At 56.1% G+C, this 57,671-nt stretch carries 46 protein-coding genes and 1 tRNA gene (2 of these 47 only partly in view); 32 read left to right on the top strand and 15 right to left on the bottom strand.

Annotated elements, in window-relative coordinates:
- From xerD to lysS, 5 genes are all read left to right on the top strand, one after another.
- Window positions 1-491 carry the 3' portion of a site-specific tyrosine recombinase XerD gene (xerD, locus tag L6R44_RS06890; protein ID WP_032643259.1) on the top strand. 406 nt of this gene lie to the left of the window's left edge, so the window shows 491 of its 897 coding nt (coding positions 407-897); its start codon lies beyond the left edge, outside the window; the stop codon is at window positions 489-491.
- A 28-nt stretch (window positions 492-519) separates the two neighbouring features.
- Window positions 520-1,233 carry a bifunctional protein-disulfide isomerase/oxidoreductase DsbC gene (gene dsbC / locus L6R44_RS06885; protein ID WP_237423664.1) on the top strand — a complete coding sequence of 238 codons (714 nt, stop codon included), beginning with the start codon at window positions 520-522 and terminating at the stop codon, window positions 1,231-1,233.
- Window positions 1,234-1,238: 5 nt separating this feature from the next.
- On the top strand, window positions 1,239-2,972 hold the full coding sequence (gene recJ, locus L6R44_RS06880) for a single-stranded-DNA-specific exonuclease RecJ (protein WP_237423663.1): 1,734 nt from the start codon (window positions 1,239-1,241) through the stop codon (window positions 2,970-2,972).
- A 90-nt stretch (window positions 2,973-3,062) separates the two neighbouring features.
- Window positions 3,063-4,161, top strand: a protein-coding gene (gene prfB, locus L6R44_RS06875; RefSeq protein WP_237423662.1) for a peptide chain release factor 2 whose coding sequence is annotated in 2 segments (ribosomal slippage) — window positions 3,063-3,137 and window positions 3,139-4,161 — 1,098 coding nt in all. Because the reading frame shifts where the segments join, the coding sequence is not laid out codon by codon here.
- Window positions 4,162-4,170: 9 nt separating this feature from the next.
- Window positions 4,171-5,688 carry a lysine--tRNA ligase gene (gene lysS / locus L6R44_RS06870; RefSeq protein WP_023309094.1) on the top strand — a complete coding sequence of 506 codons (1,518 nt, stop codon included), beginning with the start codon at window positions 4,171-4,173 and terminating at the stop codon, window positions 5,686-5,688.
- 37 nt (window positions 5,689-5,725) lie between these two features.
- On the opposite strand, the gene idi is transcribed toward lysS, so the two are convergent.
- Entirely contained in the window at window positions 5,726-6,268 is a 543-nt protein-coding gene (idi, locus tag L6R44_RS06865; protein ID WP_237423661.1) for an isopentenyl-diphosphate Delta-isomerase, read from the bottom strand.
- A gap of 163 nt (window positions 6,269-6,431) precedes the next feature.
- On the opposite strand from idi, the gene actS reads away from it, so the two are divergent.
- Both actS and L6R44_RS06855 read left to right on the top strand, forming a co-directional pair.
- Window positions 6,432-7,175: an amidase activator ActS gene (gene actS, locus L6R44_RS06860; protein ID WP_237423660.1), complete on the top strand. Its 744-nt coding sequence runs from the start codon at window positions 6,432-6,434 to the stop codon at window positions 7,173-7,175.
- Window positions 7,176-7,255: 80 nt separating this feature from the next.
- Window positions 7,256-7,329, top strand: a tRNA-Gly gene (locus L6R44_RS06855).
- Between the two features lie 433 nt (window positions 7,330-7,762).
- On the opposite strand, the gene L6R44_RS06850 is transcribed toward L6R44_RS06855, so the two are convergent.
- The 6 genes from L6R44_RS06850 to L6R44_RS06825 form a co-directional block, all read right to left on the bottom strand.
- Window positions 7,763-9,553: an LTA synthase family protein gene (locus L6R44_RS06850; RefSeq protein WP_237423659.1), complete on the bottom strand. Its 1,791-nt coding sequence runs from the start codon at window positions 9,551-9,553 to the stop codon at window positions 7,763-7,765.
- A 1,045-nt stretch (window positions 9,554-10,598) separates the two neighbouring features.
- Window positions 10,599-11,669, bottom strand: coding sequence for an ABC transporter ATP-binding protein (locus L6R44_RS06845; protein WP_237423658.1), 1,071 nt, complete (start codon window positions 11,667-11,669; stop codon window positions 10,599-10,601).
- On the bottom strand, window positions 11,662-13,431 hold the full coding sequence (locus tag L6R44_RS06840) for an ABC transporter permease (RefSeq protein WP_237423657.1): 1,770 nt from the start codon (window positions 13,429-13,431) through the stop codon (window positions 11,662-11,664). Before L6R44_RS06840 ends, L6R44_RS06845 begins: the two co-directional genes overlap by 8 nt.
- An 80-nt stretch (window positions 13,432-13,511) precedes the next feature.
- Entirely contained in the window at window positions 13,512-14,600 is a 1,089-nt protein-coding gene (locus tag L6R44_RS06835; RefSeq protein WP_237423656.1) for an ABC transporter substrate-binding protein, read from the bottom strand.
- A gap of 168 nt (window positions 14,601-14,768) precedes the next feature.
- The gene (locus tag L6R44_RS06830) at window positions 14,769-15,464 is read right to left on the bottom strand and encodes a response regulator (RefSeq protein WP_237423655.1); all 696 of its coding nucleotides are present in this window, start codon (window positions 15,462-15,464) and stop codon (window positions 14,769-14,771) included.
- Window positions 15,448-17,088 carry an ATP-binding protein gene (locus tag L6R44_RS06825; RefSeq protein ID WP_237423654.1) on the bottom strand — a complete coding sequence of 547 codons (1,641 nt, stop codon included), beginning with the start codon at window positions 17,086-17,088 and terminating at the stop codon, window positions 15,448-15,450. The genes L6R44_RS06830 and L6R44_RS06825 overlap by 17 nt, the downstream gene beginning before the upstream one ends.
- A gap of 178 nt (window positions 17,089-17,266) precedes the next feature.
- Between L6R44_RS06825 and yjdI the strand changes: the two genes are divergently transcribed.
- The gene (yjdI, locus tag L6R44_RS06820) at window positions 17,267-17,497 is read left to right on the top strand and encodes a 4Fe-4S mono-cluster protein YjdI (protein ID WP_008499689.1); all 231 of its coding nucleotides are present in this window, start codon (window positions 17,267-17,269) and stop codon (window positions 17,495-17,497) included.
- Between the two features lie 10 nt (window positions 17,498-17,507).
- Window positions 17,508-17,780 (top strand): GNAT family N-acetyltransferase, encoded by a 273-nt coding sequence (locus L6R44_RS06815; protein WP_032643228.1) that lies wholly within the window; start codon window positions 17,508-17,510, stop codon window positions 17,778-17,780.
- A gap of 63 nt (window positions 17,781-17,843) precedes the next feature.
- Here L6R44_RS06815 and L6R44_RS06810 read toward each other — a convergent pair whose 3' ends face one another.
- Window positions 17,844-19,073 (bottom strand): amino acid permease, encoded by a 1,230-nt coding sequence (locus L6R44_RS06810; RefSeq protein ID WP_237423653.1) that lies wholly within the window; start codon window positions 19,071-19,073, stop codon window positions 17,844-17,846.
- 119 nt (window positions 19,074-19,192) lie between these two features.
- Window positions 19,193-19,654, bottom strand: a complete 462-nt coding sequence (locus tag L6R44_RS06805) for a multidrug/biocide efflux PACE transporter (protein WP_213328699.1) — start codon at window positions 19,652-19,654, stop codon at window positions 19,193-19,195.
- A 105-nt stretch (window positions 19,655-19,759) separates the two neighbouring features.
- On the opposite strand from L6R44_RS06805, the gene L6R44_RS06800 reads away from it, so the two are divergent.
- From L6R44_RS06800 to L6R44_RS06770, 7 genes are all read left to right on the top strand, one after another.
- Window positions 19,760-20,626, top strand: coding sequence for a LysR family transcriptional regulator (locus L6R44_RS06800; protein WP_237423652.1), 867 nt, complete (start codon window positions 19,760-19,762; stop codon window positions 20,624-20,626).
- Between the two features lie 93 nt (window positions 20,627-20,719).
- Complete coding sequence (locus L6R44_RS06795; protein WP_032643222.1) at window positions 20,720-21,898, top strand: acetyl-CoA C-acetyltransferase; 1,179 nt, start codon at window positions 20,720-20,722, stop codon at window positions 21,896-21,898.
- Window positions 21,899-22,133: 235 nt separating this feature from the next.
- Complete coding sequence (kduI, locus tag L6R44_RS06790; protein ID WP_237423651.1) at window positions 22,134-22,970, top strand: 5-dehydro-4-deoxy-D-glucuronate isomerase; 837 nt, start codon at window positions 22,134-22,136, stop codon at window positions 22,968-22,970.
- A gap of 63 nt (window positions 22,971-23,033) precedes the next feature.
- A complete protein-coding gene (kduD, locus tag L6R44_RS06785; RefSeq protein WP_032643219.1) occupies window positions 23,034-23,795 on the top strand; it encodes a 2-dehydro-3-deoxy-D-gluconate 5-dehydrogenase KduD in 762 nt (253 codons plus the stop codon).
- A gap of 312 nt (window positions 23,796-24,107) precedes the next feature.
- Entirely contained in the window at window positions 24,108-25,523 is a 1,416-nt protein-coding gene (gene araE, locus L6R44_RS06780; protein ID WP_237423650.1) for an arabinose-proton symporter AraE, read from the top strand.
- Window positions 25,524-25,738: 215 nt separating this feature from the next.
- Window positions 25,739-26,863, top strand: a complete 1,125-nt coding sequence (gene wzz(fepE), locus L6R44_RS06775) for an LPS O-antigen length regulator Wzz(fepE) (protein WP_032643214.1) — start codon at window positions 25,739-25,741, stop codon at window positions 26,861-26,863.
- Window positions 26,864-26,953: 90 nt separating this feature from the next.
- Entirely contained in the window at window positions 26,954-27,646 is a 693-nt protein-coding gene (locus tag L6R44_RS06770; RefSeq protein WP_237423733.1) for an aspartate/glutamate racemase, read from the top strand.
- On the opposite strand, the gene L6R44_RS06765 is transcribed toward L6R44_RS06770, so the two are convergent.
- Window positions 27,641-28,567, bottom strand: a complete 927-nt coding sequence (locus tag L6R44_RS06765) for a LysR family transcriptional regulator (protein WP_237423649.1) — start codon at window positions 28,565-28,567, stop codon at window positions 27,641-27,643. The two genes, L6R44_RS06770 and L6R44_RS06765, sit on opposite strands and share 6 nt — an antisense overlap.
- A gap of 122 nt (window positions 28,568-28,689) precedes the next feature.
- On the opposite strand from L6R44_RS06765, the gene lysA reads away from it, so the two are divergent.
- Window positions 28,690-29,952, top strand: a complete 1,263-nt coding sequence (gene lysA, locus L6R44_RS06760; RefSeq protein ID WP_077064448.1) for a diaminopimelate decarboxylase — start codon at window positions 28,690-28,692, stop codon at window positions 29,950-29,952.
- On the opposite strand, the gene L6R44_RS06755 is transcribed toward lysA, so the two are convergent.
- Window positions 29,922-30,959, bottom strand: coding sequence for a LacI family DNA-binding transcriptional regulator (locus L6R44_RS06755; RefSeq protein ID WP_032643206.1), 1,038 nt, complete (start codon window positions 30,957-30,959; stop codon window positions 29,922-29,924). The genes lysA and L6R44_RS06755 overlap by 31 nt on opposite strands.
- A 191-nt stretch (window positions 30,960-31,150) precedes the next feature.
- On the opposite strand from L6R44_RS06755, the gene L6R44_RS06750 reads away from it, so the two are divergent.
- The gene (locus tag L6R44_RS06750; RefSeq protein WP_032643204.1) at window positions 31,151-31,636 is read left to right on the top strand and encodes a GNAT family N-acetyltransferase; all 486 of its coding nucleotides are present in this window, start codon (window positions 31,151-31,153) and stop codon (window positions 31,634-31,636) included.
- Here L6R44_RS06750 and galR read toward each other — a convergent pair.
- Window positions 31,597-32,613: an HTH-type transcriptional regulator GalR gene (gene galR, locus L6R44_RS06745; RefSeq protein ID WP_237423648.1), complete on the bottom strand. Its 1,017-nt coding sequence runs from the start codon at window positions 32,611-32,613 to the stop codon at window positions 31,597-31,599. The two genes, L6R44_RS06750 and galR, sit on opposite strands and share 40 nt — an antisense overlap.
- A 425-nt stretch (window positions 32,614-33,038) precedes the next feature.
- Between galR and aas the strand changes: the two genes are divergently transcribed.
- Window positions 33,039-35,198, top strand: coding sequence for a bifunctional acyl-ACP--phospholipid O-acyltransferase/long-chain-fatty-acid--ACP ligase (aas, locus tag L6R44_RS06740; RefSeq protein ID WP_237423647.1), 2,160 nt, complete (start codon window positions 33,039-33,041; stop codon window positions 35,196-35,198).
- Window positions 35,191-36,384: a lysophospholipid transporter LplT gene (gene lplT / locus L6R44_RS06735; protein WP_237423646.1), complete on the top strand. Its 1,194-nt coding sequence runs from the start codon at window positions 35,191-35,193 to the stop codon at window positions 36,382-36,384. Before aas ends, lplT begins: the two co-directional genes overlap by 8 nt.
- 93 nt (window positions 36,385-36,477) lie before the next feature.
- Here the strand turns inward: lplT and L6R44_RS06730 are convergent, their stop codons facing one another.
- The 3 genes from L6R44_RS06730 to mutH form a co-directional block, all read right to left on the bottom strand.
- Entirely contained in the window at window positions 36,478-37,518 is a 1,041-nt protein-coding gene (locus L6R44_RS06730; protein WP_032643193.1) for an NADP(H)-dependent aldo-keto reductase, read from the bottom strand.
- 131 nt (window positions 37,519-37,649) lie between these two features.
- Window positions 37,650-37,868, bottom strand: a complete 219-nt coding sequence (locus L6R44_RS06725) for a YgdI/YgdR family lipoprotein (RefSeq protein WP_032643191.1) — start codon at window positions 37,866-37,868, stop codon at window positions 37,650-37,652.
- 127 nt (window positions 37,869-37,995) lie between these two features.
- The gene (mutH, locus tag L6R44_RS06720; protein WP_237423645.1) at window positions 37,996-38,688 is read right to left on the bottom strand and encodes a DNA mismatch repair endonuclease MutH; all 693 of its coding nucleotides are present in this window, start codon (window positions 38,686-38,688) and stop codon (window positions 37,996-37,998) included.
- Window positions 38,689-39,371: 683 nt separating this feature from the next.
- Here mutH and rppH point away from each other — a divergent pair.
- The 12 genes from rppH to recD all read left to right on the top strand — a co-directional run.
- Window positions 39,372-39,902: an RNA pyrophosphohydrolase gene (rppH, locus tag L6R44_RS06715; protein WP_013098553.1), complete on the top strand. Its 531-nt coding sequence runs from the start codon at window positions 39,372-39,374 to the stop codon at window positions 39,900-39,902.
- Between the two features lie 12 nt (window positions 39,903-39,914).
- Window positions 39,915-42,161, top strand: a complete 2,247-nt coding sequence (gene ptsP / locus L6R44_RS06710; protein WP_032643187.1) for a phosphoenolpyruvate--protein phosphotransferase — start codon at window positions 39,915-39,917, stop codon at window positions 42,159-42,161.
- A gap of 193 nt (window positions 42,162-42,354) precedes the next feature.
- The gene (lgt, locus tag L6R44_RS06705) at window positions 42,355-43,230 is read left to right on the top strand and encodes a prolipoprotein diacylglyceryl transferase (RefSeq protein ID WP_032643185.1); all 876 of its coding nucleotides are present in this window, start codon (window positions 42,355-42,357) and stop codon (window positions 43,228-43,230) included.
- 6 nt (window positions 43,231-43,236) lie between these two features.
- Window positions 43,237-44,031, top strand: a complete 795-nt coding sequence (gene thyA, locus L6R44_RS06700; protein ID WP_014885081.1) for a thymidylate synthase — start codon at window positions 43,237-43,239, stop codon at window positions 44,029-44,031.
- Between the two features lie 184 nt (window positions 44,032-44,215).
- On the top strand, window positions 44,216-44,677 hold the full coding sequence (locus tag L6R44_RS06695; RefSeq protein WP_237423732.1) for a prepilin peptidase-dependent protein: 462 nt from the start codon (window positions 44,216-44,218) through the stop codon (window positions 44,675-44,677).
- A complete protein-coding gene (locus L6R44_RS06690) occupies window positions 44,671-45,231 on the top strand; it encodes a prepilin peptidase-dependent protein (protein WP_237423644.1) in 561 nt (186 codons plus the stop codon). Before L6R44_RS06695 ends, L6R44_RS06690 begins: the two co-directional genes overlap by 7 nt.
- On the top strand, window positions 45,228-45,629 hold the full coding sequence (locus L6R44_RS06685) for a DUF2509 family protein (RefSeq protein WP_237423643.1): 402 nt from the start codon (window positions 45,228-45,230) through the stop codon (window positions 45,627-45,629). The genes L6R44_RS06690 and L6R44_RS06685 overlap by 4 nt, the downstream gene beginning before the upstream one ends.
- The gene (locus tag L6R44_RS06680; protein ID WP_237423642.1) at window positions 45,614-45,937 is read left to right on the top strand and encodes a prepilin-type N-terminal cleavage/methylation domain-containing protein; all 324 of its coding nucleotides are present in this window, start codon (window positions 45,614-45,616) and stop codon (window positions 45,935-45,937) included. The genes L6R44_RS06685 and L6R44_RS06680 overlap by 16 nt, the downstream gene beginning before the upstream one ends.
- 12 nt (window positions 45,938-45,949) lie before the next feature.
- Complete coding sequence (gene recC / locus L6R44_RS06675; protein WP_237423641.1) at window positions 45,950-49,324, top strand: exodeoxyribonuclease V subunit gamma; 3,375 nt, start codon at window positions 45,950-45,952, stop codon at window positions 49,322-49,324.
- 140 nt (window positions 49,325-49,464) lie between these two features.
- The gene (ptrA, locus tag L6R44_RS06670) at window positions 49,465-52,332 is read left to right on the top strand and encodes a pitrilysin (RefSeq protein WP_237423640.1); all 2,868 of its coding nucleotides are present in this window, start codon (window positions 49,465-49,467) and stop codon (window positions 52,330-52,332) included.
- Entirely contained in the window at window positions 52,329-55,871 is a 3,543-nt protein-coding gene (gene recB, locus L6R44_RS06665) for an exodeoxyribonuclease V subunit beta (protein WP_237423639.1), read from the top strand. Before ptrA ends, recB begins: the two co-directional genes overlap by 4 nt.
- A protein-coding gene (gene recD, locus L6R44_RS06660) for an exodeoxyribonuclease V subunit alpha (RefSeq protein ID WP_237423638.1) crosses the window boundary here: on the top strand, window positions 55,868-57,671 show its 5' portion. Its footprint extends 17 nt past the window's final position; 1,804 of the gene's 1,821 nt are visible here — the first part of the coding sequence; the start codon lies at window positions 55,868-55,870; the stop codon falls past the right edge of the window. The genes recB and recD overlap by 4 nt, the downstream gene beginning before the upstream one ends.

Here is a 57,671-nt window from a genome sequence, read left to right as displayed (position 1 = left end):
AAGCCATGCTTGAGCTATTGTATGCTACCGGCTTGCGCGTTTCGGAACTGGTTGGCCTGACGATGAGCGACATCAGCCTGCGTCAGGGCGTGGTGCGCGTCATCGGTAAAGGGAATAAAGAAAGGCTGGTGCCGCTGGGTGAAGAGGCGGTTTACTGGCTGGAAACGTATCTGGAACACGGTCGCCCGTGGTTGCTCAACGGGGTGTCTATTGACGTCCTGTTTCCGAGCCAGCGCGCCCAGCAGATGACGCGGCAAACGTTCTGGCATCGCATCAAGCATTACGCCACACTGGCGGGTATCGACAGTGAAAAGCTTTCGCCGCACGTATTGCGTCACGCCTTCGCGACGCATCTGTTAAACCACGGCGCCGATTTACGCGTGGTGCAGATGCTGCTGGGGCACAGCGATCTTTCTACGACGCAAATTTACACCCATGTCGCGACGGAACGCCTGCGGCAGCTACACCAACAGCACCACCCTCGCGCGTGAGTGCCGACGAATTGTAACAGGATCAACTATGAAAAAGACTATTGCGCTGTTCACCCTGCTGGCAGCCTCCTTTACCGGTTTTGCCCATGCGGACGACGCCGCCATCAAACAGTCGCTGGCTAAGCTTGGCGTTACCGGGAGCGATATTCAGCCTGCACCGGTTGCCGGCATGAAAACGGTGCTAACCAGCAGCGGCGTGCTGTACGTCACCGAAGACGGCAAGCACATTATTCAGGGGCCGATGTACGACGTGAGCGGCGCGCAGCCGGTCAACGTGACCAACCAGCTGCTGATGAAAAACCTGAACGCGCTCGAAAAAGAGATGATCGTCTATAAAGCGGCGCAGGAAAAACACGTCATTACCGTCTTCACCGACATCACCTGCGGCTACTGCCACAAGCTGCATGAAGAGATGAAAGACTACAACGCGCTGGGCATTACCGTGCGTTACCTGGCCTTCCCGCGCGCGGGCGTGCAGAGCCAGCCAGAGCAGGACATGAAGGCGATCTGGTGTGCGAAAGACCGCAACAAAGCGTTTGACGACGCGATGAACGGCAAAGGCGTTAAGCCAGCCTCCTGCGACATTGATATCGCTAACCACTACGCGCTGGGCGTGCAGTTTGGCGTGAGCGGTACGCCTGCGATTGTCCTGAGCAACGGCTATGTCGTTCCGGGCTATCAGGGACCGAAAGAGATGAAAGAGTTCCTCGACGCGCACCAGAAACAGTTTGGTGGTAAATAATCCGCGTGAAAGCCCCGATAAAATTACGCCGCCGCGAGGCGGTTGAACCGGTTGATTTGCCAGGCGATCTCCCGGCGCTGCTGAAGCGACTCTACGCCAGCCGCGGCGTGCGTCGCGCTGAAGACCTTGAGCGCAGCGTGAAAGGGATGCTGCCCTGGCAGCAGCTGAGCGGCATCGAAAAAGCCGCTGAGATGCTCTACAACGCGCTTCGTGAGGGAACGCGGATCGTGGTGGTAGGGGATTTCGACGCCGACGGCGCAACCAGCACCGCGCTGAGCGTGCTCAGCCTGCGCGCGCTGGGCTGCGATAACGTCACGTATCTGGTGCCGAACCGTTTCGAAGACGGCTACGGCCTCAGCCCGGAAGTGGTCGATCAGGCCCACGCCCGCGGTGCGCAGATGATCATGACCGTCGACAACGGGATCTCTTCCCATGCGGGCGTCGATCGCGCCCACGCGCTGGGGATCCCGGTGCTGGTTACCGATCACCACCTGCCCGGGGAAACGTTGCCTGACGCCGAAGCAATTATTAACCCCAACCTGCGCGACTGCGATTTTCCCTCGAAATCCCTCGCGGGCGTAGGCGTGGCGTTTTATCTGATGCTGGCGCTGCGTACCCTGCTTCGCGATAAGGGCTGGTTCGAATCCCGCGGTATTGCCGTACCGAACCTGGCCGAATATCTCGACCTGGTGGCGCTGGGCACCGTCGCAGACGTGGTGGCGCTCGACACCAATAACCGCATTTTGACCTGGCAGGGCTTAAGCCGCATTCGTGCAGGCAAGTGCCGTCCGGGGATCAAGGCGCTGCTTGAAATTGCCAACCGCGACCCGCTCAAGCTGGCGGCAAGCGATTTGGGCTTCGCCCTCGGGCCGCGCCTGAACGCGGCGGGAAGGCTGGACGATATGTCGGTCGGCGTGGCGCTGCTGCTGTGCGACAACATCGGTGAAGCGCGCGTGCTGGCCAACGAGCTGGACGCGCTGAACCAGACCCGTAAAGAGATTGAGCAGGGGATGCAGGCCGAAGCGCTAACCCTGTGCGAAAAACTTGAGCGCAGCGGCGACACGCTGCCGGGCGGGCTGGCGATGTACCACCCCGAGTGGCATCAGGGCGTGGTCGGCATTCTGGCGTCGCGCATTAAAGAGCGCTTCCACCGTCCGGTGATCGCGTTCGCCCCCGCGGGCGACGGCACGCTGAAAGGCTCTGGCCGTTCGATTCAGGGTCTGCACATGCGCGATGCGCTTGAGCGTCTCGATACGCTGTATCCCGGGCTGATGATCAAGTTCGGCGGCCATGCGATGGCGGCTGGCCTGTCTCTGGAAGAGGCGAAATTCGACGAGTTCCAGCGTCTGTTTGGCGAGCTGGTCACCGACTGGATTGACCCGGCCCTGCTGCAGGGGGAAGTGGTGTCCGACGGGCCATTGTCGGCGGCGGAAATGACCATGGACGTCGCGCAAATGCTGCGTGATGCGGGCCCCTGGGGGCAGATGTTCCCGGAACCGCTGTTCGACGGGTGTTTCCGCCTGCTGCAGCAGCGTATCGTCGGCGAACGTCATCTTAAGGTGATGGTAGAGCCCGTGGGCGGCGGCCCGCTGCTGGACGGCATTGCCTTCAACGTGGACACGACGGTATGGCCGGACAACGGCGTGCGCGAGGTCGAGCTGGCGTACAAACTGGACATCAACGAGTTTCGCGGTAACCGTACCCTTCAGATCATCATCGACAATATCTGGCCAATTTAGCGTCAGTAATCTCTATAAAAAAGGGCGTGGATTCGGTACAATCCCGCTCTTATCACCGCATTTTGACAAGTCCATAAAAGAAAACAGACCATGTTTGAAATTAATCCGGTAAAAAACCGTATTCAGGACCTCACGGAGCGCTCCGACGTTCTTAGGGGGTATCTTTGACTACGATGCCAAGAAAGAGCGTCTTGAAGAAGTAAACGCCGAGCTGGAACAGCCGGACGTCTGGAACGAACCTGAACGCGCACAGGCGCTGGGTAAAGAGCGTTCCTCTCTCGAAGCTATCGTAGATACGCTGGATCAAATGGCCCAGGGGCTGGAAGATGTTTCCGGTTTGCTGGAGCTGGCCGTCGAAGCCGACGACGAAGAAACCTTTAACGAAGCCGTGGCAGAACTCGACGTGCTGGAAGATAAGCTGGCGCAGCTTGAGTTCCGTCGTATGTTCTCCGGCGAATACGACAGCGCTGACTGCTATCTCGATATTCAGGCGGGTTCTGGCGGTACCGAAGCGCAGGACTGGGCCAGCATGCTGACGCGTATGTACCTGCGTTGGGCCGAAGCGCGCGGCTTCAAAACCGAAATTATCGAAGAGTCTGAAGGTGAAGTCGCGGGTCTGAAATCCGTCACCATCAAGATCATCGGTGACTACGCCTACGGCTGGCTGCGCACCGAGACCGGCGTTCACCGCCTGGTGCGTAAGAGCCCGTTCGACTCCGGCGGTCGTCGTCATACCTCCTTCAGCTCCGCGTTTGTCTATCCGGAAGTTGATGAAGATATTGATATCGAAATTAACCCGGCGGACCTGCGTATTGACGTTTACCGCGCATCCGGCGCGGGTGGTCAGCACGTTAACCGTACGGAATCTGCGGTGCGTATTACCCACATTCCAACCGGGCTGGTAACACAGTGCCAGAACGACCGTTCCCAGCATAAGAACAAAGACCAGGCCATGAAGCAGATGAAAGCGAAGCTTTATGAGCTGGAGATGCAGAAGAAAAATGCTGAGAAACAGGCGATGGAAGACAACAAGTCCGACATCGGTTGGGGCAGCCAGATCCGTTCTTACGTCCTTGATGACTCCCGCATCAAAGACCTGCGTACCGGGGTTGAAACCCGCAACACGCAGGCGGTGCTGGACGGCAGCCTGGACCAATTTATCGAAGCAAGTTTGAAAGCAGGGTTATGAGGAACCAACATGTCTGAACAACAAGCACAGGGCGCTGACGCGGTAGTCGATCTTAACAACGAACTGAAAACCCGCCGCGAGAAGCTGGCAGCGCTGCGCGAGCAGGGCGTGCCGTTCCCGAACGATTTTCGTCGTGACCACACCTCAGACCAACTGCACGCTGACTTCGACGCGAAAGAGAACGAAGAGCTGGAAGCGCTGAACGTTGAAGTGGCCGTTGCGGGCCGCATGATGACCCGTCGTATCATGGGTAAAGCCTCCTTCGTGACCCTGCAGGACGTTGGCGGCCGTATTCAGCTGTACGTTTCCCGTGACGATCTGCCGGAAGGCATCTACAACGAGCAGTTCAAGAAGTGGGACTTGGGCGATATCCTGGGCGCGAAAGGTAAACTGTTCAAAACCAAAACCGGTGAACTGTCTATCCACTGCACCGAGCTGCGTCTGCTGACCAAAGCCCTGCGCCCGCTGCCGGACAAATTCCACGGCCTGCAGGATCAGGAAGCGCGCTATCGTCAGCGCTACCTGGATCTCATTTCTAACGATGAATCCCGCAAGACCTTCAAAATTCGCTCCCAGATCATGGCCGGTATCCGCCAGTTCATGGTGAACCGCGACTTTATGGAAGTGGAAACCCCAATGATGCAGGTGATCCCTGGCGGCGCGTCTGCGCGTCCGTTCATCACCCATCACAACGCCCTGGACCTGGACATGTACCTGCGTATCGCGCCGGAACTGTACCTGAAGCGTCTGGTGGTCGGTGGCTTCGATCGCGTGTTCGAGATCAACCGTAACTTCCGTAACGAAGGTATCTCCGTTCGTCATAACCCAGAGTTCACCATGATGGAACTCTACATGGCGTATGCGGATTACAAAGATCTGATCGAGCTGACCGAATCCCTGTTCCGTACCCTGGCGCAGGATATTCTGGGCACCACGCAGGTCCCTTACGGTGAAGAAGTCTTCGACTTCGGCAAGCCGTTCGAAAAACTGACCATGCGCGAAGCGATCAAGAAGTACCGTCCGGAAACCAACATGGCCGATCTGGACAACTTTGATTCTGCGAAAGCGATCGCCGAAAGCATCGGTATCAAGGTTGAGAAGAGCTGGGGTCTGGGCCGTATCGTGACCGAGATCTTTGAAGAAGTGGCGGAAGCGCACCTGATTCAGCCGACCTTCATCACCGAATACCCGGCTGAAGTCTCTCCGCTGGCGCGTCGTAATGACGAGAACCCGGAAATCACTGACCGCTTCGAATTCTTCATCGGTGGCCGCGAAATCGGCAACGGCTTTAGCGAGCTGAACGATGCGGAAGACCAGGCGCAGCGCTTCCAGGATCAGGTTGACGCGAAAGCGGCAGGCGACGACGAAGCGATGTTCTTCGACGAAGACTACGTGACCGCGCTGGAGCACGGCCTGCCGCCAACGGCGGGCCTGGGGATTGGTATCGACCGTATGGTGATGCTGTTCACCAACAGCCACACCATCCGCGACGTGATCCTGTTCCCGGCAATGCGCCCGGTGAAATAAGGCGTTAAGATGCAAAAAAGCCCCGAAAGGGGCTTTTTTATTGCGCGGCGAAGGCTCTGAGCGTTTCGCGAGCGGTCATCGCTTCCATGACCATCCACGGGCTAAAGGCCCACGGCGTCGCGTCCAGCGCGCGGAATAGCGCGTCCAGCTCAACCCACTGATAGTCCATCACTTCATCTTCATTTATCGTCACGTTATTGGTTATCCGAGCGGCGAATACCGGACAAATTTCGTTTTCCACGATCCCGGACGGGTCGGTTTCCCGATAGCGAAACTCAGGGGCAACGGCGGTGATATCCGTCAGCTCCGCGCCCACTTCAAAGCGGCAGCGGCGGATAATGGCCTCTTCCGTCTTTTCACCGGACTGCGGGTGCCCGCAGACGGAGTTCGTCCAGACGCCCGGCCAGGCTTTTTTGCTTAATGCGCGTCGGGTGACCAGACACTCGCCTTTGGCGTTAAAAAGCCAGGAAGAGAAAGCCAGGTGCAGCGGGGTATGTAACGTGTGCGCGGCATATTTTTCCTGAGTGCCAATCACCTTTCCCTGGTCGTTTACCAAAATAACGTGTTCTTGAATACTCATTGATGCTCCAGTGCCAAAACGCCGAGTGGTTCAGCACCATCAGCCGAAGTATTATACTGCATTCTTATACGAACGGTTTGGCTCGTAGAGCGGAAAAGGGCATGACCCATATTCATTTTGGCTGCTATCATAGTGCGCCATTCACGCTGACCGAGGATCTGTTTTGTTTGCAGGAAGCCTGACGAGAAAACCCCTTACCGCTGTTTTTTTTCTGACGTTGACGCTATTCCTGGCGGGCTGTTCAGGGAGCAAATCGACGGATACGGGAAACTATTCCGGTTCGGTCTACACCGTCAAACGCGGGGACACCCTGTACCGGATTTCGCGCGCAACGGGGACCAGCGTGAAGGATCTGGCGCGGCTGAATAATCTCTCTCCACCCTACACCATCGAGGTGGGCCAGCAGCTGAAGGTGAGCGGCGGAGCGTCCTCGGGTAAAAAATCCTCTTCGAAAGGCAAAACCGCCAAAGTGACGCCGTCGTACCAGGTACCGCAATCGTCATGGCCGCCGGTTGGACAGCGCTGCTGGATTTGGCCTGCCAGTGGTAAAGTGGTCGCCCCTTATTCACTCTCTGAAGGTGGCAACAAGGGGATTGATATCGCTGCTGCGCGCGGGACGCCGGTTTATGCCTCCGGGGCCGGGAAGGTGGTTTACGTCGGTAACCAGCTGCGCGGCTACGGTAACCTGATCATGATTAAGCATGGCGAAGACTACATCACGGCCTATGCGCACAACGACACGATGCTGGTCAACAACGGGCAGAACGTCAAAGCCGGGCAGAAGATTGCCACCATGGGCAGCACCGGTACGGATTCAGTGAAGCTGCATTTCCAGATTCGCTACAAGGCGACGGCCATCGACCCGCAGCGTTATCTTCCTGCGCCCGGCAGTAAGCCGAAGTGCTAAGTGATTATTTTATCGCCGGTTAGTTGAGAATAGGCTTGTATGAAGGTGTGTAAGGTCTATAATGCCTTACGCACCTCAAAGCGGGCGTAGTTCAATGGTAGAACGAGAGCTTCCCAAGCTCTATACGAGGGTTCGATTCCCTTCGCCCGCTCCAGAACACTTCTTAAAACATCTTAACTAACTGAATAAGAAAAGAATTCTATAAGGATCTTTCAGTGCAACAATGTTAGCTATTGTTGGGCCAGGGATGAGGGGATACGCATTAGCATTGTTTCACCAGTTTGTGGGTTGCTGCCTGTTTCTGTGTCAGGTGGCGGTGATCTGGTCTTGCAGTCAATCATCGACAACCTTTACCAGTCAATGCGGCTAACAATCTATCCTACTTGCACCGCTCGAAAACATCTGCTTCGCTGCATTCCTGCAAAGACCGGAATACAAAAGTCAGAAGAATTTATCCCGGTGGTTCTGAACTGAAACTTACTATCAGTCATATATTAAGTCTTAAGGAATTATCAGTTACGAAATTCTGATAATTCCTTCTTAAATATATTTTTTCAGGTAATGATTTTTTATTTAAGCTTTAAGTATCATTTTTCATTATCTTCAAATAACGCCAAAGAATATACCCATGACGGTAGTTCATTGATTTTATCTGTATACGATTGTTTTGTGTTAGAACATTCATTTTTAATGTTGTATCTGAAGCTTGGTAGCCCGGAATTAATTAAATACTTATCTATAATAGATGATACGCAAAAATACGGTTGATTATTCGCTTCTAGGGCGACTTTATTTAAATTGGTATCGTTACCTGCAGCAACAAACACAGGGACATCTCCATAATCGGTTGGGTTTATATCCCATTTGAATACAAAGTCGTCATCTTTGTCGCCTATCTTACTGAAAAGATTAGCAGGTAAAACATTCCTGTCCATGAAAAATTTATTTAAAGCAGGTTTATGGTCTCCATAAATAACAACAACGGCATTAGGATCTATCTCTCGTACTTCTTTGTAAAAATTAACGAAGCGATCGACCGCTTGTTTTAATTCATACGTATATACATACTCTCCTGAGTCATTCTCTCTAGGGTATGGGCCATGTGTAGACATAGTGATTAAATTCATAAAAATATTTTTGCCGTCAGCCTTTTTAAGATGTTCAATTGCTGACTTATAAAGAAGATAGTCATCGGCTTGCCATTGCCATTTCTTTTTGGTTGCGGCAATTTCTTCTGGTAGATTTATATGAGACATTTCATAAAGGCCATCAAATTGTTCAATGCCAAATTTTTTATAAACAATATCTCTATGCCAAAATTCTTTTAGATAATTATGTGCTGCATAAGTGGTGAAACTTTTTTCTTTTAAAGCACTTGCAATATTATCTGAGTTCGATCTGAGTTGCGAAGCATATTCTTGATAAATTGTCCCAGATAAAACTCTCGAATTGCTTGGCAGCCCGGTTAGCATTTCAAATTCAACATTCGCGGTGCCTCCGCCATAAACTGGAGAAGTCGCACGAAAAGTAACAAAGCCTTCATTCAATATTGGGGTAATAATTTCTTTGAAATTAGCATTGTCATACCAGCATGACTCACAGAGTATATAAATAATAGTTTTATGTTTTGGTATTGTCTTCCTGCCGGCTTCCTTTTCAGTATTATAATTCTCTTTATTATTTTTGTCAGCCAAAGGTGTGGATTTGCGTGAACTGGTCATGACAATGTGCATGGCCATGCCATTTTCCTGAAGATTTACAGGCCAGTTCCATGATCTATAAGTTACGTTCATTTCTTTTGCTAATAATATCATTTTCCTGGAAAGAAAACTGTCTTCTCCAAAGAGTGCGCTGAAATGAGAGTAAAATGAGAATGGTAATGTTATTATAAATGAGATGGCGAGTAATGATTTATTTGTCTTTGTTGTGTAAAATGCTCTGCTGATGATAACTAAAAACACAAGAAATGATATTGCGAGGAAAATATAAAATGCCAGCCATGGTGTAAAATAGTGCTTTGCAATAGATAGATTGGAATGAGAAGATAAATCATTCCAGGATAGTACCTCACCTGTAAGTGATAATTTGATACTGTTTATATACTCTAATAATTTAAATGCCAAAAAGACAGCGTAGGCCGAAATCAATGATGGTATTTTAATTAAACGAAGTAAAATATAGGCTAATGGTAAAGGGCTGGCAAGCCATAAATAGTGTATTATTGAATATAAATGATTGGGCAGGGGTGCCGAATTTCTAATGCCTGTGATAGCGAACGTAAAAAAAAGAAATATGAAAATGAAGTCCAATAGTGAGGATTTTATTTTTTTGGAATAACTAACTGAGATTAGTGGCTTAGTCTTTAGGAATAAGTTCATTTTTTGAACCTTAAAATTAATAATTCAGAGTATATCATGTAATTATAATGACTGTAAAAGGCTATCTCAATAGGTAAGTAATGCCTACACTAAGCAGTAGTAGATGACATTCGATGACATGTTCATCATAGAGCGATCTTTGCGCTAAACAGCGAAAGGTTACTTACCGAGTTAGCCTCTTTTATAGAGTTATGGTGCTGACCCCAAAATCGTAATATTCGAAATTAGTAAGATTACGTACGCTCATCACGGGGAGTGCTCGATAGTCATGTCCGCGTTATAGGAGGGCTCACGAAACCGTTTAAACCAGAGGGATAAATATCATGAGCTTAGAAAACTCAGAAGTATTTACTCTAAAAGAGATCGAGCAGGTCAAGATTACACTGGATTTACTCGGTAACGTATGACAACGCTTTGCGCATCGGCAGTAACGTCAGACCTTATCGCCGTCTTAAGGTAAGATATCATCAACGTGGTCCGTTCAGCATGCCCAGCCTTCGATGTGGCATGAGCGGGAACTGCTATTTTTTCCCTTACTGTCTTACCGGACTATTGCGCTGATAAAAACGCGTTACGCTGATTTCGCACCCTCTGGCACGTGAAAAGATTGAATAACTCCATAGGCTGTCTCACGGCAAAGAAATTGTTCGGCATATCATAGTCCGGGCTGAGTTAAGGATCCTTTGTAATCAACGAACTGCAAGGAAGTCTCCCACGGTTATGATCGTCCTTGTAATGCTTTTTTTCCTTAAATCTAAGTCTACGTTTTCTTACTTCGGATCAACACGTCTTTATATCGATAAGGATGGCAAATCATTGTACTCTAAGACGATGAGGCCGGTATTAGTCGCGTTAGCAATAAAAAGCCAGCGTGGTGGGGAGTTAATTCGTATCGAAGCATGATGTCAATCATCCTGTTGCGTCAGTCGCAAGAAAGTTAACCACCAAAACAGCATGCGAACTTATAATTAAGCCAGAAAGCGGTCATTCGGATTGAGCTTCTACACTTACAAAGGCCGCATCCCGCAGCCTTTTCCTCACACACTCACCCTTTTGGGAACACCCAAACATGCTTCTCCGGCAGCGAAAGATGGCAGTGCTGCGGATCCCGCACCTCATGCCCATACGCGCGGATGACAAAATCATCCCCCACCGTGCGGAACAGGTACTCCCAGCGGTCGCCGAGGTACATGCTGGTGAGCAGCGGCAGCTCAAGCTGATTTTCCCCTGGCCCCTCGACCACCGCCACGCGCTCGACGCGGATCACCGCCGTGGCGTCATCACCGCTCTGAACCCCTTCACCCGCCTGACCCCACAGCACCCAGCCTTTGCCTTCGATGCGCGCTCTGCCGTCGCGCACTTCGGTGACCTTGCCGTGCAGGCGGTTGTTGCTGCCCATAAACTCGGCGGTAAAGAGCGTTTTAGGCGAGCCGTACATCTCCTGCGGCGTGCCCTGTTGCTCGATCTTGCCGTTGTTCAGCAACAGGATGCGGTCGGAAATCGACATCGCTTCGTTCTGGTCGTGCGTCACCATCAGCGCGGATAGCCCGAGCTTGATAATCAGCTCGCGCAGGAACACGCGGGCCTCTTCGCGCAGCTTGGCGTCGAGGTTAGAGAGCGGCTCGTCCAGCAAAATCACCGGCGGGTTGTACACCAGCGCGCGGCCAATCGCCACGCGCTGCTGCTGCCCACCGGAGAGCTGGTGCGGGTGACGTTTACCAAGATGGCCCAGGCCAAGCTGGTCCAGCACGTCCTGCACGCGCTGCTGGATCTCTTTCGCCGGCACTTTGCGCAGCTTGAGCGGATAGGCCACGTTCTCAAACACGGTTTTGTGCGGCCACAGGGCGTAGGACTGGAACACCAGCCCCAGGTTACGCTCTTCCGCCGGGACCTCGCTGCGCGGCGTGCCGTCGTAAACTTTATTGTTGCCAATGACAATCGACCCCTGCGTCGGTTTTTCCAGACCCGCAACGGCGCGGAGCAGGGTGGTTTTGCCGCTGCCGGAAGGGCCTAACAGGGAGACCACTTCGCCGCGCTTCAGGTTCATGGAGACACCTTTTAAAACAGGATTGTCGCCGTAGGTTAAGTGCAGATCGTCAACCGCTAATTCAATCATGTATTTTCACTCCGAAACGAAGGGCAATGCCTAGACCTACCACGACCAGCAGGATATTAATGAAAGAGAGCGCCGCCACGATATCGATGGCACCCGCTGCCCAGAGGGAAACCAGCATCGAGCCGATGGTCTCCGTGCCGGGTGAAAGCAGGTACACACCCGTTGAGTATTCGCGTTCAAAGATCAGGAACATCAGCAGCCACGAGCCAATCAGACCGTAGCGGGAGAGCGGTATGGTGACGTGGCGGGTGATCTGCCCGCGCGTCGCCCCGGTGCTGCGCGCCGCCTCTTCAAGCTCCGGTCCTACCTGCAGCAGCGTGGAAGAGATAAGCCGCAGCCCGTAGGCCATCCACACCACGGTATAGGCCAGCCAGACGCTGAAAATGGTGCTGCGCAGAGAACGCAGCCAGACGATGACGTTTTCACGCATCCAGTCGGTCCAGGCGAACCCGGAAAGCCAGCCGGATTTCAGCGAGTTATCCAGCCACATCGGCAGAAACAGGAACACCCACAGGAACGCCAGACCTGCCAGCAGGCCCGGCACGGCGCGCGGTACCAGCACGCTGTAGTCGAGGAAACGCGTGGTGTTATCCGGCTTGCGGTGCATGGCAATCCCGACAAACAGGTAGCACACCACGGCCAGCGCGCCGCCAATGACGCCAATCGCCATGGAGTTGACGATGGCGCGCAGCAGGTTGGGCTGCGCCCAGATGGTGCGGAAGGTGTTCAGGGAAAGCTCGTCCCACAGCGAAACGCCCACGCCCCAGTTGGAGATAAACGCGCGCAATACCACGCCAAGCAGCGGAACGCCGATGGTGACGGTGAGCCAGAAGGCAATCACTCCGCCAGCCACCCAGCGCCATTTACCCAGCGGCAGCGCGCGGGCCTGCGAGGCCTTGCCCTTCATGGTGACGAAGCGGTTGGCGGTGCGCATCAGGCGACGCTGGAGCATCACCAGCGGGATGGTGATGCAGATCAGCACCACGGCAACCGCCGCCATCAGGTTATAGGATGGGGTACCCATCTTGTTCGTCAGCTTATAAAGATAGGTCGCCAGCACCATGTTGCCTTCCGGGTCGCCGAGGACCAGCATCAGGCCGAAGACCTCTAGCCCGAGGAAGAACAGCAGCACGGTCGCGTACAGAATAGAAGGACGCACCATCGGCAGGCTGACGGAGGTCATCACCTGCCAGGGCGACGCGCCCGCGGTGCGCGCGGCCTCTTCCACGTCGGAGCCCACGCTGCGCAGCGCTGACGAGATATACAGATAGGCGTGCGGGACGTGCGTCAGGCCGGCAATGACCACAATGCTCGACATGTCGTAGATATTCCACGGCACAAAGCCAATCAGCGCCTGAGCCCACTGGGAGAGAAAGCCCACCGGACCGGCGGCCACCACGTAGCCGAAGCCCAGCACCATTGGTGAAACGAAAATCGGGACCAGGATCAGCGGCTCAATCAGCCGGCGGCCGGGCAGGTCGGTACGCACCATCAGAAACGCCAGCACGCCGCCCAGCGGAATGGAGATAAAGACCAGCCCAAATGCCAGAATAAAGCCGCTTTTCAGGGCATTATAAAAATCAGGGTCGGTGAAAATAAAATCAAATGATTCAAAGCTCCACTCTTTTGACGGCGAAAAGAACGGGGCGGACAGGAAGCTCTGTATCACGATAAACGACAGCGGCGTGTAGATAACCAGGGCGGTTATCAGCACGACGATGCCTCGCGGCAGGCTTTGCCACTTTCTGCGTAATGTATTCATGGGGTATCCCTGGTGTTGCAGCCCAGAAAAACGAACTCAGTCGATAAGGGAGCGCGGCGGCTCGCGCCGCGCCGAGAAGCTTATTTACCGGCGGCGGTACGCCACTCTTTGATGTACTCCAGGCGTTTTTTCGGCTGCAGATATTCCAGCAGCGTTTCATCAACCGGGATCGGCTTCAGCGCGTTGCTGAGGATTTTGGTCAGGCCGTCGATATCATTTTTCCCTTCGATATCGTTACGAATGGAGGGAATATCCGCCTGGTTGGCCAGAATGCTTTGCCCTTTTTCCGACAGCACGTAGTCCAGCCACAGCTTCGCGGCGTTGCCGTTTTGCGCCTGCTGGCTGATGAACGACACGCGCGACAGCACCAGGGTGTAATCCTTCGGATAGGCAATGCCGAGCGACGGATCGTTCTTCGCGCGCGCTTCCGCGTAGGATCCGAGGATATTAAAACCGATCAGGTTTTCACCGGAGGAGACGCGCTCCATCATGGTGCCGGTCGACGACTGCACCGATAAGCCACCTTTGGCGACGTCCGCCAGGGTCTTAAAGTAGTTTGGATCGGCGTTGTGATCCTGCACCGAGAGCATAAAGCCCAGACCCGATTTTTCGATGTCGTAGGTGGTGACTTTATTCTTAAATTTGTCCGTCTGGCTGGCAATTAGCTTCGCCAGCGCGGCGTGAGAATCCGGCACGTCGCCGGCCGGGATCAGGCGCTTGTTGTAGATAAAGACCACCGGCTCATAGGTGGTGCCGTAAGCCTTATCTTTCCAGACCGCCCATTTCGGCAGCTGGCTCTGTTCCGGGGACTTGTACTCCATCGCGTAGTCGGTGGCGAGCTTCAGCCCTGTGTCCATCGAGGAGCTCCATACCACGTCGCCGCTCACGCCGCCGGAGGCCTGTTCGCTGATGAAACGGTTGTACAGCTCCGTGCTGTTCATATCGTTGTATTCAACTTTGATGCCCGGGTAGGTTTTTTCGAAGCCCTGGATCAGCGGCCCGGCGGCTTTGATGTCGGTGGTGGAGTAAATAACAACCTTGCCCTCTTTGGTGGCGGCATCAACCACTTTTTGATACTCAGCAGGATAGCCCTGCGGCAGGGCAGACAGTGCAGAAGCAGAGAACAGTACGGTAGCGGTAAGCAGAGAAATTCGGAACGTGTTCGACATTATAGTTAACCTTTTAGTTACATTTGAGGAACTAATTGTCAACATAGCCTATCGGGTTCCACCCACAATAGGGTGAAGCGGGCGATGATTCCGAAGTGTGATTGTCGCCGTCGTTTCAGCAATTAACACCATAAAATCCGCGAACGTTAGCCTGTGAACGGTTTCGGATTACGGTTTATCGGCGGCTTTGCGGTAAAGCCTGCGCGGATGACCAATATTGCCATACAGCATCTCGACGCTGACTAATCCGCTCTCCACGCAGTATTCAAGGTAGCGGCGCCCCGTGGTTTTGCTGATCCCCACGTTTTCCACCACCTCTTCAACCGACATCGCGCTGTCGGGTCGATCGGCGAACAGCCGTTTAATCCGTTCCAGCGTCTGGGGCTCAATGCCCTTCGTGGAGGGCGTAACGGAGGCTTCCGCGGCAGGCAGATTAAACAGGCGATCCAGCGCATGCTGGTCGACCACCTTCACCTGCTGCACGGTGTGGATGAAGCGCATAAACCGCTCCAGCGAGGCGTGCAGGCGCTGGAAAAAGACGGGCTTGATGAGGTAGTCAAACGCCCCGCTGCGCATGGCGTGGCTGCAGGTCTGCATATCGCTGGCGGCGGTGATGAAGATCACCGAGCACTCATAGCTTTTCAGCAGCGGGTTATCGATGAGTTCCACGCCTTTACCGTCCGGAAGATAGTTGTCCAGCAGGATAAGCCGCGGCTGATGCTGATGAATCAGGCTGCATGCCTGCTCAATCGACGCGGCGATGCCCACCACGCGTAAATGAAAATTCTGCTCGATATACTCGCGATGCAGCTCCGCCAGGTGCGGCTCATCCTCAACGATCACAACATCAAGTGCTCGGGTCATGCTTTAGCCCATTCGGAATAAACACAGAAAAAATAGTTCCCTGCGGCGTGTTGTCGGCAATCTCTATACTGCCGCCAGCCTTGTCGATATATCCTGCCACCAGAAACAGGCCAATACCGTGCTCGGTGCCCACAATGTCGTTTTCGCTTTCCGGCTTGCTGCTGAACCCCTGGCGGAAAATGTGCGGCTTCACGGCATCGTCCACCCCGCAGCCCCGGTCGGCCACCTCGATCAGCAGCTCCTGGTTACGATCGGAAATGTAGAGCTCGACCGGCGCGTGGACCGGGGCGTTGAGAGTCGCGTCCACGGCGTTATCCAGCAGATTACCGATAATCGACATCAGCTCCGTTTCGCAGAGCGCGGCAGGCATGCGGGTGAGCTGGCAGGCGGGGTCAAACAGCAGCTCAATGCCTTTTTCGCGCGCGCTGACGTATTTTCCCAACAGCAGCCCACACAGCGCGGGAGATGAAAAACGCGCGGAGACAAAGTCCAGCACCCGCTGCGCGCCTTCGGACTGCACCTGGATGTAACGGATCGCCTCGTCATAGTGTTTCATCTGCAGTAACCCGACCAGCGTGGCGGTCCAGTTCAGCTGTTCGTGGCGCATAATGCGCAGGTTGTCCGCATAGCGTTTGATCTGGCTGAGCTGGCTGCTGAGGGTGTTAATGTCATTTTTGTCGCGAAAGCTGTACACCCAGCCGCTTTCAACTCCGGGCTCAACCTCAATCGCCACGCGGTTGACGATCACCTCGCGCTGGTTGAGCACCGCAATCTGGTCATGGCGGCCCGCGCTCACCGAGGCATAGCGCTGGGAGAAAAAGCCCGGCGATGTCTGAAGGATATCTTCCAGCGGTTTACCAATAAGGTCTTTCTCACTTTGCCGAATATCCAGCATCTCGCGTGCGGCGCGGTTAATTAAAATCAGCTGCTTCTCCTGATTAACGGCAAATACCCCTTCGTACATGGCTTCTAATAGCGCGCGCTGCTGCAAAACCAGCTGAGCGATATCTTTCGGCTCCAGCCGGAACATCTGTTTTTTGAGATTGCGGGTAAACAGCCAGGAGAAAATAAACAGCAGCAGCAGAAGACCCGCGCCGTAAAGCCCGGACTGCCAGAGAATGCGCGCATTAATATTGGCAATGTACGAGGTCAGATAGCCGACCGAGACAATACCAATCACCTGATGCCGGGCGTTGAAGATGGGCGCTTTGCTGCGCAGTGAAACGCCAATGCCGCCCTGGCGTACGGAAATAATGGTTTTGCCCTTTAAGACTTCGGCATTATCTCCGCCGATCATCGGTAAATTAATGCGTTCCGGGGATTCCGAATGATAAAGGTGCTGCTCCTCGGTATCGCCAATCACAATGTAGCTGGCATCGCTTTCAGCCCGCAGCGGCTGAATTAACCGGGCGATGCCGGGGATATCTCTGGCCGCAACCTTTTCCGCCAGGCCCGGCATCAGCGCGATCTGGCTGGCCTGCACCCGGGCGCGCTGGCCGAGGTCGTGATGGAGCTGTCGGTCAATAAAATGAAACAGGATGGTTCCCAGCAGAACTAACAGCAGGCAGGAGAAGCACACCAGCGCTAAAAATAGCTTTACCTGAAAAGAGAGTCTGCGTTTCATTCAACCTGCGGTAGCCCTGTAAACGTGAAAGATTTGCGGAGCCTGACATGGTCAAATAGCGGACGCAATCCGGCGAGAAAAGAGTTGTGACCTGGCTTTTCGTTTTCGGCGTTATAGCCATCAGGATCCCGTGAGGCTATGCTTCATTCAGCACGATAATAATTACGGAGGCAATGTCATGGATAAAGAGCTACTGGATGCGGGTTACCGGGCCTATACCGGCGAGAAAATTGACGTTTACTTCAATACCGGGATTTGCAAACACTCCGGTAACTGCGTGCGTGGGAGCGCAAAGCTGTTTAATCTGAAACGTAAACCGTGGATTATTCCCGATGAAGTGGACGTTGAAACGGTTGTCCGCGTGATTGATACCTGCCCGAGCGGTGCGCTGAAGTATCGCCAAAAATAAGCGAGGAACCATGGATATTCTGGAAGGCCACAACAAGTTTTACGTGAATGATGCAAGCGGAAATCAGGTCGCGGAGATTGTCTTTGTCCCGACCGGCGAGCACCTGAGCATTATCGAGCACACCGATGTAGATGAGAGCCTGAAAGGGCAGGGCGTTGGTAAACGGCTGGTGGCGAAAGTGGTGGAGAAGATGCGCGGTGAGAACCGCAAAATTATCCCGCTGTGCCCGTTCGCGAAGCATGAGTTTGATAAAACGCGGGAGTATGACGATATTCGGGCGTGATTCACTGGAGCAATCATTGCCGGGTAAGCGCAGCGCCACCCGGCACAATGTCTGGCAGGAACCTTAGCCGACAAACATCACCGACACGCACAGCACGCCGACGATCAGCGTCAGCAGGTTGCCAATGGAGCGGTACTGTTTCAGCGAGGGGATAAGATACGTCGACAGCGTCGGCATGATAAACAGGATCATGGCGATAAGCGGGCCGCTGATGGCGTAAATCATCGAAATGGCGTTGGGGTTAATGCAGCAGACCGCAAAGGTGATTAACGACACCCCCATGATGGAAATCGCGCGGTTAAAGGCGCGGCTCTTTTTCACGCCCACCTGATTGAGCGACGACTTCACGATCTCCGTCGCCCCTTCAATCACCCCAAAATAGGTGCCGAGGAACGATTTCGACATCGCAACAATCGCCACGATAATTCCGGAAATGCCCAGCCACGCCGGAGAAGAGGGCATCATCGACAGCGCGGACAGGATCGTCACTCCTTGCTCTTTGGCCGTCACAATGTACGACGGCGGAATAGAGAGCAGGCAGCTGAAGACAAAGAACAACACGCTCAGGCAGATGATCAGGTAAGCCACCTTCATGATCTTCTTGCATTTATCCATGGCGCCGTCGGCAAACTTCTCCCGACGGTCAACGGCAAAGGTTGAGATAATCGGGGTATGGCTGAAGGCAAACACCATCACCGGAATCGAAATCCAAACCTGGTGCAGCGTATGGCTATCGACGGCCATCTGGCTGGTCAGCAGCGCTGGTTGCCAGCTGCCGATCAGATAGAGCGAGACAAACAGAAAATAGGCAATCAGCGGAAACACCAGGAAGCCCATTACCTTTATCGTGATATGGCGTCCCATCAGGAAGATCAGATTCAGGACCAGCACCACCCCGAGGCTAACCAGCACGCGAACGCCGGTATCCACCGTCAGGTGCTTCGCCAGCTGTTCCGTTAACGAGTTGGTGATAGCCACCGCATAAATCTGCACCACCACGAAGAAGGCGACGAAATAGAGGGTAGTGATCAGATTGCCAATCTTCCGGCCGTAGTAGTGCGAGACAGCGCCGGTGATCCCTTCATTGCCTTTTGTTTTTGACGACAGGATAAATTGCGCCAGCGCTTTGTGCGGCCAGTAGGTTAAGGGGTAGGCCACGAGGGCGGTAATAAACAGGACTATAGCGCCTGCGGAGCCCAGCTGAATGGGCAAGAACAGCGTTCCTGCGCCCACGGCTGTGCCATAGAGAGCGAAACTCCAGAGAGTCTCATCTTTTGACCAAATTTTCGACATTAGAGCAACGTATCAACTATCAAACCAACGGAATGGCGTGCAATTTACCATAGATAAGCTCGGAGAGCGCAGTTGCTTCGACGGCGTTTGGCCGGAACGGGCGTCCGGCCAGAAGGCATTTAGCCTGCCAGGGCGCGCCGTTGCTGGCGACGCTTAAGAAATTTTTCGCGAAGGCAATCGTACACCCAGTTATAGAACATGGTGTACGGCAGGAAGAACAGGAAAAAGCCAATTTCCAGCGTGAATGCCTGCAGCAGGGTGACCCCCAGCACGGCGGCGACAATCGACACGCCAATCACAATAAACCCGCATTCGAAACCCAGCGCATGCAGCGCACGCACTTTTGCCGTACGTTTGACGCGCTGAACGGGCCAGAAACGGTCGAAGCCGAAGTTATAAATAATGTTCCACAGCATGGCGGTGGTCGCCAGAATAATGGTCAACCCACCCATTTCCACCACGGAACGCTGCATGAGCCACGCCGCCGTAGGGGCGAGGATCGCCGTCGCGATCCCTTCAAAACAGACAGCATGAAAGATCCGCTCCGGCAGTTTACGTTGGAGTGCATCCTGGTGTTGCATAGTCATAGACCTCGTTAATTCGCCGGTATGGGCGTTGATGTGGCCTATTTTCATCGCTAAAGCTGATATATTAAAGATAGTATCCATCGCTAAAGTAGATAGGTTATGCGCTATTCACCCGAAGCCCTTACCGCGTTTGTCGAGACCGTGGCGGCAGGCTCTTTTTCTGCCGCCGCACGCCGGCTGCGTAAAAGCCAGTCGACGATCAGCACGTCGATTGCCCATCTTGAAGCCGATCTCGGTTTCGAACTGTTTGACCGCTCGGCGCGCCAGCCGGTGTTAACGGCCCAGGGGGAGCAGGTGCTGGGCTACGTGCAGGCCATCCTGGCCGCCAGCACGCGGCTGGATGAACTGGCGGTATCGTTAACGGCGAAAACGGAGGCGCGTCTGACGTTTGTCCTTTCCGATACCCTCAACCCGGACGTGCTGGAAGAGATGATGAAACAGTTTGACGCCCGCTTTCCCCATACGGAATTCGAATGCCTGATTGGCGAGGAAGAGGACGTAATCGATCTGCTGCAAAAGGAGCGCGCGCAGATTGGCCTCACCGAAGCGCGGGACGGTTATCCGACGGATATCGGCGCCACCCGGCTGCCGATGCAGACCCGTATGGCGATCTACGTCGCGACCACGCATCCGCTGGCCGGGCAGCATGACGTCCAGCGTGACGAACTGCACGGCTGGCGGGAGCTGCGGTTGAGCACCTATCTGGAGCGCGAGGCGGAGATTGCGCGCGGGCCCGTCTGGTCAGCGCCGAATTACCTGTTACTCTTGAGTATGGCGGTGCAGGGATTCGGCTGGTGCGTATTGCCCTGTGCGCTGGTGGATGAGTTCGCAGCCGCAAAATCGCTGGTGCAGCTCAACGTTCCCGGCTGGCCCAGGGCGATCGGCATCGATCTGCTGTGGAATAAACGCACCCCTCCCGGCGTGGCCGGAAGCTGGCTGCGGCAGTATCTGCAGGATGCACGCTGAACCTTGTGATTAAACTCACTATTTTTAAACAATTAAGATAATTACCAGTAACAATCCTCTACTATCGTCATGTCATTTAACACAGAGGTCGTGATGAAAGATGTCGTAATAGTGGGTGCGTTGCGTACGGCTATCGGCTGTTTTCAGGGAGCGCTTGCGCGTCACTCGGCGGTTGAACTGGGCAGCGTGGTGGTGCAGGCGCTGGTGGAGCGTAGCGGGATCGCAGCTCACGAAGTTGACGAGGTGATCCTGGGACAGGTCCTCACGGCCGGTGCCGGGCAAAACCCTGCGCGCCAGGCGGCGCTCAAGGGCGGGCTGCCCAATACCGTCTCCGCCATCACCATTAACGACGTCTGTGGTTCAGGATTAAAAGCGCTGCATCTCGCGACGCAGGCCATTCAGTGTGGTGAAGCGGACGTGATCATTGCGGGCGGGCAGGAGAATATGAGCCGCGCGCCGCACGTGTTGACCGACAGCCGTACCGGCGCACAGCTGGGCAACAGTCAGCTGCTCGACAGCCTGGTGCATGACGGGCTGTGGGATGCGTTCAATGACTATCATATGGGCGTGACCGCGGAAAACCTGGCGCGCGAGTACGGCATCAGCCGTGAGGTGCAGGATGCCTATGCGCTAAGCTCGCAGCAAAAAGCGCGAGCGGCGATTGATTCCGGCCGTTTTCGCGACGAAATTGTCCCGGTCAGCACCCACCGCCAGAGCGGCGAGCCTGTCGTTGTGGATACCGATGAACAGCCGCGCACCGACGCCAGCGCTGAAGGCCTGGCGAGGCTCAATCCTGCGTTTGAAATGCAGGGATCGGTGACGGCGGGAAATGCCTCTTCCATTAACGACGGCGCTGCCGCCGTGATGATGATGAGCGAAAGCAAAGCCCTTGAGCTCGATCTCCCCGTGCTGGCGCGCATTAAGGCATTCGCCAGCGTAGGGGTTGATCCGGCATTAATGGGGATCGCGCCGGTCTACGCCACTCGCCGCTGTCTGGAACGCGCGGGGTGGCAGCTTTCGGATGTGGATCTGATCGAAGTGAATGAGGCCTACGCCGCGCAGGCGATCTCCGTCGGAAAAATGCTGGAGTGGGATCCGCTGCGGGTCAACGTCAACGGCGGGGCGATCGCGCTGGGGCACCCGATCGGGGCGTCCGGCTGCCGGATCCTGGTTTCGCTGGTCCACGAAATGAAAAAGCGCAATGCCCGCAAAGGGATTGCCACGCTCTGTATAGGCGGCGGGCAAGGGGTGGCGCTGGCCATCGAACGCTAACCTTTCCTGATTAATGAAACCTCCTGCGGGAGGTTTTTTTTATCCTCCCCTCATTCCCATGCCTCTTAACCGTGATCCGGGTGTCATTTTCGATATAAACAAAATAAAAAATGAAACGTTGTTTTGAATTTAATTGAAAAGCCTATTTTATGCCGATAGTATGTGTTCATCATGAAAACGGAACGTTGTTTCGTTTATTTTCTTCTTTTGGGCATGACCACATCTGGAGGTTACCGTGGACGTCAGACAAAGCATTCACAGCGCACACGCCAAAACGCTGGATACGCAGGGGCTGCGCAGTGAGTTTTTAGTTGAGCAGGTGTTCGAGGCCGATAGGTACACTATGGTCTACAGCCATATCGACCGCATTATTGTGGGCGGGATTATGCCGGTGGCAAAAACCGTCTCCGTGGGCGGAGAAGTGGGTAAACAGCTGGGCGTGAGCTATTTTCTGGAGCGTCGCGAGCTGGGTGTGATTAATATCGGCGGTCCGGGCACCATCACCGTGGACGGCCAGTGCTACGAGATTGGTCACCGCGATGCGCTGTACGTCGGTAAAGGGGCGAAAGAGGTGGTATTTGCCAGCATTGACGGCGCTAAACCCGCGAAGTTTTACTACAACTGTGCCCCTGCGCATACCGCATACCCGACAAAAAAAGTGACGCCTGAGGACGCAGCGCCCGTAACGCTGGGCGACAACCTCACCAGCAACCGCCGCACCATCAATAAATACTTCGTGCCGGACGTGCTGGAAACCTGCCAGCTCAGCATGGGGTTAACCGAGCTGGCGCCAGGCAACCTGTGGAACACGATGCCGTGCCATACCCACGAACGACGCATGGAAGTTTACTTCTACTTCAACATGGATGAGGACGCCTGCGTGTTCCACATGATGGGGCAGCCGCAGGAAACGCGCCATATCGTGATGCACAACGAGCAGGCGGTCATTTCGCCAAGCTGGTCCATTCACTCCGGCGTTGGGACGAAAGCCTATACCTTTATCTGGGGTATGGTGGGCGAAAACCAGGTCTTTGATGACATGGACCATGTTACGGTCAGCGATCTGCGCTAGTCGCGGGCAGTGAAGCATAAACCTGCCTGTGAGTGACAGGCTCTGAAAGAGTAAGGAATAAACATGATTCTGGATGCATTCTCTCTGCAGGGGAAAGTGGCTGTGGTTTCCGGGTGTGACACCGGGCTGGGTCAGGGGATGGCGTTAGGCCTGGCGGAAGCAGGCTGTGACATCGTCGGGATTAACCTTGTTGAACCCACGGAAACCATCGAACGCGTGACCGCGCTGGGCCGTCGCTTTCTCAGCCTGAACGCCGATCTGCGTAAAATCGACGCCATTCCGGAACTGCTGGATCGCGCGGTGGCTGAATTCGGCCATATCGATATTCTGGTCAATAACGCCGGGCTGATTCGCCGCGAAGATGCGATCAGCTTCAGCGAGCGCGACTGGGACGACGTGATGGATTTGAACATCAAGAGCGTATTTTTTATGTCCCAGGCGGCGGCGAAGCATTTTATTGCGCAGGGGAAAGGCGGCAAGATCGTGAATATTGCCTCTATGCTCTCGTTCCAGGGCGGCATCCGCGTACCGTCTTACACCGCGTCCAAAAGCGCCGTGATGGGCGTGACCCGCCTGCTGGCAAACGAATGGGCGAAGCATAATATCAATGTGAATGCGATTGCGCCGGGCTACATGGCGACCAACAACACCCAGCAGCTGCGCGCGGACGAACAGCGTAGCGCGGAAATCCTCGACCGCATTCCTGCCGGGCGCTGGGGCCTTCCGGGCGATCTGATGGGCCCGGTGGTATTTCTGGCCTCGTCGGCATCAGACTATATCAACGGCTACACGATTGCGGTTGATGGCGGCTGGCTGGCGCGTTAACCCGCTTCAGATTCATACCTCTGCTTTTGAGCAGAGGTTTTTTTTGCGTAAAATTTGCCAAAGTCCATATTGATAAACACGAAAAATCCATATTAAAAAATCATGAATGACTGTCATCACACTTTTAATGCTTAAAAATGAAGTGATTAGTAAAAATCTGTGATTATTCACCGTGAGTTGAAATTGTAATGTCCATCACAGATCGCTATGCCGCAGCGAAATAATCCATATCTTCACCTTTTCCCGCCTGACACTTTTCCGCGCTTTCTCGTAATTTCAGTTAACGAATTTTGCTGTTGAGGCAGGAAAAATATGACATCTATCAATGACTCTACCCTGATGCCCGCTGCGCTGCGCGATACTCGCCGCATGAACCAGTTTGTCTCCATTGCCGCCGCCGTGGCGGGCCTGTTGTTTGGACTGGATATCGGCGTCATTGCCGGGGCATTACCGTTTATTACCGATCACTTTACCCTCAGCAGCCGCCTGCAGGAGTGGGTGGTGAGCAGCATGATGCTTGGCGCGGCCATCGGCGCGCTGTTCAACGGCTGGCTTTCGTTCCGTCTGGGGCGCAAATACAGCCTGATGGTCGGGGCGATTCTGTTTGTCGCAGGCTCCATTGGCTCGGCGTTTGCCGCTAACGTTGAAGTGCTGCTGCTCTCCCGCGTGCTGCTGGGGGTAGCGGTGGGGATTGCCTCCTACACGGCGCCGCTTTATCTCTCCGAAATGGCAAGCGAAAACGTGCGCGGCAGGATGATCAGCATGTATCAGCTGATGGTCACGCTGGGCATCGTGCTGGCGTTCCTGTCCGACACGTATTTCAGCTACAGCGGCAACTGGCGCGCGATGCTGGGGGTGCTGGCCTTACCGGCGCTGGTGCTGATCGTGCTGGTGGTTTTCCTGCCAAACAGTCCGCGCTGGCTGGCGCAAAAGGGACGCCACGTGGAGGCGGAAGAGGTCCTGCGCATGCTGCGCGATACCTCTGAAAAAGCGCGCGAAGAGCTGAACGAGATCCGCGAAAGCCTGAAGCTGAAGCAGGGCGGCTGGGCGCTGTTTAAGATCAACCGCAACGTGCGTCGCGCGGTCTTCCTCGGCATGCTGCTGCAGGCGATGCAGCAGTTCACCGGCATGAACATCATCATGTACTACGCGCCGCGCATCTTCAAAATGGCCGGGTTCACCACCACCGAACAGCAGATGATCGCCACGCTGCTGGTGGGCCTCACCTTCATGTTTGCCACCTTTATTGCGGTATTCACCGTGGACAAAGCCGGGCGTAAACCGGCGCTGAAAATTGGCTTCAGCGTGATGGCGCTCGGCACGCTGATCCTCGGCTACTGCCTGATGCAGTTTGATAACGGCACGGCCTCCAGCGGCCTTTCCTGGCTTTCCGTCGGCATGACCATGATGTGTATTGCAGGCTACGCGATGAGCGCCGCGCCCGTGGTGTGGATCCTGTGCTCCGAAATCCAGCCGCTCAAATGCCGGGATTTTGGCATCACCTGTTCCACGACCACCAACTGGGTGTCGAACATGATTATCGGCGCGACCTTCCTGACGCTGCTGGACGCGATTGGCGCGGCGGGAACCTTCTGGCTCTATACGGTGCTGAACGTAGCCTTTATTGGCGTGACCTTCTGGCTGATCCCGGAAACCAAAGGCGTGACGCTGGAACACATCGAGCGCAGGCTGATGGCCGGGGAGAAACTGCGGAACATCGGCGAGTAAACGTAGTACCTCTTTAAGTTAAGCGCTTACAAAGTATGCAGAAAGGGCAAGGGTGGCGCTTAACCAGAGTAATTACGCAGTGAAATTGTCTACTAATTTTGGCAGGGGAGGGCTAAATCATAAGAATTGAACTTAGGATAATTCTTAAGGTGCTGTATCATCGGACCACCGCTAACGTTTGAGCAAAGATGCAGGGCATCCTAAAAATAATTCATATGTCTGAGATAGATATCAAAAAAAATAGCGATCTTGATTTCCCCCATTATGCCCCCCCGGCTATTCACGCTAAAGAGATAGATCTTTTAGGCCTGTTAGGGGTTCTTCTCGCGGCGAAAAAACGCATCGTCGCGGTTACCTTCGCGTTTGCACTGGTTGGTCTCGCCATTTCATTTTTACTGCCGCAGAAGTGGACCAGTAAAGCGGTGATCACCCAGGCGGAGCAATCGCAGTGGAACCCCCTGCGTCAGATGCTGGTGGCACTTCAGGTGCTTGACGTAGACGCGCAGATTACCCGCCCGGAAGTCTTTGACCTCTTTATTAAAAAGTTTCAGTCGCAGTCGTTGCTCGAGGAGTACCTGAAATCCTCCCCTTACGTGATGGCGCAACTTAAAGAGGCCGAGGTGGATCCGCTTGATCTTCATCGGGCGATAGTGAACATCTCGGACCGAATGAAAGCGGCAAATGACGCTCAGGGAAAAGACGCGGATAAAGCGCCTTACGTTTCCTGGACGTTAAGCTTTACTGCGCCGACGGCAGCCGATGCGCAAGCCGTCCTGTCGGGATACATCGATTATATCGCAGCTATTGTTGAAAAAGAGACGGTGCAGAATATCCGCAACCAGATCGCCCTGAAAACCAACGTCGTTGCCCAGCAGCTGGAGCTGGATCGCGTCCGTTTGACCAATATTCACAATACCAACCTGCAGCGTCTGAATTATTCCCTGGAAGTAGCGAATGCCGCAGGCATTAAGAAGCCGGTCTACAGCAACGGGCAGGCGGTAAAAGACGATCCGGACTATTCCGTTTCGCTCGGCGCTGACGGCATCGCGCAAAAGCTGCAGATTGAAAAAAATCTCAGGGACGTGACCGAGCTGAATGCGGATTTCCAGAACCGGGAATACCACCTCGCGCAGCTGAAAAAGCTCTCCTTTGCAGACGTTAAGCTTGAGCCATTCATGTATCAGCTCTCTCCTTCCATGCCGGTGAAAAAGGATGGCCCGGGCAAGGCTCTGATTGTTGTTCTGGCGGCGCTCCTGGGTGGGCTGTTTGCCTGCGGCAGCGTTTTGCTGCGCGAGGCGATGCTCAGCCGTAACCCGCTCCCCGAACCGGTGACGGAATAAACCCCGCAGTTAAAAAAGGCGCTGATTAAAGCGCCTTTTTTTATGTACATCGGTTGTGTTACAAAAAGAGATCGAAGATAAGGAGGGATGATGAAAACGATCGGCCTGTTAGGGGGGATGAGCTGGGAATCGACAATCCCGTATTATCGCCTGATTAACGAAGGGGTAAAGCAGCGTCTGGGCGGTCTGCACTCCGCAAGCCTGCTGCTGCACAGCGTTGATTTCCATGAAATCGAAGCCTGCCAGTCGAGCGGCGAGTGGGATAAAGCCGGGGAAATCCTGGCCCAGGCGGCGCTGGGACTGGAGCGTGCCGGTGCCGAGGGTATCGTGCTTTGTACCAACACCATGCACAAAGTGGCGTCGCATATCGAGGACCGCTGCTCGCTGCCGTTCCTGCATATTGCGGACGCGACCGGGCGTGCAATTGCGGCATCCGGGATGCGCCGCGTAGCGCTGCTGGGCACGCGCTACACCATGGAACAGGATTTTTATCGCGGACGCTTGCACAGCGAATTCGGGATCGAAAGCCCGATCCCTGATGAAGAAGACCGGGCGCGCATTAATCAGATTATCTTTGACGAGCTCTGCCTTGGGACCTTCAGCGAATCTTCCCGCGCCTTCTACGTCAGCGTCATCGAGAAGCTTGCGCAGCAGGGGGCCGAGGGGGTTATCTTCGGCTGTACCGAGATTGGCCTGCTCGTACCGGCTGAGCAAAGCCCTATTCCGGTATTTGATACCACCGCCATCCATGCAGAGGATGCCGTGGCGTTCATGCTGTCATAATGCGTTTTGCAGGTCAGGCAAGCGAAGCGCCACCTGACGTGCGTGCTCAATCATGTGTTCTGTAAAAGCCTCCACCAGTGCGGAAGCCGGGCGGTGCAGGGGGCGGATCAGGCTCACGGTGAACGGGACGGATACGCTAAAACGGCGGATGACGATCCTGCTTCCGGCATAGTCCAGCGCCGTGAGCGGGTTAACCACCGCGACGCCCACGCCCGCCCGCACCATCGCGCAAATCGACGCCGCGCTGTGCGTTTCCACCACCATTCGCCGTTTGACCTGATGCTCGGCAAACAGCGTATCCAGCAGCTGTCGGTAACTGTCGGTCTGCGACAGGCTGATGTAGTTTTCCCCGTGAAAATCCTCCGGCGCGAGCACCGCCTTATCGGCAAGCCGATGCCCGGCGGGCAAAACGCACACTTCATCTAATGAGATCAATTCCGTACGCGCCGTTCCCGCTGGCGTGGAGAGGGTTTCAGTCAGGCCTAAATCGTGACGCTGCGCCGAAAGCCACTCTTCAAGCAGGGGAGACTCCTGCGGCACGATGGTGAGACTGACCTCCGGGTAGCGGGCCAGAAAGGGCTGCAGCAGCATCGGCAAAAAGGATTGCGAAAAGACGGGCAGGCAGACGATTGACAGCTCGCCCTGACGAAATTCGCGCAGGCTTTCCGCAGCACTCACGATTCTGTCCAGCCCGTACCAGGAGCGCTGGACCTCCTCGAACAGGCGTAACCCCTGCACCGTCGGGTGAAGCCTGCCCCGGGTGCGCTCGAACAGCTTCAGCTCCAGCACTTTCTCGAAGCGCGCCAGCTCGCGGCTCACGGTCGGCTGCGAGGTATGCAGCATCTGTGCGGCTTCGGTGAGATTACCGGTGGTCATCACGGCGTGAAAAATCTCGATGTGGCGTAAATTGACGGCGGGCATAGGGCACCTGAAATCAGATAACTGTCCATATCATTTTTGCATAGACTCGCGATAAAACGATATTTTTTATTCTCTTTGCGCTGTGGCGTAATCATAAAAAATGAATTTATCCGGAGATGACCATGCCACGCCCGCTTAACCAGACTGATACCGATTTGAACGCCGACAACCTGCTGCGCCTGCCCGCCGAGTTTGGCTGTCCGGTGTGGGTCTACGACGCGCAGATCGTCCGCGAGAAGATCGCCGCCCTGCATCAGTTTGACGTGGTGCGTTTTGCCCAGAAGGCCTGCTCCAATATCCATATTCTGCGCCTGATGCGGGAGCAGGGCGTGAAGGTCGACTCCGTCTCACTTGGCGAAATCGAGCGCGCGCTGGCGGCCGGATTCGATCCGAAAGCCGACAGCGATGCGATCGTCTTTACCGCCGATGTGATCGACGATGCGACGCTGGCGCGCGTTCACGAACTGCAGATCCCGGTGAACGCCGGCTCTGTGGATATGCTGGAGCAACTGGGTCAGGTTTCCCCCGGCCACCGCGTCTGGCTGCGCGTAAACCCGGGCTTTGGTCATGGTCACAGCCAAAAAACCAATACCGGCGGCGAGAACAGCAAGCACGGGATCTGGTATGCCGATATGCCTGCCGCGCTGGCGGTACTGCAGCGCTACGGCCTGAAGCTGGTGGGGATTCATATGCACATTGGATCCGGCGTGGATTACGGCCACCTGGAGCAGGTGTGCGGCGCGATGGTGCGTCAGGTTGTCGACTTCGGTCAGGATCTGGAGGCGATCTCTGCCGGTGGCGGTCTCTCCATCCCGTATCGCGAAGGGGAAGAGGCGATCGATACCGATCACTATTACGGCCTGTGGAGCGCCGCGCGCGATCAAATCGCCGCGCATCTGGGCCATGCGGTGAAGCTGGAAATTGAGCCGGGTCGTTTCCTGGTGGCGGAAGCGGGCGTACTGGTTTCGCAGGTGCGCAGCGTGAAGGAGATGGGCTCTCGCCACTTCGTCCTGATTGACGCAGGCTTTAACGATCTGATGCGTCCGTCCATGTACGGCAGCTATCACCACATAACCGCCCTGGCCGCCGACGGCCGCGACTTAACGCAGGCGCCGCGCCTTGAGACGGTGGTTGCCGGGCCGCTGTGCGAATCGGGTGACGTATTCACCCAGCAGGAGGGTGGCAAAGTGGAGACCCGCGCGCTGCCGGAGGTCAAGCCGGGTGATTATCTTGTGCTGCATGACACCGGTGCCTACGGGGCGTCAATGTCCTCTAACTACAACAGCCGCCCGCTGCTGCCGGAAGTGCTGTTTGATAACGGCAAGGCACGGCTTATTCGTCGTCGCCAGACCATTCAGGAGCTGCTGGCTTTAGAGCTCATCTGATGAAAGTACGGCCCCGCCGTGACCGAATCGCGTAAAACCAGCGTGCCGGTAAACGGTGGGATCGCATCGACCGGCTGGTTTTTTGCCAGCCGGATCGCCTGATCGATGGCCGTGACAATCATACTGTCGATAGGCAGATACACCGATGAGAGCGCAGGCTCCAGCCATTTCGCGCATGGGGCATCGTCAAAGCCGAACAGAGAAATATCCTGCGGGATTTTAAGCCCCGCCTGGTGCAGCGCTTTAGACGCACCCAGCGCCATATCGTCGTTACAGGCGAACAGGGCGCTAAACGATACGCCGTCGGCAATCAGCTCCTTGCACAGCTCGTACCCCCTCGTCATTCCCGCATCGCCGTACTTTATCCGACGTTCGTCCAGACGGATGCCGTGCTTTTCCAGCGCCTTGCGATAGCCCATCAGCCTTGCTTTCCCGGTTGGGGTGTGGATCGGAACGGTGATACAGGCGATCTCCCGATGGCCCTGGCCGATCAGGTAATCAACGGCCTTAAACGCGGCATCCTGCTGTTCGAAGAACACGCAGCGATCCGGCGCCTGACTCACTTCACGGTTAATGACCACCAGCGGCGTTTTCACGGTGTTCATCATTTTGACGATCGTTTTTTCGCTCATGTAGCGGGTATAAAGCACGATGGCATCGCACTGGCGATCGGCCAGCATCTGCACCGCCTGTTCTTCCTGCTCCGGCGCGTCGTGACCGTCGGTGACGATCAGCTGTTTCCCGTGGGTTTCGGTCTGCCGCGATGCCTGCTGGAGAAGCCGGCCAAAGTAAAAGCCGTCGAAGGTGGAAACCACCAGACCAATGCTGTTGCTGGTCTGGTTAGCCAGCGAGCGCGCGAGAAAGTTTGGGCGATAGCCCAGCGCTTCCATTGCCGCAAATACCTGCTGACGCGTACTCTCTTTGACCTGACCCGTGCCGTTCAGCACGCGCGATACCGTGGCCTTCGACACGCCCGCACGCAGTGAGACATCCAGCATTGTTGCCATTCTACATTCCTGCTTCCACGTAATGGCCTGCAGTTTAACACAGACCTCACGGCGTATAAGCGATGCGGGAAGCGCAAAACTTCTGCCACGATCACGCTTTTCGGTAACGATTCGTCTGACTCTGGTAAAATAATCGCCGAGTCCGGCTGGGGCGTCAGGCCAGCAACCCCATGAGAAAACGCAGGTGAAACGTGAATAAAACTGTCATCCTCCCGCTTTACCAGGCACCGCACTATGCGGAGCAGGTTACCGACTGGCTCTGGCAGGCCTTTGGCGAAGGGCTGCCCCGGGAATTTTTCCACAGCATTATTGAGCACAGCCAGGCGCCGGGCGCATTACCGCTGACCTTTATCGCCGTAGAAGACGAACGGATTCTTGGCACGGTAGGGCTCTGGCGCTGCGATTTGATCGCCCGCCAGGATCTCTTTCCGTGGCTGGCGGCGCTCTACGTTGACGACGCGGCGCGAGGCAAGGGCCTGGCAGGAAAGCTACAGCAGCATGTCATCAGCTGGGCCGCGCGGGCGGGATATGAAGAGCTGCACCTCTGGTCCGCCTGCCGCGACTTTTACGAACGTTACGGCTGGCGGTACGTTGGCGATGCGCTCGAATACCCGAACAAGACGGTACACCTTTACCGCTATTCGCTCTGCGCTTCTGACGGGGACGCAACGGAGTGACGGCGCACCAGGGTTGGGCTGAAAAGATGGGTAATATCCGGCGGCTGGCGCTGCTCCGCCAGGGCTAACGCCAGCTCGGCGGCCTGCGTTGCCATGGTAACGATCGGGTAGCGCACGGTGGTCAGGCGCGGGCGCACGTAGCGAGAGACCAGCACGTCATCAAAGCCAATCAGTGAGATCTCTGCCGGTACCTCAATCCCGTTGTCGTTCAGCACCCCCATCGCGCCTGCGGCCATGGAGTCGTTATAGCTGGCCACCGCCGTGAAGTTTCGTCCGCGGCCCAGCAGCTCGGTCATGGCCTGCTCACCGCCGCTCTCATCCGGTTCACCGTAGGCTACCAGACGGTCATTACACGGCAGCCCGTTCTCGCGCAGGGCATCGTAATAGCCCTGCAGGCGGTCTTCCGCATCAGAAATCGGATGATTGGAGCAGAGATAGCCAATCCGGGTGTGGCCCTGTTGAATCAGATGGCGGGTCGCAAGCCACGCGCCGTAACGGTCGTCGAGCGCCACGCAGCGTTTTTCAAACCCGGGAATAATGCGGTTGATGATGACCATTCCGGGGATCTGCTTCATCAGATGAATCAGTTCGGCATCCGGGATCATTTTGGCGTGAACCACCAGCGCAGCGCAGCGGTGGCGGATCAGCTGTTCGATGGCCTGGCGTTCTTTTTGTTCATTATGATAGCCATTGCCGATCAGCAAAAAATTGCCTGTCTGATAAGAAACCTGCTCAACGGCTTTCACCATGGCGCCGAAAAAGGGATCGGAGACATCGCCCACCACCAGACCAATGGTTTCTGTGGACTGCTGCGCGAGCGCGCGGGCGTTGGCGTTGGGATGATAATTCAGGGATTCCATGGCGCTCTGTACCGCCTGACGTGAAGCGTCACTGGCTTTGGGTGAATCATTAATCACGCGCGAGACGGTTGCCACCGACACGCCAGCCAGACGGGCCACATCCTTTATTGTCGCCATTCATTACCTTCTTATTGGGGGTAAGCGTTTACACACCAAATAGTGTTGCGGAAAAGCGGCGTGCATTCAAGGGGTGCGGATTCCCCTACGCCACAAACGTGACGCAGCACACCCCCGGTAGTGTAATCGTTACACGCGCAGTCATGTCTGAATAATGTCAATCTGAACCTTTAGTTACACTTTGCCTCAGGCTGTTGCGATTGTCCGATGGCGAGGATGTTAAAGAGATTGATACAGTCGAGATCCCAGAGGTATTGATTGGTGAGAATTCTTAGTACGGTTTCGTACTCATCTCTTGCACCAACCTGCGCGGATGCGCAGGTTTTTTTTCGCCTCCACTTTTGCTGTCGCTCCTCTATTACTTCTCGTGTAATCTGCCACCATTTACTTCCACCCCTCCACGCTGGCTGGCAAAAGGAGTTGAGATGCTATTTGGGTTCTTCCGTACTCTGTTCCGTATTCTTTTTCGCATTCGCATCACTGGCGATGCCCAGGCGCTTCGCGGCGAACGCGTTCTCATCACACCAAACCATGTCTCCTTCATAGACGGCATCCTGCTGGCGCTGTTTTTACCCGTGCGTCCGGTGTTTGCGGTCTATACCTCCATCAGCCAGCAGTGGTACATGCGCTGGCTCACGCCGCTGATTGATTTCGTGCCGCTCGACCCGACCAAGCCGATGATGATTAAGCATCTGGTTCGCCTGGTTGAGCAGGGGCGCCCGGTGGTTATTTTCCCGGAAGGGCGTATTTCGGTGACCGGTTCGCTGATGAAAATCTACGACGGCGCGGGGTTTGTCGCGGCGAAGTCAAAAGCGACCGTGGTGCCGCTGCGCATTGAGGGCGTAGAGCTGACCCATTTCAGCCGCCTGAAAGGGCTGGTGAAGCAGCGTCTGTTCCCAAAAATCACACTGCACATTCTGCCGCCAACGTCACTGCCCATGCCGGAAGCGCCGCGCGCCCGCGATCGCCGTAAAATCGCCGGGGAAATGCTGCATCAGATTATGATGGAAGCGCGCATGGCCGTGCGCCCGCGCGAAACGCTGTACGAATCTCTGCTTTCCGCGCAGTACCGCTATGGCGCGAAGAAAAACTGCATCGAAGACATCAACTTTACCCCGGATACCTACCGTAAGCTGCTGACCAAGACCCTGTTTGTGGGCCGCATTCTGGAGAAGTACAGCAAGAAGGGCGAGAAGATTGGCCTGATGCTGCCTAACGCAGGCATCAGCGCGGCGGTGATTTTTGGTGCGGTCTCCCGCGGGCGTATTCCGGCGATGATGAACTACACGGCGGGCGTGAAGGGGTTGACCAGCTCGATAACCGCTGCGCAAATCAATACCGTATTTACCTCCCGCCAGTTCCTGGACAAAGGCAAGCTCTGGCATCTTCCCGAGCAGCTGACCCAGGTGCGCTGGGTCTTCCTGGAGGATCTGAAAGCGGACGTCACCACCGGCGACAAGCTGTGGATTTTTGCGCACCTGCTGATGCCGCGTCTGGCGCAGGTCAAGCAGCAGCCGGAAGATGACGCGATTATCCTCTTCACCTCGGGATCGGAGGGTAACCCGAAAGGCGTCGTCCACAGCCACAAGAGCATTCTGGCGAACGTCGAGCAGATCAAAAGCATCGCCGACTTTACCGCAAACGACCGCTTTATGTCGGCGCTGCCGCTGTTCCACTCCTTTGGCCTCACGGTGGGGCTGTTTACGCCGCTGCTGACCGGCGCAGAAGTCTTCCTCTACCCGAGCCCGCTGCATTACCGTATCGTGCCGGAGCTGGTGTATGACCGTAACTGCACCGTCCTGTTCGGCACCTCGACCTTCCTGGGGAACTATGCGCGTTTCGCCAATCCGTATGATTTCTATCGCGTGCGGTATGTGGTGGCCGGTGCGGAAAAACTGCAGGAGAGCACCCGTCAGATCTGGCAGGACAAGTTTGGCCTGCGCATTCTCGAAGGCTATGGCGTTACCGAGTGTGCGCCCGTAGTCTCGATTAACGTGCCGATGGCGGCGAAGCCGGGCACGGTAGGCCGCATTCTGCCGGGAATGGACGCGCGCCTGCTGGCCGTGCCGGGCATTGAGGACGGTGGCCGCCTGCAGCTGAAGGGGCCAAACGTGATGAACGGTTATCTGCGCGTGGAAAATCCGGGCGTGCTGGAAGTGCCAACGGCGGAAAACGTCAACGGCGAGGTTGAAACCGGCTGGTACGACACCGGGGATATTGTCCGTTTTGATGAACAAGGCTTTGTCCAGATTCAGGGGCGCGCGAAACGCTTCGCCAAAATCGCCGGTGAAATGGTCTCTCTGGAAATGGTTGAGCAGCTGGCGACGGCCGTCTCTGCGGATAAAATGCATGCGACGGTGGTGAAGAGCGATGCCAGCAAAGGCGAGGCGCTGGTGCTGTTTACCACCGACGCTGAGCTGAAGCGCGACCGGTTACTGAGCTACGCGCGTGAACACGGTATCCCTGAACTGGCCGTGCCGCGCGATATCCGCTGCCTGAAGCAGCTTCCGGTGCTCGGTAGCGGGAAGCCCGATTTCGTGACCCTGAAAGGCATGGTTGAAGAGGCGGAACAGCAAAATGCGTGAGTCAGTACACACTAACACATCGCTCCGGTCGAAAGGCATGATGGCCGTTATCGCCGCGCAGTTTCTCTCTGCGTTCGGCGATAACGCGCTGCTGTTTGCCACCCTGGCGCTGCTAAAAGCCGAGTTTTACCCCGACTGGAGCCAGCCGATCCTGCAAATGGTGTTTGTGGGCGCTTACATTATCTTTGCACCGTTCGTCGGTCAGGTGGCGGACAGTTTCCCCAAAGGCCGGGTGATGATGTTTGCCAACGGTCTCAAGCTGCTGGGTGCGGCCAGCATTTGCTTTGGCTTCAACCCGTTTATTGGCTACACGCTGGTGGGCATTGGCGCTGCCGCCTACTCCCCGGCGAAGTATGGCATTCTCGGCGAGCTGACCACGGGCGATAAGCTGGTGAAAGCCAACGGCCTGATGGAGTCATCCACCATTGCCGCTATCCTGCTCGGATCCGTCGCGGGCGGCGTGCTGGCCGACTGGCATGTCCTGGCGGCGCTGGGCGTCTGCGCGTTAGTGTACGGCGGCGCGGTCGTGGCGAACCTGTTTATTCCTAAGCTGCCGGTGGCTCGTCCGGGGCAGTCCTGGCGCTTTAAGCCGATGACCGGCAGTTTCTTTACCGCCTGTCGCGTGCTGTGGCGTAACGGGGAAACGCGTTTCTCCCTGATGGGGACCAGCATGTTCTGGGGCGCTGGCGTCACGCTGCGCTTCCTGCTGGTGCTGTGGGTGCCGGTGGCGCTGGGCATTACCGACAACGCGACGCCAACCTATCTTAATGCGATGGTGGCCATCGGCATTGTGGTGGGGGCAGGTGCGGCGGCGAAGCTGGTGACGTTCGAAACGGTGGCGCGCTGCATGCCCGCGGGGATCCTGATTGGCGTGGTGGTGCTTATTTTCTCGCTGCAGCATGCGTTATTGCCCGCTTATGCTCTGCTGATCCTGATTGGTATTCTGGGCGGGTTCTTCGTGGTACCGCTCAACGCGTTGCTTCAGGAGCGCGGCAAGCAGACGGTCGGTGCGGGGAACGCCATTGCGGTACAAAACCTCGGTGAAAACCTGGCGATGCTGTTAATGCTCGGGCTCTACTCGCTGGCGGTGAAGGTGGGCGTGCCGGTGGTGGGGATTGGCGTCGGCTTTGGCGGACTGTTTGCGATTGCGATTGCTGCATTATGGGTTTGGCAGCGTCGGCGTTGATAAGTGCGGCCTGATGCCCTCATCCCGCCCCTCTGCCACAGGGAGAGGGAGCAACCCCTAAAAACGGCAACGTGCGTTGCCGTTTTGCTTTTATTACGGTGCCGGGTAGGTATAAACCTGATGCACCGCTTCAATCTCCGCTAACACCTCTTCACTCAGGTTCAGGTGGAAACTCTCAATATTGGTTTTCAGCTGTTCCATCGTGGTCGCGCCCAGCAGGGTGCTGGCGACAAACGGCTGACGGCGCACGAAGGCCAGCGCCATCTGCGCAGGGTCAAGACCGTGGCGCTTTGCGATATCTACATAGGCTGCAACGGCTTTTTGCGTCTGCTCGCCGCTGTAGCGGGTAAAGCGGCTAAAGAGGGTATTACGCGCCCCGGCCGGTTTCGCACCGTTCAGGTATTTCCCCGTCAGCGTGCCGAAACCGAGACAGGAGTAGGCGAGCAGCTCCACCTCTTCATACTGCGTCACCTCGGCCAAACCCACCTCATAGCTGCGGTTAAGCAGGCTGTACGGGTTCTGGATAGTCACGATACGCGGCAGATCGTGTTTATCTGCCAGATGCAGATAGCGCATGACCCCAAACGCCGTTTCGTTAGAGACGCCGATGTAGCGGATTTTTCCCGCTCGCTGGCATTCGGTCAGCGCTTCCAGCGTTTCCAGCAGCGTGACGGCGGGGGCACTTTCATTCCAGCTGTAGCCGAGCTTACCAAAGCAGTTGGTGGGACGCTGCGGCCAGTGCACCTGATACAGGTCGATATAGTCGGTTTGCAGGCGCTTCAGGCTGGCGTCCAGCGCGGCGCGGATATTCTTGCGATCGAGGATCTGGTTCGGGCGGATCCCGGCATCGTTGTTGCGCGAGGGGCCGCTAACCTTTGAGGCAATCACCAGCTTTTCACGGTTGCCGCGTGTTGCCAGCCAGTTACCGACGTAGGTTTCGGTCAGCCCTTGCGTTTCAGGGCGCGGGGGAACAGGGTACATCTCTGCGACATCAATCAGGTTAATGCCCTGGCTGACGGCGTAATCGAGTTGTGCATGGGCATCGGCTTCGCTGTTTTGTTCACCAAATGTCATCGTGCCCAACCCCAGTTGGCTGACTTCGAGAGCGCTGTGGGGGATACGGTGATAATGCATAGCCGGCTTCCTCAGTAGACTTATAGACCGCGTCAGGGCGTACCCGACAAAGGAATATAAACATGGCAGAGGGGAAGCAAAAGGGGAAGAAAAAAATCAAAAAGGCCAGCAAGCTACTGACCCCTTTCTGTTTATCGCTCGATAATTTGCGACACTTCGTCGCGATTGATCTGCATTTTATTGCCTTGCTGATCGCGGTAGCTCACCAGGCCGGTATCATCGTCGACTTCGGGTTTGCCGTCGGTCAGGATCATTCGTCCATCCTTTGTCGCCATAACGTAATCGCTGCTACATCCGGATACGGCAAACGCTAAACCGACTGCTGACACTAACACTGCCCATTTTTTCATCGTTATCGTCCTCATCTGGCGCGTATCAAATATCATCTAGTATTAACCCGATATGGCGACTTGAGGAAGCGGTAAAATCTTAAAAAGCAGTCGATTATGTTTGAGAGCTCGCAAAATAAGTAAAAAACTATGTTGTTAACAGGAAATGACGGGCAAGGAGTGCGCCGGTGAAATTCTTTTTGAGATAAAAACCGCGCGGCAGCGTCAGTATGGGCTGACCCTTCGCGCCAATTGCCTCGGTTAGCGCTTTACTGTTGGCCGCTTTTGGGCGCAGCTGTAATACCTCCCCGTGGCGCGCGGTGATGCGCTCTACCTGCCCAAGCACAATCATGTCCATCAGCTCCTCCCAGTCCAGACGCAGCTGATGATCCTCATCCTCGCTCGGGCTCCAGAGCAGCGGCGCGCCAACGCGACGGTCAGCGAGGGGGATCTGTCGCTCGCCTTCAACCGGCACCCACAATACGCGCTTCAGCTTATGGCGAACGTGGCTGGTTTCCCACGTCACGCCGGTGTTGCCGGTTAATGGCGCAACGCAAACAAAGGTGGTTTCAAGCGGCTTGCCCAGGCTGTCTATGGGGATGGTTTTTAACTCCACGCCCAGTGCGGCAAAATCCTGCTCTGGTTTGCTCCCTGCGCTGGCACCCAGCCACAGTTCAAGCAGCATGCCGATCCAGCCTTTATCCCGTTTCAGATCCTTCGGGATCGGCAAACCTGCCATCGCCGCCAGCTCGCCAAGCGAAAAGCCTGCAAGACGCTGCGCCTGCTGTAGAAGCTGGCTCTCGCTGGACGGCGGTGAGAGCAAGGGTGTAAGCGGATGCATGAAGGTAACCTTTTGATTAAAAAATAAACGAAGAAATTGTCCCCTGTGGATAGAGTTTAACTATTTCTGTACCAATATTCCATGTGTATGATTTATAGGTTTTTTTATTGGTTTGAAATCGTTTCACCGGCGTCATAAAACCGGTTGTTCAAATCTGGTCACTGACAATGAACAGGATCTTACACCATGTTATCCACAGAAAAATGGGATAACTGGGCATAACCCTAACTACTGTTTCAATTTACAGCCTTGACGTGCGATGAAAATCGAATTTTCAGACAATTTGTGACTAACTTATTGGCACAATCTGTGGATAAAACCGACGCTGTTCGATCTTTCATCAGCACGACGATCCCTGGTGTGACGAACGTCACGCTATTCTGTTTTGCGATCATGAAAATACATTTAACTGATTGAAAGTTATCTGATTATATAATTGAGCTCACAAGAGGCGCACGACAGCGTCTGAGGTTGTTCATCGGTAATCAGACACTTCTTCACAACTATATCCACAGAAAAGGTGAATAAAATTCCCTTTGCCGTCGCTCATCTGTTTATAACTCAGCGCTAATTTGTGAGTTATTCAAATGTTATTAGGTTGCAGCCCTGTAAGAGAGTGGTTTACCGCCTCCCTGTAGTGTGAAACAATCATTCATATATAAGGTTTAGTTTGGGGTAGTCCGGTGATTGATGACGATGGCTACCGCCCGAACGTAGGAATAGTAATTTGTAATCGTCAGGGCCAGGTAATGTGGGCCCGGCGATATGGTCAGCACTCCTGGCAGTTCCCGCAGGGCGGGATCAATCCGGGAGAGTCCCCAGAACAAGCGATGTACCGGGAGCTTTTTGAAGAGGTCGGTTTAAGCCGAAAAGATGTTCGCATCCTGGCTTCGACCCGCAACTGGTTGCGTTACAAGTTACCGAAACGTTTGGTGCGTTGGGACACAAAGCCGGTTTGTATCGGCCAGAAACAGAAGTGGTTTCTGTTGCAGTTGGTGGGCAACGATTCAGACATCAATATGCAAACCAGCAGTACGCCGGAGTTCGATGGCTGGCGCTGGGTGAGCTATTGGTATCCTGTTCGTCAGGTCGTGTCATTTAAACGCGATGTTTACCGTAGGGTGATGAAAGAGTTTGCAAGTGTGGTTATGCAGCTTCAGGAGATCCCGCCTAAGCCGCAGAGCGCACCTGCCTGGCGACGTAAAAGAGGTTAAGCTACGCAAATCATGCTCACCCGCTTGCGAGAAATAGTCGAGAAGGTGGCCAGCGCGCCGCGTCTGAACGAGGCGCTGAATATTCTGGTCACCGACATCTGTCTTGCGATGGAGACCGAGGTCTGTTCGGTGTATCTGGCCGACCACGATCGGCGCTGCTATTACCTGATGGCAACCCGTGGTTTAAAAAAACCGCGTGGACGCACCGTCACGCTCGCATTTGATGAAGGTATCGTGGGCCTGGTCGGGCGGCTGGCTGAGCCCATCAACCTGGCCGACGCGCAAAAACACCCCAGCTTCAAATACATTCCTTCCGTAAAAGAAGAACGCTTCCGCGCTTTTCTTGGCGTACCGATTATCCAGCGTCGCCAGCTGCTCGGCGTGCTGGTCGTCCAGCAGCGTGAGCTGCGTCAGTACGATGAAAGCGAAGAGTCATTCCTCGTTACGCTGGCCACGCAGATGGCGGCTATCCTCTCCCAGTCTCAGCTTGCCGCGCTCTTTGGTCAGTATCGCCATACGCGCATTCGTGCCCTTCCGGCCTCGCCAGGCGTGGCGATAGCGGAAGGCTGGATGGACGCCACGCTGCCGTTGATGGAGCAGGTTTACGAAGCCTCAACGCTCGATGAAGCGCTTGAGCGCGAGCGTCTTACCGCCGCGCTGGAAGAGGCGGCAAATGAGTTTCGCCGCTACAGCAAGCGCTTTGCCGCAGGCGCGCAAAAAGAGACGGCGGCCATCTTCGACCTCTATTCGCACCTGCTCTCCGATGCGCGCCTGCGCCGCGAGCTTTTTGCCGAAGTGGATAAAGGGTCGGTCGCGGAGTGGGCGGTTAAGAAGGTTATCGAAAAATTTGCCGATCAATTTGCGGCATTGACCGACGGTTACCTGAAAGAGCGGGCAGGCGATCTTCGCGCCCTGGGACAGCGGCTGCTGTTCCATCTTGATGACACCATTCAGGGGCCGAATGCCTGGCCAAAACGGTTTGTTCTTGTTGCCGATGAACTCTCGGCAACGACGCTGGCTGAACTGCCGCAGGACAGGCTGGCCGGTGTGGTGGTGCGCGATGGTGCCGCCAACTCACACGCCGCCATTATGGTGCGCGCGCTGGGTATTCCAACCGTTATGGGCGCGGATATCCAGCCGTCGGTGCTGCACCGCCGCACGCTGGTGGTCGACGGCTATCGCGGTGAGCTGCTGGTCGATCCTGAGCCGGTTCTGCTTCAGGAATACCAGCGTCTTATCAGCGAAGAGAATGAATTAAGCAAGCTGGCGGAAGATGACGTTAACCTGCCCGCACAGCTCAAGAGCGGCGAGCGGATCAAAGTCATGCTCAACGCGGGCTTAAGCCCCGAGCACGAAGAAAAGCTCGGCAGCCGCATCGACGGTATTGGCTTATACCGTACTGAAATTCCGTTCATGCTGCAGAGCGGTTTCCCCTCCGAAGAGGAGCAGGTGGCGCAGTATCAGGGCATGCTGCAGATGTTCAACGACAAGCCTGTTACGCTGCGAACCCTGGACGTCGGCGCGGATAAACAGCTGCCGTATATGCCGATCAGCGAAGAGAACCCGTGCCTGGGCTGGCGCGGGATCCGCATCACGCTCGATCAGCCAGAGATCTTCCTGATCCAGGTGCGCGCCATGCTCCGCGCCAACGCGGCGACGGGCAACCTCAGCATCCTGCTGCCGATGGTCACCAGCATTGATGAGATCGACGAGTCACGGCGGCTGATCGAACGTGCTGGTCGTGAAGTGGAAGAGATGATCGGCTATGCGATCCCGAAACCGCGGATAGGAGTGATGCTTGAAGTGCCGTCGATGGTCTTCATGCTGCCGCAGCTGGCGAACCGCGTTGATTTTATCTCTGTCGGCACGAACGACCTGACGCAATATATTCTGGCCGTCGATCGTAACAACACCCGCGTCGCCAGTATCTACGACAGCCTGCATCCGGCGATCATTCGCGCGTTGGCGATGATTGCTCGTGAGGCGGAGCAGTACGGCATTGATTTACGCCTGTGCGGTGAAATGGCCGGGGATTCCATGTGCGTTGCGATCCTGATTGGTCTGGGATACCGCCATCTGTCGATGAACGGTCGCGCCGTTGCCCGCGTGAAATACCTGTTGCGGCATATCGATATCGATGATGCCCGCGAGCTGGCTGAACGCAGCCTTGAGGCGCAGCTGGCTGCTGAGGTTCGTCATCAGGTTGCGGCGTTTATGGAACGACGCGGTATGGGCGGCCTGATCCGCGGCGGCCGCTAATCGTTTTTCGCCCTCTCCCTGTGGGTGAGGGCGCCAGCGCGCATAAAACCCTATACACATCTTTTACATCTCTGGCGCATCCTCCGCGCCCGCCTTATGCTATGATTCGCAACTTTGGAGCCTCTGCTTACAGCAGAATCGCATTTCTACCGCTGTCCACTTTCAGCGGAATAACAACATCTTGTGGTGACAGATGAACAGTGGTTATCTGCATTTTCCGGAATTTGATCCGGTCATTTTCTCAGTAGGACCTGTTTCGCTTCACTGGTACGGTTTGATGTACCTGGTGGGCTTCATTTTTGCCATGTGGCTTGCGGGTCGTCGCGCCAGCCGTCCCGGCAGCGGCTGGACCAAAAACGAAGTGGAAAACCTGCTGTACGCGGGCTTCCTCGGCGTGTTCCTCGGTGGCCGTATTGGGTATGTGCTGTTCTACAACCTCCCGGTATTCCTGAACGATCCCCTCTATTTATTCCGCGTCTGGGATGGCGGCATGTCCTTCCACGGCGGCCTGATTGGGGTGATCCTGGTGATGGTGATTTTTGCCAAACGCACCAAACGCAACTTCTTCCAGGTGTCAGATTTTATCGCACCGCTGATCCCGTTTGGTCTGGGCGCTGGCCGTCTGGGCAACTTCATCAACGGTGAGCTGTGGGGCCGCGTCGACCCAAGCGTGCCATATACCATGCTCTTCCCGGGCTCGCGCGCGGAAGATATCGCACTGTTGCCATCCCACCCGGAGTGGCAGTCCATTTTCGATACCTACGGCGTGCTGCCGCGCCATATGTCTCAGCTGTACGAGCTGGCGCTGGAAGGCGTGGTGCTGTTTATCATCCTCAACCTGTTTATCCGCAAACCGCGCCCGATGGGGGCTGTCTCCGGCCTGTTCCTGATTGGCTACGGCGCATTCCGTATCATCGTCGAGTTCTTCCGCCAGCCGGACGCACAGTTTACCGGCGAGTGGGTACAGTACATCAGCATGGGGCAGATCCTCTCCATTCCGATGATCGTCGCGGGTGCCATTATGATGATTTGGGCGTATCGTCGTCGTCCACAGCAACAACTTTCCTGAGGAACCATGAAACAGTATCTTGAATTGATGAAAAAAGTGCTCGATGAGGGCACGCCGAAAAACGACCGCACCGGCACCGGTACGCTCTCCATTTTTGGCCACCAGATGCGCTTCAATCTGCAAGAAGGCTTCCCGCTGGTGACGACAAAGCGCTGCCACCTGCGCTCGATCATTCATGAACTGCTTTGGTTCCTGCAAGGCGATACCAACGTTGCGTATCTGCACGAAAATAACGTTTCAATCTGGGACGAATGGGCAGACGAGAACGGCAACCTGGGCCCGGTTTACGGCAAGCAGTGGCGCGCCTGGCCAACGCCCGATGGCCGCCATATTGACCAGATCACCACCGTGATGAACCAGCTGAAAAACGATCCGGACTCGCGCCGCATCATCGTTTCCGCCTGGAACGTCGGCGAGCTGGACAAAATGGCGCTGGCACCGTGCCACGCGTTCTTCCAGTTCTATGTGGCGGATGGAAAGCTCTCCTGCCAGCTCTATCAGCGCTCCTGTGACGTGTTCCTCGGCCTGCCGTTTAACATTGCCAGCTATGCGCTGTTAGTCCACATGATGGCGCAGCAGTGCGACCTGGAAGTGGGCGATTTTGTCTGGACAGGTGGCGATACTCACCTTTACAGCAACCACATGGAACAGACGCATCTCCAGCTGACCCGCGAACCGCGTGCGCTGCCGAAGCTGATTATCAAACGTAAACCGGCGTCAATCTTCGACTACCGCTTTGATGATTTCGAGATTGAGGGCTACGACCCGCACCCCGGCATCAAGGCGCCCGTCGCTATCTGATGCGGTAAAGCCTGACACAACCGGTGCTGTTTAGCGCCGGTTTTTTTTCGCCTTTATTCCGTTTTTCGAAGCGCTATCCAGAAAGCCTGCAACGCGCTGCAACTCTTCCAATTCTCCGGATAACGCCTCGTAAAACGAGGATCCGACGCTCGTCATGTTCGCGCCGCTTCGCCACACTCCCGGTATGAAAAAAGAGAACGGTTTTACGCTTATCGAAACGCTGGTCGCGATTTCGCTTGTTGTTATCCTGAGCGCCTCTGGCCTGTACGGCTGGGACAGCTGGCAACAGCAGCAGCGGCTGTGGCAAACCGCCAGCCAGGTGCGAGATTACCTGCTGTTTCTGCGCAACCATGCCAACCGCCACAACCGCGACCATCAAATTTCCCGTCAGCGGATGGGTGACCGGGACTGTCTGGCGAGCTCTGCCGTGCAAGGCTGTGAGAAGGGCAGTCCCTTTGTACTGATCCCACTCTGGCCTGAGGTCGCGATCGGCGAGGTCACGCCGTCACTCGGGTTCTATGGATTACGGGATACGGCTTGGGCGGGGAGAATACGCGTTCAAAGCCGTGCGGGAGAGTGGCTGATTATTGTCTCAAATGGGGGGCGGATCAGGATGTGTCAAGTCTCTGAGGGAGGTTCATGTTGATGAGGCAGCGCGGTTTTTCTCTGACTGAAGTTCTGATTGCCATGGCGATTAGCAGCCTTTTGCTGATGAGCGCATCGCGTTTTTTACCCAGACTGCAGCGGGCGGTCTTACTGCAGTCCGGCCAGAGAGAGCTGGAGGAAGAGGTCTGGCAACAGCTGTTTGCCCTTGGCAAACAGCTTCAGCGTGCGGGGTACTGCGCGGGAAGCTGTCAGGGACAGGCGCTGACGATCGCGAGGCAAGGAGGTTGCGTCATTGTGCGGTGGGATGCCAACGGTAACGGCAGCTGGGACAACACGGCATCAGAAAATGACAGCACCGGCTTTCGTCTGGAATCGGGCGCGCTGGAAACTCAGCGAGGGGCGACGTCGTGTGAAGGGAAAGGATGGGAAAAGCTTACCGACCCGGACAGGCTTACGATCGCGCATTTTGTCGTGCGGAAAGTGGAACATGCCGGTTTTGCGCCAGAGGTGAATATCGAACTGGCCGCGATGCGTAAAGGCGAGCAGGGGGAACCCTGGCAGGCGCGGTATACGGTAACAGGGTACAACCTGTGAATCGTCAACGCGGAATGTCTTCGCTGGCGCTGGTTCTGCTTTTACTGGTGCTCGGTACCCTGATCCTCACAGGGTTCAATCAGCAGCTCACCACGTTTAGCACGCTCGTGGGCGATGAGAGCCGCTCGCTTCAACAGCAGGCGAAGATACAATCCGCGCTTGAGTGGGGACGGGTTCAGAGCTGGTCGTCAGAGCCACAGGTTCAGTGCAAAAACACATCGGCGTGGCAGGTGTGTTTGCGCCCGCTGAGCGAGGCGCGCGTGTTGCTGATTGCCGGAGACCGTGACCTGCTATTCTGGCGCGCAGGAGAGATTGTCGATGGGAAAGTTCGCTTTTCGCCTCACGGCTGGAGCGATTTTTGCCCCCTTAAGGAGAGCGGGTTATGTCAGCTGCCGTAAGCAGAGAAAAGGGGTTTAGCATGGTTGAGGTCCTGCTGGCGATGGTGCTGCTGACGATCGTCGTGACGGCGCTGTCGGGCTATCACCGGGCGCTGGCGGCGCGCTTTACCGTGCTCAATCAGTATCGCCAGCTCTGGCACCATGCCTGGAACCAGTCTCAGCTCTCAACAAATGTTCTCCCCGCGGGCTGGCAGGCCAGCCGGGTGCAGACAACGCACGCAGGATGTGTCAGCATCACGGTTACACTTATTTCTCCTCTGGGGCGGCGCGGTGAGATAACGCGTCTGCATTGCCCGGTTAGCCAGTAGTCGGGAGCGTCTATGTTAAGGGTCTACCACTCAAATCGTCTGGATGTGCTGGAAGCGCTGATGGAGTTTATCGTTGAGCGCGAGCGGCTTGACGATCCTTTTGAGCCCGAAATGGTGCTGGTGCAGAGCACCGGTATGGCACAGTGGCTGCAAATGTCCCTTTCCCGCAAGTTTGGCATAGCCGCGAACATCGATTTTCCGCTGCCCGCGAGCTTTATCTGGGACATGTTCGTGCGCGTGTTGCCGGATATTCCAGAGCAGAGCGCATTCAACAAGCAGGCGATGAGCTGGAAGCTGATGGCGTTACTGCCGGAAATGCTGCAGCGCGATGAATTTGCCATGCTGCGCCACTACCTCAACGATGACACCGATAAGCGCAAGCTGTTCCAGCTGGCGTCGCGCACCGCCGATCTCTACGACCAATACCTGGTTTACCGTTCTGACTGGTTAATCCGTTGGGAAGCGGGCGAGCTGGTCGACGGGCTGCCGGAGGCGCAGGTATGGCAGGCACCGCTGTGGAAAGCGCTGGTGGATCATACGGAGAAACTTGGCCAGCCTAAGTGGCACCGTGCCAATCTGTACGATCGGTTTATCTCGATACTTGAAAATGCGTCGGAGCGCCCGGCACGGCTGCCGTCACGCGTCTTTATCTGCGGGATATCCGCATTACCCCCCATTTATCTGAAGGCGTTGCATGCGCTGGGTAAGCATATTGATATCCATATTTTGTTTACCAACCCCTGCCGGCAGTATTGGGGGGATATCCTTGACGAACGCTGGCTTGCACGGCTGGTGACCCGTCAAAGAAAGCGCCTTTTTGAAGAGCGAACGGTGCCTCTGTTTAAAGACGTTTCGGCTGTCGGGCAGCTTTTTGATGAAGAGGGGATCCAGAACCTGCCCAATCCGCTGCTTGCCTCATGGGGTAAGCTGGGGCGTGACTACATTCATATGCTTTCAGACATCACGTCCTCAGGTGAAGGTGACGTGGATGCCTTTGTGGAGATCGCCCCGGACAGCCTGCTGCATAATATTCAGTTAGACATTCTGGACCTGGAAAACCGCGTCGTGATGGGCGTGACGGCGAACGAGTTCGAACGCAGCGACGGTAAGCGAAAACTGGATCCCGACGATCGCAGCGTCACGTTCCACGTTTGCCACAGCCCGCAGCGCGAGGTCGAAGTGCTTCACGACCAGCTGCTGGCGATGCTGCAGGAGGACCCCGACCTGACGCCGCGCGACATCGTGGTGATGGTGGCGGATATCGACAGCTACAGCCCCTTTATTCAGGCCGTCTTTGGCAGCGCGACGGGTGAGCGATACCTGCCTTACGCTATCTCTGACCGTCGTGCCCGCCAGTCGCATCCGGTATTGCAGGCCTTTATCACTCTGCTGTCACTGTCGGATAGCCGGTTCATCTCCGAAGATGTTCTGGCGTTACTGGATGTTCCCGTGCTGGCCGCACGCTTCAACATCAATGAAGAGGGGCTGCGCTACCTTCGCCAGTGGGTGAATGAGTCTGGGGTGCGCTGGGGGATCGATGACGATAACGTGCAGGAGTTCGAACTTCCTCCAACCGGGCAGCACACGTGGCGATTTGGTCTGACGCGCATGCTGCTGGGCTACGCCATGGAGAGCAGCCAGGGCGAGTGGAACGAGGTGCTGCCTTACGATGAATCCAGCGGGTTGATTGCTGAGCTGGTGGGGCATTTAGCGTCGCTGCTGATGCAGCTTAACCGCTGGCGACACGAGCTGCTCCAGCCGCGTACGCTTGAAGCGTGGCTTCCGGTGTGCAGGGCGTTGCTCAATGATTTCTTCCTGCCGGACAGCGACACCGAAGCGGCAATGGCGCTCATTGAAACACAGTGGCAGGCCATCATCGACGAAGGCGTGAATTCCCACTATCAGGAAGCCATTCCGTTGTCGCTGTTGAGGGATGAGTTGACGCAGCGGCTTGACCAGGAGCGAATCAGCCAGCGTTTCCTGGCGGGTCCCATCAATATCTGCACCCTGATGCCCATGCGTTCCATCCCGTTTAAAGTGGTCTGCCTGCTCGGCATGAACGACGGCGTATATCCCCGCGCGCTGGCGCCGCTGGGGTTCGATTTGATGAGCGCAAATCCAAAACGGGGCGACCGTAGCCGCCGTGATGATGACCGCTACCTTTTCCTTGAGGCGCTTATCTCCGCCCAGAGTAAGCTCTATATCAGCTATATTGGTCGATCCATCCAGGACAACAGCGAGCGTTTCCCTTCCGTTCTGGTGCAGGAGCTGGTGGACTATATCGGCCAGAGTCACTATCTGCCGGGGGATGAAGAACGCAACTGTGACGAAAGCGAGCAGAGGGTGAAAGCCCATATCACCTGTTACCACAGCCGCATGCCGTTTGACCCTGTGAATTACGTTGCCAGCGAGCGCCAGAGCTATGCTCAGGAGTGGCTACCCGCGGCAAAAAAAGAGGGGAGAGCACATACCGATTTCATTCAGGAGCTTGACCCACGGCCTGTCGACACCCTGACCTTTGAACAGCTTCAGCGGTTTTGGGCGCATCCGGTGCGCGCCTTCTTCCAGCAGCGACTACAGGTCAACTTCCGTTCTGAAGAGAGTGAAATTCCTGATGCAGAGCCCTTTACGCTGGAAGGGCTGGAGCGCTACCAGTTAAACCTGCAATTGCTGAACGCGCTGGTTGAAGAGGATGATGCGGACAAGCTTTACCGCCGCTACCGTGCCGCAGGGCAGCTGCCCTACGGCGCGTTCGGGGAGATCGTCTGGGAGGCGCAGTGTCAGGAGATGACCGCCCTGGCAGAGCGCGTGAGAGCGTGCCGACAGCCAGGAAAAAGTATTGAAATCGATCTCAGCTGCAACGGTGTACAGCTCACTGGCTGGTTAACCCAGGTGCAGCCTGACGGGCTGCTGCGCTGGCGGCCCTCAATGCTTAGCGTTTCCCAGGGATTGCAACTCTGGCTGGAACATCTTGTCTACAGTGCGTTGGGTCATCAAGGTGAAAGCCGGATCTTCGTGCGCAAAGAGGGCGAGTGGCGCTTCCCGCCGATGGAGTCTGAACAGGCGTTACGTTATCTGTCTTTGTATATTGAGGGCTACGGCCAGGGAATCAACAAACCGCTTCTGTTACTACCTGAAAGTGGCGGTGCGTGGATAAAAGCCTGTTATGACGCGCAGAATGATGCGATGTTAACGGATGAGTCTTCGCTGCAGAAAGCGCGCAGCAAATTTATGCAGGCCTACGAAGGTAACATGATGGTGCGTGGTGAAGGTGAAGATGTGTGGTATCAGCGCTTGTGGCGAACGCTTGAGCCAGAATACTTCGACGCTATCACGGAAGAGGCGCAGCGCTACCTGCTGCCGTTGTTTAGATTTAATCAGTCCTGAGCGCTGTATAAAAATTGCGCAGTCAGAGGTGTTCATTTATGATGCACCTCTTATCACGGACTGATGTACCCAATAAAGAGATGTTGGCGTGTCCAGCACGCAGTGTGTTAATGATGTAGCCGTGATAAAGAGGTAGCACCTTGTTTAAAGCGTTTGTGTTGTTTTTCGCCCTCTGGGTACCTGTCACTCAGGCAGACTCCGGTTGGCAACCCGTCCAGGAAACTATTCGTAAAAGCGAAAAAGATACCCGCCAATATCAGGCTATTCGTCTTGATAACGGGATGACCGTGCTGCTGGTTTCCGACCCGCAGGCGGTGAAATCCCTGTCGGCATTAGTGGTGCCGGTTGGATCGCTGGAAGATCCTGACGCGCATCCTGGGCTTGCACACTATCTGGAACATATGACGCTGATGGGGTCAAAAAAATACCCGCAGCCAGATAGCCTGTCCGAATTTCTGAAGATGCATGGCGGCAGCCACAATGCCAGCACGGCACCGTACCGCACGGCCTTTTATCTCGAAGTCGAAAATGATGCGCTCGAAGGGGCTGTCGATCGTCTTGCCGATGCTATCGCCGCGCCGCTGCTCGATAAAAAATACGCCGATCGTGAACGTAATGCGGTGAATGCCGAGCTGACCATGGCCCGCACGCGAGACGGTATGCGCATGGCGCAGGTCAGCGCCGAAACCATCAACCCCGCACACCCCGGTTCGCGCTTCTCCGGCGGTAACCTGGAAACCCTGAGCGACAAGCCGAACAGTCCGGTGCTTGAGGCCCTGCACGCGTTTCGCGATAAATACTATTCCGCCAACCTGATGAAAGCGGTCATCTACAGCAATAAACCCTTACCAGAGCTGGCAGGTATGGCGGCCAAAACGTTTGGCCGGGTGCCGAATAAAAATATCGACCTGCCGGAAATCTCCGTTCCAGTGGTCACGGATGCGCAAAAAGGCATCGTGATCCACTACGTCCCTGCCATGCCGCGCAAAGTGCTGCGCGTGGAATTCCGCATCGATAACAACACGGCACAGTTTCGCAGTAAAACCGATGAGCTGGTGACCTATCTGATAGGTAACCGAAGCCCGGGGACGCTGTCGGACTGGCTGCAAAAGCAGGGGCTGGTGGAAGGTATTCGCGCCGACTCCGATCCGGTTGTGAACGGCAACAGCGGCGTGCTGGCGATCTCCGCCACGCTGACCGACAAAGGGCTGGCAAACCGTGATGAAGTGGTGGCGGCGATCTTCAGCTACCTTTCATTACTCCGTGAGAAGGGCGTCGATAAGCGTTATTTTGACGAACTTGCCCACGTGCTGGATCTCGATTTCCGTTATCCGTCCATTACCCGCGACATGGATTACGTGGAGTGGCTGGCGGATACCATGATCCGCGTGCCGGTGGAGCACACGCTCGACGCGGTCAATATCGCCGACCGGTATGATGCCGAGGCGTTAAAGGCCCGCCTGGCGATGATGACGCCGGAGAATGCCCGCATCTGGTACATCAGCCCGGACGAACCGCATAACAAGACGGCCTATTTTGTTGATGCCCCTTATCAGGTGGATAAAATTAGCGCGCAGGCCTTTGCCGACTGGCAGAAGAAGGCGGGGGAGATTGCGTTGAAGCTGCCGGAGCTGAACCCCTATATTCCGGACGACTTCTCGCTTATCAAAACGACGAAAGATTACCCGCACCCTGAACTCATCATTGATGAGCCGACGCTGCGCGTGGTGTATACCCCCAGCCGCTACTTCGCCAGCGAGCCTAAGGCCGATGTCAGCGTGGTGCTGCGCAACCCGAAAGCGATGAACAGCGCTAAAAATCAGGTGATGTTCGCGCTCAATGACTATCTTGCCGGAATTGCGCTCGATCAGCTCAGCAACCAGGCGGCCGTAGGCGGGATCACCTTCTCCACCAACGCCAACAACGGTTTGATGCTCAATGCAAACGGCTATACCCAGCGTTTGCCTCAGCTGTTCCAGGCACTGCTGGAGGGTTATTTCAGCTATACGCCGACGGAAGAGCAGCTTGAACAGGCCAAATCGTGGTATGCGCAGATGATGGATTCTGCGGAGAAAGGCAAAGCTTACGATCTGGCGCTGATGCCCGCGCAAATGCTGTCGCAGGTGCCTTATTTCCAGCGAGAAGACCGCCGCGCGCTGCTGCCTTCGATCACCTTAAAAGACGTGCTGGCTTACCGTGACGCGCTGAAAACCAACACGCGCCCGGAGTTCCTGATCGTCGGCAACATGGGTGAGGATCAGGCCAAAACCCTGGCGGAGAACGTGCGCACTCAGCTCGGTTCGAAAGGCGACGAGTGGTGCCGCAACCAGGACGTGCTGGTTGAGAAAAAACAGAATGTGATTTTTGAAAAGGCGGGTAACAGCACGGATTCCGCGCTGGCCGCGGTATTTGTGCCAACGGGCTACGATGAATTCGCCAGTTCAGCGCAAAGTGCCGTGCTGGGACAGATTATTCAGCCGTGGTTCTATAACCAGTTACGCACGGAGGAGCAGCTCGGCTACGCGGTGTTTGCCTTCTCCATGAACGTTGGTCGTCAGTGGGGGCTGGGCTTCCTGCTGCAAAGCAGCGATAAACAGCCGGCGTATCTCTGGCAGCGTTACCAGGCCTTCTTCCCGCAGGTCGAAGCTAAACTGCGCGCCATGAAGCCGGAAGAGTTCGCCCAGATCCAGCAGGCCGTCATCGCGCAGGTGATGCAGCCGCCGCAGACGCTGGGTGAAGAAGCCTCGCAGCTGAGCAAAGATTTCGATCGCGGTAATCTGAAATTTGATTCGCGTGATAAAGTAGTGGCCGAGATAAAACAGCTGACGCCGCAGAAGGTTGCCGACTTCTTCCATCAGGCGGTCATTAAGCCGCAGGGGATTACCATCCTGTCTCAGGTTTCTGGTAGCCAGAACGGGAAAACGGAGTACGTGAACCCGAAAGGCTGGAAAGTCTGGAAGAGCGTCAGCGCGCTGCAGCAATCTATGCCCTGGAGTAAGAAAGAATGACCGACACCGCTGAGTCCCTTGATCCCTTACGTTTACCTCTGCAGGGTGAACGATTGATTGAAGCCTCAGCGGGAACGGGAAAAACCTTCACCATTGCCGCCCTCTATCTGCGCCTGCTGTTAGGGCTTGGCGGCAGCGCCGCTTTTCCACGCCCTTTGAGCGTGGAAGAGCTGCTGGTGGTGACCTTCACCGAGGCCGCCACCGCAGAGCTGCGGGGCCGTATTCGTACTAACATCCACGAGCTGCGCATCGCCTGTCTGCGTCAGAGCACCGATAACCCCCTTTACGCGAGCCTTCTTGAAGAAATTGCCGATAAGCAACAGGCAGCCCAGTGGCTGCTGCTCGCTGAACGGCAGATGGACGAAGCGTCCGTCTTTACCATCCACGGTTTTTGCCAGCGCATGCTGAGCCTGAATGCGTTTGAATCCGGCATGCTGTTTGAACAGCAGCTTATTGAAGATGAATCCGTGCTGCGCTATCAGGCCTGCGCGGATTTCTGGCGTCGCCACTGCTACCCGTTACCGCGCGATATCGCCGAGGCGGTACATGCGTTGTGGAAGGGGCCAGAGGCGCTGCTGCGGGCTATCGATCGCTATCTGCAGGGGGAAGCGCCGGTCATCAAATCCCCGCCGCCTGCGGATGAAACGCTGGCTTCACGGCATGAAAAAATCGTCGCGAAAATTGCCGGGATCAAGCAAAAATGGTTGGCGTCAGTCGGCGAGATTGACGCCATCATCGAAAATTCCGGGATTGACCGACGCAAGTTCAACCGCGGCAATCAGGGGAAATGGATCGACAAGATCAGCGCCTGGGCGCAGGAGGAGACGCGAGGCTATCAGCTCCCGGACGCGCTGGAGAAATTCTCCCGGCGTTTCCTGGTTGAGCGAACCAAAGCCGACGGCATTGTGCCTGAGCATCCCCTGTTTGAGGCGATTGAAGCCCTGCTGGCGGAACCCCTCACGCTCAACGATCTGATGATTACCCGCGCCATGACGGAAATTCGCGAAGCCGTCGCGCGTGAGAAACGCCGCCGGGGGGAACTGGGCTTTGACGATATGCTGAGCCGCCTCGACGCTGCGCTCTGCAGTGAAAATGGTGAAGCGCTTGCCGCCGCGATTCGCACCCGTTTCCCGGTGGCGATGATTGACGAATTTCAGGATACCGACCCTCAGCAGTACCGGATTTTCCGCCGCATCTGGCGCCAGCAGCCCGACACCGCGCTGCTGCTCATCGGCGACCCGAAACAGGCCATTTACGCCTTCCGCGGGGCGGATATTTTCACCTACATGAAAGCCCGCAGTGAGGTTGACGCGCACTACACGCTCGACACCAACTGGCGCTCTTCCCCCGGCATGGTGGAAAGCGTCAACGCGCTCTTCAGCCGCATGGATACGGCGTTTATGTTCCGGGAGATCCCGTTTCAGCCGGTAAAATTCGCCGAGAAAAATGCCTCGTTGCGCTTCGAGTTTAACGGCGCGACGCAGCCTGCCATGAACTTCTGGCTGCTGGACGGTGAAGGCTGCGGCGTTGCCGACTATCAAAATGCCATGGCCCAGCACTGTGCCGCGCAAATTCGGGACTGGCTCAGCGCGGGCGCGCGGGGTGAGGCACTGCTGTTTAAGGGAGATAAACCTGCCCCGGTAAAGGCGTCTGATATTACGGTGCTGGTGCGCAGCCGTCAGGAGGCCGCGCTCATTCGCGACGCCCTGACGTTACTGAATATCCCCTCCGTCTACCTCTCGAACCGCGACAGCGTCTTTGAAACGCTGGAAGCGCAGGAGATGCTATGGCTACTCCAGGCCGTGCTGGCTCCCGAGCGGGAAAGCACGCTGCGCAGCGCCCTGGCGAGCGCGATGCTCGGGCTGAACGCGCGGGACATTGATGCGCTCAACCATGACGAAGCCGCGTGGGATGCCGTGGTAGAAGAGTTTGTTCGCTACCGTGAAAGGTGGCAGAAGCGCGGCGTGATGGCGATGGTGCGCGAGCTTATGGCACAGCGGCACATTGCGGAGAATATGCTGGCAACGGCAGGCGGCGAGCGACGGCTAACCGATATTTTGCACATTGGCGAACTCTTGCAGGAAGCGGGGACCCAGCTGGAGAGCGAACACGCCCTGGTGCGCTGGCTGGCGCAGCAGATTGCCGATCCGAACAGCAATTCGTCCAGCCAGCAGATGCGCCTTGAGAGCGATAAGCATCTGGTGCAGATCGTCACTATCCACAAGTCGAAAGGCCTGGAATACCCGCTGGTCTGGCTGCCGTTTATCGCTAATTACCGCGTGCAGGATCAGGCTTTTTACCACGATCGCGAGTCGTTCGAAGCGGTGCTCGATCTCAGCAACACGGAGTCCAGCGTAGAGCTGGCAGAGGCCGAACGTCTGGCGGAAGATTTACGCCTGCTCTACGTGGCGCTGACCCGCTCGGTCTGGCACTGTAGCCTGGGCGTTGCGCCGCTGTTCCGCCGTCGGGGCGAAAAGAGCGGGGAGACCGATTTTCACCTGAGCGCGCTGGGGCGGCTTGTTCAGCAGGGGGAACCCAAAGACGCGGCGGGCCTGCGCAAGTGCATCGAATCGCTTTGCGCGGAGCATATTGCCCTGCATATTCCGTCGCAGCCCGACAACAGCCGCTGGCAGATGCCGGACCTGCGCGAGTCAGCGCTCCATGCCCGCCAGGTTGTGCGTACCATTGACGACGACTGGCGCGTCACCAGCTACTCCGGTTTACAGCAGCATGGGCAGAGTATTGCGCAGGATCTCATGCCAAAGCTGGACGTGGATGCCGCAGGTGCCGGTAGCGTGCCCGTGGAGCCGCTGCTAACGCCGCACCAGTTTCCGCGCGGCGCCTCGCCCGGCACGTTTTTGCACAGCCTGTTTGAAGAGCTGGATTTTACCCAGCCGGTTTCCGAAGAGTGGGTGCTGAAGATGTTACAAAGCGGTGGCTACGACGCACAGTGGCAGCCGGTTCTCACCGACTGGATCCGCGCGGTACTGCACGCGCCGCTCACGACGCAGGGGATCTCGCTTAGCCAGTTGACCGCAAAAGATAAGCAGGTGGAGATGGAGTTTTATCTCCCCATTGCCCGCCCGCTCAGGGCCGAGGCGCTTGACGCGCTGGTCCGCGAGTTCGATCCGTTATCCGCGGGGTGCCCGCCGCTGAACTTCCGCCAGGTGCAGGGGATGCTCAAGGGCTTTATCGACCTGGTGTTCCGCCACGAAGGGCGCTACTACCTGCTCGATTACAAATCGAACTGGCTGGGTGAAGACTGCACAGCCTATACCCAGCAGGCGATGGCCTCGGCGATGCAAATGCATCGCTACGATTTGCAGTATCAGCTCTATACCCTGGCGCTGCACCGTTACCTGCGTCACCGCATGGCCAATTACCGCTACGAAGACCACTTTGGCGGCGTTATTTACCTGTTCCTGCGCGGCGTGGACGCCAACGACACGCGTTCCGGCGTCTTTAGCACCCGTCCGGCTGCGGAACTGATTGAAAAAATGGATAGCCTGTTTGCTGCAGGCACGGAGGAGGTGGCATGACGATGCAGGCGCTACTGCTGGAGGCGGTTGAACAACGATTACTGCGCCACCTGGACGTGCAGTTTGCCATGATGGTTGCAGGCGAAGAGCCTGCCGTCATGCTTGCCGCCGCTATTCTGAGCAAAGACGCGGGGGAGGGGCACGTGTGTCTGCCGCTGTCGCGTCTGGCGGTGGATGAGAAAACGCCTCCGGCTTTACAGGCGTGTTTCGCGCTGCTGGGTGACGCGGTGGACTGGCAGGCGACATTACTCAGTTCGCCTGCCGTGAGCGGAGCCGATACCGGGACGCCGATGATCCTGGTCGGCGAGCGCTTGTATCTTAACCGGCTGTGGCGTAACGAACTGACGGTAGCGCGCTTCTTCAGCGAGACCAACGCGCCGCTTCCCTGCGATGAAGTGCAGCTTCGGCAGGTGCTGGATGCGCTGTTTATCTCTGACGAGGCGACGGACTGGCAGAAAGTGGCGGCTGCCGTGGCGCTAACGCGACGGATTTCGGTGATATCGGGCGGCCCGGGCACCGGAAAAACGACCACCGTTGCAAAACTGCTTGCCGCGCTGATTCAGCTATCGGGGGAGCAAAAGTGCCGTATTCGCCTGGCGGCCCCCACCGGCAAAGCGGCGGCACGCCTGACGGAATCGCTAGGCGGCGCGCTGCAAAAGCTGCCGCTCACCGGAAAGCAGCTTGCGCACTTCCCGAATGAAGCCAGTACCCTGCACCGGCTACTGGGCGCTCAGCCGGGTAGCCAGCGCCTGCGCTATCATGCCGGTAACCCCTTACACCTTGACGTGCTGGTGGTAGATGAAGCGTCGATGATTGACCTGACGATGATGTCGCGGTTGATCGATGCGCTCCCGCCGCACGCGCGCGTCATTTTTCTCGGCGATCGTGACCAGCTTGCCTCCGTAGAGGCGGGGGCCGTGCTGGGTGATATTTGCACGTATGCCAGCCTGGGATATACCGCTGAACGCGCGCAGGAGCTTGCCCGTCTCACCGGATGTTCGCTCACGTCTGAAAACCATTCGCTTGCCGGGGCGCTGCGCGACAGCCTGTGTCTGCTGCAAAAAAGCTACCGTTTCGGCAGCGACTCCGGCATCGGCCAGCTTGCGGCGGCCGTGAATCGCGGGGATCGGCGCACTACCGCGGCGGTATTTGACGGCACCTACACCGATATTGAGAAAAAATCCCTGCAAAGCGGGGAAGCCTATCAGGCGATGCTCGATGATGCCCTGCAGGGGTACCAGCGCTTTCTGACGGCTGTACATCAGCACAGTTCGCCGGAGCAGGTCATTGCCGCGTTTGGCGAATATCAGCTGCTCTGTGCGCTGAGGGAAGGGCCTTTTGGCGTTCGGGGGCTGAACGACAGGCTGGAACAGCTGCTGGCGCAAAAACGCAAAATTAACCGTAACCCGCACTCGCGCTGGTATGAGGGGCGACCGGTGATGATTTCCCGCAACGACAGCGCGCTGGGGCTGTTTAACGGTGATATCGGGATTGCGCTCGACTGCGGCCAGGGGCTGCGCGTCTGGTTCCAGATGCCGGACGGGAGCGTGAAGTCCTTCCAGCCCAGCCGTTTGCCCGAGCATGAAACCGCCTGGGCGATGACGGTGCATAAATCTCAGGGCTCCGAGTTTAACCACGCGGCGCTGGTCCTGCCCACGCAGCTTTCACCCGTCATTACCCGCGAGCTGATCTATACCGCCATTACGCGCGCGCGTCAGCGACTGTCGCTGTATGCCGATGAACGCGTGCTGGTGCAGGCGATTGCCACCCGAACGGAACGCCGAAGCGGGCTAGGCGCGA

The organism is Enterobacter cloacae complex sp. ECC445 (assembly GCF_021892025.1).
In the GTDB taxonomy this organism is placed as follows: Bacteria; Pseudomonadota; Gammaproteobacteria; order Enterobacterales; family Enterobacteriaceae; genus Enterobacter; species Enterobacter chengduensis.
The sequence above is the reverse complement of the archived record's forward strand: the minus strand, read 5'-3'. Positions and strand labels throughout refer to the sequence as shown.

Excerpts from the sequence above, each read along its gene's own strand:
- lgt (WP_032643185.1), top strand. The coding sequence starts at position 42,355 with ATGAACAGTGGTTATCTGCATTTTCCGGAATTTGATCCGGTCATTTTC.
- L6R44_RS06690 (WP_237423644.1), top strand. The coding sequence starts at position 44,671 with ATGTTGATGAGGCAGCGCGGTTTTTCTCTGACTGAAGTTCTGATTGCC.
- L6R44_RS06730 (WP_032643193.1), bottom strand. The coding sequence starts at position 37,518 with ATGCATTATCACCGTATCCCCCACAGCGCTCTCGAAGTCAGCCAACTG.
- L6R44_RS06815 (WP_032643228.1), top strand. The coding sequence starts at position 17,508 with ATGGATATTCTGGAAGGCCACAACAAGTTTTACGTGAATGATGCAAGC.
- L6R44_RS06795 (WP_032643222.1), top strand. The coding sequence starts at position 20,720 with ATGAAAGATGTCGTAATAGTGGGTGCGTTGCGTACGGCTATCGGCTGT.
- idi (WP_237423661.1), bottom strand. The coding sequence starts at position 6,268 with ATGAGTATTCAAGAACACGTTATTTTGGTAAACGACCAGGGAAAGGTG.
- L6R44_RS06680 (WP_237423642.1), top strand. The coding sequence starts at position 45,614 with ATGTCAGCTGCCGTAAGCAGAGAAAAGGGGTTTAGCATGGTTGAGGTC.
- recB (WP_237423639.1), top strand. The coding sequence starts at position 52,329 with ATGACCGACACCGCTGAGTCCCTTGATCCCTTACGTTTACCTCTGCAG.
- recC (WP_237423641.1), top strand. The coding sequence starts at position 45,950 with ATGTTAAGGGTCTACCACTCAAATCGTCTGGATGTGCTGGAAGCGCTG.
- dsbC (WP_237423664.1), top strand. The coding sequence starts at position 520 with ATGAAAAAGACTATTGCGCTGTTCACCCTGCTGGCAGCCTCCTTTACC.
- araE (WP_237423650.1), top strand. The coding sequence starts at position 24,108 with ATGACATCTATCAATGACTCTACCCTGATGCCCGCTGCGCTGCGCGAT.
- yjdI (WP_008499689.1), top strand. The coding sequence starts at position 17,267 with ATGGATAAAGAGCTACTGGATGCGGGTTACCGGGCCTATACCGGCGAG.
- L6R44_RS06765 (WP_237423649.1), bottom strand. The coding sequence starts at position 28,567 with ATGCCCGCCGTCAATTTACGCCACATCGAGATTTTTCACGCCGTGATG.
- L6R44_RS06850 (WP_237423659.1), bottom strand. The coding sequence starts at position 9,553 with ATGAACTTATTCCTAAAGACTAAGCCACTAATCTCAGTTAGTTATTCC.
- lysS (WP_023309094.1), top strand. The coding sequence starts at position 4,171 with ATGTCTGAACAACAAGCACAGGGCGCTGACGCGGTAGTCGATCTTAAC.
- L6R44_RS06800 (WP_237423652.1), top strand. The coding sequence starts at position 19,760 with ATGCGCTATTCACCCGAAGCCCTTACCGCGTTTGTCGAGACCGTGGCG.
- L6R44_RS06695 (WP_237423732.1), top strand. The coding sequence starts at position 44,216 with ATGAAAAAAGAGAACGGTTTTACGCTTATCGAAACGCTGGTCGCGATT.
- L6R44_RS06725 (WP_032643191.1), bottom strand. The coding sequence starts at position 37,868 with ATGAAAAAATGGGCAGTGTTAGTGTCAGCAGTCGGTTTAGCGTTTGCC.
- L6R44_RS06755 (WP_032643206.1), bottom strand. The coding sequence starts at position 30,959 with ATGGCAACAATGCTGGATGTCTCACTGCGTGCGGGCGTGTCGAAGGCC.
- kduD (WP_032643219.1), top strand. The coding sequence starts at position 23,034 with ATGATTCTGGATGCATTCTCTCTGCAGGGGAAAGTGGCTGTGGTTTCC.
- galR (WP_237423648.1), bottom strand. The coding sequence starts at position 32,613 with ATGGCGACAATAAAGGATGTGGCCCGTCTGGCTGGCGTGTCGGTGGCA.
- L6R44_RS06825 (WP_237423654.1), bottom strand. The coding sequence starts at position 17,088 with ATGAAACGCAGACTCTCTTTTCAGGTAAAGCTATTTTTAGCGCTGGTG.
- L6R44_RS06770 (WP_237423733.1), top strand. The coding sequence starts at position 26,954 with ATGAAAACGATCGGCCTGTTAGGGGGGATGAGCTGGGAATCGACAATC.
- L6R44_RS06805 (WP_213328699.1), bottom strand. The coding sequence starts at position 19,654 with ATGCAACACCAGGATGCACTCCAACGTAAACTGCCGGAGCGGATCTTT.
- aas (WP_237423647.1), top strand. The coding sequence starts at position 33,039 with ATGCTATTTGGGTTCTTCCGTACTCTGTTCCGTATTCTTTTTCGCATT.
- mutH (WP_237423645.1), bottom strand. The coding sequence starts at position 38,688 with ATGCATCCGCTTACACCCTTGCTCTCACCGCCGTCCAGCGAGAGCCAG.
- L6R44_RS06840 (WP_237423657.1), bottom strand. The coding sequence starts at position 13,431 with ATGAATACATTACGCAGAAAGTGGCAAAGCCTGCCGCGAGGCATCGTC.
- ptsP (WP_032643187.1), top strand. The coding sequence starts at position 39,915 with ATGCTCACCCGCTTGCGAGAAATAGTCGAGAAGGTGGCCAGCGCGCCG.
- lplT (WP_237423646.1), top strand. The coding sequence starts at position 35,191 with ATGCGTGAGTCAGTACACACTAACACATCGCTCCGGTCGAAAGGCATG.
- L6R44_RS06845 (WP_237423658.1), bottom strand. The coding sequence starts at position 11,669 with ATGATTGAATTAGCGGTTGACGATCTGCACTTAACCTACGGCGACAAT.
- L6R44_RS06835 (WP_237423656.1), bottom strand. The coding sequence starts at position 14,600 with ATGTCGAACACGTTCCGAATTTCTCTGCTTACCGCTACCGTACTGTTC.
- L6R44_RS06810 (WP_237423653.1), bottom strand. The coding sequence starts at position 19,073 with ATGTCGAAAATTTGGTCAAAAGATGAGACTCTCTGGAGTTTCGCTCTC.
- lysA (WP_077064448.1), top strand. The coding sequence starts at position 28,690 with ATGCCACGCCCGCTTAACCAGACTGATACCGATTTGAACGCCGACAAC.
- thyA (WP_014885081.1), top strand. The coding sequence starts at position 43,237 with ATGAAACAGTATCTTGAATTGATGAAAAAAGTGCTCGATGAGGGCACG.
- L6R44_RS06830 (WP_237423655.1), bottom strand. The coding sequence starts at position 15,464 with ATGACCCGAGCACTTGATGTTGTGATCGTTGAGGATGAGCCGCACCTG.